The organism is Luteimonas sp. KH_071, assembly GCF_057838005.1.
On sequence record NZ_CM174458.1, the window covers coordinates 1523652 to 1581322 of the forward strand.

Annotated in this window: 47 protein-coding genes (2 of these 47 cut by a window edge); 32 read left to right on the forward strand and 15 right to left on the reverse strand. The window is 65.3% G+C overall.

Annotation, left to right across the window (positions count from 1 at the left end; all coding sequences use genetic code 11):
- The 3 genes from AC3IRM_RS07210 to AC3IRM_RS07220 form a co-directional block, all read right to left on the reverse strand.
- On the reverse strand, positions 1 to 443 hold the 5' portion of the coding sequence (locus AC3IRM_RS07210; protein WP_489205520.1) for a carbonic anhydrase family protein. Its footprint begins 280 nt before the window's first position; the window shows 443 of its 723 coding nt (coding positions 1-443); the start codon lies at positions 441 to 443; the stop codon falls past the left edge of the window.
- Positions 444 to 616: 173 nt separating this feature from the next.
- Positions 617 to 1717, reverse strand: coding sequence for a Glu/Leu/Phe/Val dehydrogenase dimerization domain-containing protein (locus AC3IRM_RS07215; protein WP_489205521.1), 1101 nt, complete (start codon positions 1715 to 1717; stop codon positions 617 to 619).
- A gap of 669 nt (positions 1718 to 2386) precedes the next feature.
- Positions 2387 to 3949 carry a phospholipase D family protein gene (locus AC3IRM_RS07220; protein ID WP_489205522.1) on the reverse strand — a complete coding sequence of 521 codons (1563 nt, stop codon included), beginning with the start codon at positions 3947 to 3949 and terminating at the stop codon, positions 2387 to 2389.
- 346 nt (positions 3950 to 4295) lie between these two features.
- Between AC3IRM_RS07220 and AC3IRM_RS07225 the strand changes: the two genes are divergently transcribed.
- The 7 genes from AC3IRM_RS07225 to AC3IRM_RS07255 all read left to right on the forward strand — a co-directional run bounded on the left by AC3IRM_RS07225 (position 4296) and on the right by AC3IRM_RS07255 (position 16685).
- Positions 4296 to 6365: a C1 family peptidase gene (locus tag AC3IRM_RS07225; protein WP_489205523.1), complete on the forward strand. Its 2070-nt coding sequence runs from the start codon at positions 4296 to 4298 to the stop codon at positions 6363 to 6365.
- 526 nt (positions 6366 to 6891) lie between these two features.
- Positions 6892 to 10629 carry a methylmalonyl-CoA mutase family protein gene (locus AC3IRM_RS07230; RefSeq protein ID WP_489205524.1) on the forward strand — a complete coding sequence of 1246 codons (3738 nt, stop codon included), beginning with the start codon at positions 6892 to 6894 and terminating at the stop codon, positions 10627 to 10629.
- Positions 10630 to 10665: 36 nt separating this feature from the next.
- Positions 10666 to 12675 carry a DUF262 domain-containing protein gene (locus tag AC3IRM_RS07235; protein WP_489205525.1) on the forward strand — a complete coding sequence of 670 codons (2010 nt, stop codon included), beginning with the start codon at positions 10666 to 10668 and terminating at the stop codon, positions 12673 to 12675.
- 170 nt (positions 12676 to 12845) lie between these two features.
- Entirely contained in the window at positions 12846 to 13280 is a 435-nt protein-coding gene (locus AC3IRM_RS07240) for a hypothetical protein (RefSeq protein WP_489205526.1), read from the forward strand.
- Positions 13277 to 14092, forward strand: coding sequence for a hypothetical protein (locus AC3IRM_RS07245; RefSeq protein ID WP_489205527.1), 816 nt, complete (start codon positions 13277 to 13279; stop codon positions 14090 to 14092). The genes AC3IRM_RS07240 and AC3IRM_RS07245 overlap by 4 nt, the downstream gene beginning before the upstream one ends.
- A 158-nt stretch (positions 14093 to 14250) precedes the next feature.
- Positions 14251 to 14766 (forward strand): GNAT family N-acetyltransferase, encoded by a 516-nt coding sequence (locus AC3IRM_RS07250; protein WP_489205528.1) that lies wholly within the window; start codon positions 14251 to 14253, stop codon positions 14764 to 14766.
- A gap of 914 nt (positions 14767 to 15680) precedes the next feature.
- A complete protein-coding gene (locus AC3IRM_RS07255) occupies positions 15681 to 16685 on the forward strand; it encodes a hypothetical protein (RefSeq protein WP_489205529.1) in 1005 nt (334 codons plus the stop codon).
- A gap of 24 nt (positions 16686 to 16709) precedes the next feature.
- Here the strand turns inward: AC3IRM_RS07255 and AC3IRM_RS07260 are convergent, their stop codons facing one another.
- The 3 genes from AC3IRM_RS07260 to AC3IRM_RS07270 all read right to left on the reverse strand — a co-directional run bounded on the left by AC3IRM_RS07260 (position 16710) and on the right by AC3IRM_RS07270 (position 18986).
- The gene (locus tag AC3IRM_RS07260) at positions 16710 to 17402 is read right to left on the reverse strand and encodes a transposase (protein ID WP_489205530.1); all 693 of its coding nucleotides are present in this window, start codon (positions 17400 to 17402) and stop codon (positions 16710 to 16712) included.
- Between the two features lie 137 nt (positions 17403 to 17539).
- Entirely contained in the window at positions 17540 to 18022 is a 483-nt protein-coding gene (locus AC3IRM_RS07265) for a hypothetical protein (RefSeq protein ID WP_489205531.1), read from the reverse strand.
- Positions 18023 to 18095: 73 nt separating this feature from the next.
- Positions 18096 to 18986 carry a nuclease-related domain-containing protein gene (locus AC3IRM_RS07270; protein ID WP_489205532.1) on the reverse strand — a complete coding sequence of 297 codons (891 nt, stop codon included), beginning with the start codon at positions 18984 to 18986 and terminating at the stop codon, positions 18096 to 18098.
- 420 nt (positions 18987 to 19406) lie between these two features.
- Between AC3IRM_RS07270 and AC3IRM_RS07275 the strand changes: the two genes are divergently transcribed.
- From AC3IRM_RS07275 to AC3IRM_RS07285, 3 genes are all read left to right on the forward strand, one after another.
- Positions 19407 to 20084, forward strand: coding sequence for an XAC0095 family protein (locus AC3IRM_RS07275; protein ID WP_489205533.1), 678 nt, complete (start codon positions 19407 to 19409; stop codon positions 20082 to 20084).
- Positions 20085 to 20506: 422 nt separating this feature from the next.
- Positions 20507 to 21226, forward strand: coding sequence for a hypothetical protein (locus AC3IRM_RS07280; protein ID WP_489205534.1), 720 nt, complete (start codon positions 20507 to 20509; stop codon positions 21224 to 21226).
- Positions 21227 to 21289: 63 nt separating this feature from the next.
- Positions 21290 to 22156: a leucine-rich repeat domain-containing protein gene (locus AC3IRM_RS07285; protein WP_489205535.1), complete on the forward strand. Its 867-nt coding sequence runs from the start codon at positions 21290 to 21292 to the stop codon at positions 22154 to 22156.
- 273 nt (positions 22157 to 22429) lie between these two features.
- On the opposite strand, the gene AC3IRM_RS07290 is transcribed toward AC3IRM_RS07285, so the two are convergent.
- Positions 22430 to 23368 carry a tetratricopeptide repeat protein gene (locus AC3IRM_RS07290; RefSeq protein ID WP_489205536.1) on the reverse strand — a complete coding sequence of 313 codons (939 nt, stop codon included), beginning with the start codon at positions 23366 to 23368 and terminating at the stop codon, positions 22430 to 22432.
- Between the two features lie 179 nt (positions 23369 to 23547).
- Positions 23548 to 23739 (reverse strand): hypothetical protein, encoded by a 192-nt coding sequence (locus tag AC3IRM_RS07295; RefSeq protein WP_489205537.1) that lies wholly within the window; start codon positions 23737 to 23739, stop codon positions 23548 to 23550.
- 346 nt (positions 23740 to 24085) lie between these two features.
- On the opposite strand from AC3IRM_RS07295, the gene AC3IRM_RS07300 reads away from it, so the two are divergent.
- The 3 genes from AC3IRM_RS07300 (at position 24086) to AC3IRM_RS07310 (ending at position 25562) form a co-directional block, all read left to right on the forward strand.
- A complete protein-coding gene (locus AC3IRM_RS07300) occupies positions 24086 to 24322 on the forward strand; it encodes a hypothetical protein (protein ID WP_489205538.1) in 237 nt (78 codons plus the stop codon).
- 189 nt (positions 24323 to 24511) lie between these two features.
- On the forward strand, positions 24512 to 24781 hold the full coding sequence (locus AC3IRM_RS07305) for a hypothetical protein (protein ID WP_159681921.1): 270 nt from the start codon (positions 24512 to 24514) through the stop codon (positions 24779 to 24781).
- A gap of 100 nt (positions 24782 to 24881) precedes the next feature.
- A complete protein-coding gene (locus tag AC3IRM_RS07310; RefSeq protein WP_489205539.1) occupies positions 24882 to 25562 on the forward strand; it encodes a hypothetical protein in 681 nt (226 codons plus the stop codon).
- A 259-nt stretch (positions 25563 to 25821) separates the two neighbouring features.
- Here AC3IRM_RS07310 and AC3IRM_RS07315 read toward each other — a convergent pair whose 3' ends face one another.
- The 3 genes from AC3IRM_RS07315 to AC3IRM_RS07325 all read right to left on the reverse strand — a co-directional run bounded on the left by AC3IRM_RS07315 (position 25822) and on the right by AC3IRM_RS07325 (position 30272).
- Positions 25822 to 27981 carry a putative bifunctional diguanylate cyclase/phosphodiesterase gene (locus AC3IRM_RS07315; RefSeq protein WP_489205540.1) on the reverse strand — a complete coding sequence of 720 codons (2160 nt, stop codon included), beginning with the start codon at positions 27979 to 27981 and terminating at the stop codon, positions 25822 to 25824.
- A gap of 63 nt (positions 27982 to 28044) precedes the next feature.
- On the reverse strand, positions 28045 to 29511 hold the full coding sequence (locus tag AC3IRM_RS07320; protein WP_489205541.1) for an aminotransferase-like domain-containing protein: 1467 nt from the start codon (positions 29509 to 29511) through the stop codon (positions 28045 to 28047).
- A 326-nt stretch (positions 29512 to 29837) separates the two neighbouring features.
- The gene (locus AC3IRM_RS07325) at positions 29838 to 30272 is read right to left on the reverse strand and encodes a transposase (protein ID WP_489205542.1); all 435 of its coding nucleotides are present in this window, start codon (positions 30270 to 30272) and stop codon (positions 29838 to 29840) included.
- 334 nt (positions 30273 to 30606) lie between these two features.
- Here AC3IRM_RS07325 and AC3IRM_RS07330 point away from each other — a divergent pair, with 334 nt between their 5' ends.
- Positions 30607 to 31161: a hypothetical protein gene (locus AC3IRM_RS07330; protein WP_489205543.1), complete on the forward strand. Its 555-nt coding sequence runs from the start codon at positions 30607 to 30609 to the stop codon at positions 31159 to 31161.
- A 257-nt stretch (positions 31162 to 31418) separates the two neighbouring features.
- On the opposite strand, the gene AC3IRM_RS07335 is transcribed toward AC3IRM_RS07330, so the two are convergent.
- Positions 31419 to 33557: a putative bifunctional diguanylate cyclase/phosphodiesterase gene (locus AC3IRM_RS07335; protein WP_489205544.1), complete on the reverse strand. Its 2139-nt coding sequence runs from the start codon at positions 33555 to 33557 to the stop codon at positions 31419 to 31421.
- A 272-nt stretch (positions 33558 to 33829) separates the two neighbouring features.
- Positions 33830 to 34099 carry a transposase gene (locus tag AC3IRM_RS07340; protein ID WP_489205545.1) on the reverse strand — a complete coding sequence of 90 codons (270 nt, stop codon included), beginning with the start codon at positions 34097 to 34099 and terminating at the stop codon, positions 33830 to 33832.
- A gap of 371 nt (positions 34100 to 34470) precedes the next feature.
- Between AC3IRM_RS07340 and AC3IRM_RS07345 the strand changes: the two genes are divergently transcribed.
- From AC3IRM_RS07345 to AC3IRM_RS07375, 7 genes are all read left to right on the forward strand, one after another.
- Positions 34471 to 36144, forward strand: coding sequence for a sensor domain-containing protein (locus tag AC3IRM_RS07345; protein WP_489205546.1), 1674 nt, complete (start codon positions 34471 to 34473; stop codon positions 36142 to 36144).
- A gap of 229 nt (positions 36145 to 36373) precedes the next feature.
- Complete coding sequence (locus AC3IRM_RS07350) at positions 36374 to 36910, forward strand: FecR family protein (protein WP_489205547.1); 537 nt, start codon at positions 36374 to 36376, stop codon at positions 36908 to 36910.
- Between the two features lie 2 nt (positions 36911 to 36912).
- A complete protein-coding gene (locus tag AC3IRM_RS07355) occupies positions 36913 to 37524 on the forward strand; it encodes an OmpA family protein (protein ID WP_489205548.1) in 612 nt (203 codons plus the stop codon).
- 43 nt (positions 37525 to 37567) lie between these two features.
- Positions 37568 to 39676: a CHASE2 domain-containing protein gene (locus tag AC3IRM_RS07360; RefSeq protein WP_489205549.1), complete on the forward strand. Its 2109-nt coding sequence runs from the start codon at positions 37568 to 37570 to the stop codon at positions 39674 to 39676.
- Positions 39677 to 39750: 74 nt separating this feature from the next.
- Positions 39751 to 40122: a YajD family HNH nuclease gene (locus AC3IRM_RS07365; RefSeq protein WP_489205550.1), complete on the forward strand. Its 372-nt coding sequence runs from the start codon at positions 39751 to 39753 to the stop codon at positions 40120 to 40122.
- Positions 40123 to 40137: 15 nt separating this feature from the next.
- Positions 40138 to 40539, forward strand: coding sequence for a hypothetical protein (locus tag AC3IRM_RS07370; protein WP_489205551.1), 402 nt, complete (start codon positions 40138 to 40140; stop codon positions 40537 to 40539).
- A gap of 199 nt (positions 40540 to 40738) precedes the next feature.
- Positions 40739 to 41017: a hypothetical protein gene (locus tag AC3IRM_RS07375; RefSeq protein ID WP_489205552.1), complete on the forward strand. Its 279-nt coding sequence runs from the start codon at positions 40739 to 40741 to the stop codon at positions 41015 to 41017.
- A gap of 246 nt (positions 41018 to 41263) precedes the next feature.
- Here AC3IRM_RS07375 and AC3IRM_RS07380 read toward each other — a convergent pair whose 3' ends face one another.
- Positions 41264 to 42109, reverse strand: coding sequence for an FHA domain-containing protein (locus tag AC3IRM_RS07380; RefSeq protein WP_489205553.1), 846 nt, complete (start codon positions 42107 to 42109; stop codon positions 41264 to 41266).
- 121 nt (positions 42110 to 42230) lie between these two features.
- Between AC3IRM_RS07380 and AC3IRM_RS07385 the strand changes: the two genes are divergently transcribed.
- The 5 genes from AC3IRM_RS07385 to motB all read left to right on the forward strand — a co-directional run bounded on the left by AC3IRM_RS07385 (position 42231) and on the right by motB (position 48117).
- Positions 42231 to 42989 carry a class I SAM-dependent methyltransferase gene (locus tag AC3IRM_RS07385; RefSeq protein ID WP_489205554.1) on the forward strand — a complete coding sequence of 253 codons (759 nt, stop codon included), beginning with the start codon at positions 42231 to 42233 and terminating at the stop codon, positions 42987 to 42989.
- A 240-nt stretch (positions 42990 to 43229) separates the two neighbouring features.
- A complete protein-coding gene (locus AC3IRM_RS07390; protein WP_489205555.1) occupies positions 43230 to 45359 on the forward strand; it encodes a prolyl oligopeptidase family serine peptidase in 2130 nt (709 codons plus the stop codon).
- 96 nt (positions 45360 to 45455) lie between these two features.
- Positions 45456 to 46046, forward strand: coding sequence for an NADPH-dependent FMN reductase (locus AC3IRM_RS07395; protein ID WP_489205556.1), 591 nt, complete (start codon positions 45456 to 45458; stop codon positions 46044 to 46046).
- A gap of 290 nt (positions 46047 to 46336) precedes the next feature.
- Complete coding sequence (gene motA, locus AC3IRM_RS07400) at positions 46337 to 47197, forward strand: flagellar motor stator protein MotA (protein WP_489205557.1); 861 nt, start codon at positions 46337 to 46339, stop codon at positions 47195 to 47197.
- A gap of 11 nt (positions 47198 to 47208) precedes the next feature.
- Entirely contained in the window at positions 47209 to 48117 is a 909-nt protein-coding gene (motB, locus tag AC3IRM_RS07405; RefSeq protein WP_489205558.1) for a flagellar motor protein MotB, read from the forward strand.
- A gap of 206 nt (positions 48118 to 48323) precedes the next feature.
- On the opposite strand, the gene AC3IRM_RS07410 is transcribed toward motB, so the two are convergent.
- Entirely contained in the window at positions 48324 to 48767 is a 444-nt protein-coding gene (locus AC3IRM_RS07410; protein WP_489205559.1) for an FKBP-type peptidyl-prolyl cis-trans isomerase, read from the reverse strand.
- Between the two features lie 83 nt (positions 48768 to 48850).
- On the opposite strand from AC3IRM_RS07410, the gene AC3IRM_RS07415 reads away from it, so the two are divergent.
- The 6 genes from AC3IRM_RS07415 to AC3IRM_RS07440 all read left to right on the forward strand — a co-directional run.
- The gene (locus tag AC3IRM_RS07415; RefSeq protein ID WP_489205560.1) at positions 48851 to 49978 is read left to right on the forward strand and encodes a Gfo/Idh/MocA family protein; all 1128 of its coding nucleotides are present in this window, start codon (positions 48851 to 48853) and stop codon (positions 49976 to 49978) included.
- A gap of 827 nt (positions 49979 to 50805) precedes the next feature.
- Positions 50806 to 53916 (forward strand): TonB-dependent receptor, encoded by a 3111-nt coding sequence (locus AC3IRM_RS07420; protein ID WP_489205868.1) that lies wholly within the window; start codon positions 50806 to 50808, stop codon positions 53914 to 53916.
- A gap of 172 nt (positions 53917 to 54088) precedes the next feature.
- Positions 54089 to 54844, forward strand: coding sequence for a SapC family protein (locus AC3IRM_RS07425; protein ID WP_489205561.1), 756 nt, complete (start codon positions 54089 to 54091; stop codon positions 54842 to 54844).
- 13 nt (positions 54845 to 54857) lie between these two features.
- Positions 54858 to 55859, forward strand: coding sequence for a cupin-like domain-containing protein (locus AC3IRM_RS07430; RefSeq protein WP_489205562.1), 1002 nt, complete (start codon positions 54858 to 54860; stop codon positions 55857 to 55859).
- A gap of 20 nt (positions 55860 to 55879) precedes the next feature.
- Complete coding sequence (locus AC3IRM_RS07435) at positions 55880 to 57409, forward strand: tryptophan halogenase family protein (protein ID WP_489205563.1); 1530 nt, start codon at positions 55880 to 55882, stop codon at positions 57407 to 57409.
- Between the two features lie 18 nt (positions 57410 to 57427).
- Positions 57428 to 57671, forward strand: partial view of a DUF6445 family protein gene (locus AC3IRM_RS07440; RefSeq protein WP_489205564.1) — the 5' portion only. It continues 461 nt past the right edge of the window; 244 of the gene's 705 nt are visible here — the first part of the coding sequence; its start codon is at positions 57428 to 57430; its stop codon lies beyond the right edge, outside the window.

A 57671-nucleotide genomic window follows, 5' to 3' on the forward strand; every position in this document is an offset into this window, starting at 1 on the left:
TTGTTGGCATCGCCTTCGCGGTACATCACCCCGACCACGGCCAAGCGGCCGTCCTTCGCCTTGAACACGAAGTGGCCTTCGAGCGGGAACGATTCGCCGTCGATCGTATGTTCGCTGGCGGCGTGGAAATGAAACTGCATCAGTTCGAAATGACGTCCGCGGATCAGCGCATCCGGGCCGTGCGCTTCCACTTCCACCGAATGGCCGTTGTCGACGACACGCAGTGCGGCCTCGGTATCGCGCAATTCGATCGCCTGCGCTTCCTCCATGTCGCCTTCGGTCGCCGCGGCCCGCTGGATGTCGATCGGGGACTGGCCCAGCGACGCGGGGTACTGCCACGTCTCCTGTCGCTCGTAATCGAACTGCTGGGCGAATACGAGCGTCGGTGCGAGCAGTGCGGCCATGGCCATGACAAGCGCGCGAGCGCGGGACGAATGCTGCATTGAACGCTCCGGATGGATGACGCCGTGCGACGCCGATGCGTCAGCCTACCTGTGCAGGTCCCGTGCGGCAGGTGCCTCGTGCGAAACCGCCAGATCCGGCAAGCAGCACGTGCGCTGCAACGAAAAACGCCACCCGGAGGTGGCGTTTTCGTGACAGTGTCGCGACGGCCCGATCAGCCGCCGCGCACGCGGCCCTGGAAGCGGGGCTGGGCGCGGCCCAGCGGCAGCTTCAGCTTGCCCATGGTCTCGATGCGCTCCTCGGCGAGACGGTCGGCGGCCATGTAGGTCGGCACGCCCTCGCGCTCGGAGATCTCGAAGATGCGCGTGAGGTTGTGGTAGATCGTGCGCATCATCCGCATCGCGCGCTCGCGGTTGTAGCCGTCGATCTCCAGCGAGATGTTCATCACGCCGCCCGCGTTGACCGCGTAATCGGGCGCGTAGAGGATGCCGCGCTTTTCCACTTCATCGCCGATCGCATTGTTGGCGAGCTGGTTGTTCGCCGCGCCGCAGATGATCTTCGCCTTCAGGCGCGGGAGCGTCTTCTCGTTGACCGTGCCGCCCAGCGCGCACGGCGAGTAGACGTCGGCGTTGACGTCGTAGATCTCGTCCAGACCCACGGCTTCGGCGCCGTACTCGTCCACCGCGCGGGTCACGCGATCCTTGTTGATGTCGGTGACGAACACCTTCGCGCCGCGCTCGGAGAGCAGCTTCACGAACTCGATGCCGACATGGCCCAGGCCCTGCACGGCATAGCTGTAGTTGCCGACGTCTTCGTTGCCGAACTTGCGGTTGAGCGAGGCCAGCAGGCCCTGCATCGTGCCGTAGGCGGTGAACGGCGAGGGATCGCCCGAGCCGCCGTGGACCTGATGCACGCCGGTGACGAACTGCGTCTCGCGGTAGACGAGTTCCATGTCGTTGACGTCGATGCCGACGTCCTCGGCGGTGATGTAGCGACCGCCCAGCGATTCGACGAACTGGCCGAACGCACGGAACAGGCCTTCCGACTTGTCGGCGGCCGGGTCACCGATGATCACGGCCTTGCCGCCGCCGAGGTTCAGACCGGCGACCGCGTTCTTGTAGGTCATGCCGCGCGACAGGCGCAGCACGTCATTGAGTGCGTCCTGCTCGGAGTCGTACGGCCACATGCGGGTGCCGCCCAGCGCCGGACCCAGCACGGTGTTGTGGATCGCGATGATCGCCTTCAGACCCACGTCCTTGTTGTGGCAGAACACGACCTGCTCGTGGCCGTAGGTGTCGAGGTGCTCGAAAATCATTCAAAACTCCGTCACGGGCGTTGGGCCCGACGTCTGGTGGCAGGAGGCGGCGTGGGGGCTGTGCGGGTCGGTCGAGGCGACCGGATGGGTCCGGCAGGGCCGCAGGGTGTGGGAAGCGCGCCATTTTACGCCCCAGTCCGGACAATTGGTTGAAGATGCAACTGCCGGGTGGAAAGGGCTTCAGGATCAGGTGGTTGCGGAGGCTTCGGCATTCTTGCCTCTCCACGCGATCGAGCTGCTGGTGAAGCCAGCCCAGCTCAGGCAGCCTGCTAGACGCACTAGGACGTCATCCCGGCGAAGGCCGGGATCCAGCGACTTGCCGGCAGATTGACTGCCGAATTAGAGGGCGTGGGCTACATCGGCACGGACTCGCGTGTTTGCCGGCTTTGCAGACTGGAAGTCACTGGATGACCAGCGCTACACGCTGTTATAGAGCCTTTCCGGCGTTCGCCGGGATGACGAGCGCAAGGAGGCAACGCCCTCCCAAGAAGGCGATCTCCTTCTGACTCGCCTGCCCGCGCTCCGCACAGCCTCATGGTTCGCCCCCACCCACCCTGTCTGGCCCGGAGCAGCGCGGCGGTCGTTCGATCGATCCGCGCGGCGGTGCCGTGCAAGCAGATCGCTCCCACCCCTCGCGAGCGGAGGAGGGCTTCGAGCGGCAATGCGACCTTACAGCTGCGACTCCACCGGCAACCACCGCACCACGTTCGCGCTCACGCGCTGCAGGCGCGTGCTGTCGGGTTCGAGTTCGAGCGGCACCGGCGGATCTTCGGCGCGGTCGAGCCAGCGGGTGTCGCCGTCGCCGTTGAGATACACCCAGTAGCTCATGCCCGGTGCGGTGAGGTGTCTGTATTCCTCGAACAGCGCCGCGCCCAGCGCGGGGTCGTCGAACAGCACGCCCATCTCGGTGTTGAGGTTGGCCGAGCGCGGATCGAGGTTGAACGAGCCGACGAAGCCGCGCTGGCCGTCGACCAGGATCGCCTTGGTGTGCAGGCTGGCGCCGCTGCTGCCGAACAGGCTGCTCGCTGCTTTGGCTTCCGCCTGGCTGCGGGCCTCGAACAGATGCACGCCGCCCTCGAGCAGCGTCTTGCGATAACGCAGATAGCCGCCGTGTACGGCGACCACGTCGTTCGCCGCCAGCGAGTTCGTCACCACCGCGACATGCACGCCGCGCTGGGCCAGATGGACCAGTCCGCTGGTGCCCTGCACGCCGGGCACGAAGTAGGGCGAGATCAGCAGCGCCGAGCGCTCGGCGTCCACGATGTCGCCGACGAGGCGTTCGACCAGCCAGTCCTCGCGGTCGTCGCCGCGCCATTTGATCGGCGGGTCGGACAGGATGCGGATGCTGTCGCTCCAGATCGGGGTCAGCCCCTGCGAGAAATAGCCGCGCACGCTCGGTGACAGCTCCATCGCGTCCAGATACCGGCGCGCTTCCTCGCTGCTCGACTCCTCTTGGATCTGGGCCAGCACCGCGCGGATCGTCGACTTCGACTTGCGGTTCAGCGCCTCGATCGGAATCGCCGCTTCGCTGTTCCAGAAGTCGTCGAAGATCGTGCTCGCATCGGCCACCGCCGGGCCGAACACCACCATGTCGAGGTCGTGGAAGTTGAACTCTTCCGCCGCGCTGAAATACTCGACGCCGATGTTGCGACCGCCCACCACCGCCACGCGGCCGTCGGCGATCCAGGCCTTGTTGTGCATGCGGTGGTTCACGCCCCAGGCGCGCTGCACCATTTCCAGTACCCGCATCACGCCGGTGCGGTTGCGGAACGGGTTGTAGACGCGCAGCTCGATGTTGGCGTGCGAGTCCATCGCCAGCAGCGTCTCGTCCATCTTCCCGATGCCCATGTCGTCGAGCAGGATGCGCACGCGCACGCCGCGCTCGGCGGCCTGCCAGGCCTCGTTGGCGAGCATCCGGCCGGTCAGGTCGTCGTGCCAGATGTAGTACTGCAGATCGAGGCTGCGCCCGGCCTGGCGCGCGGAGATCGCACGCGCGGCGTAGGCGTCCACGCCGTCGGGCAGCATGATCGCGCCGGTCATGCCGGTGTGGCGCGCCAGCAGCGGCACCAGTTCGCGGTCCAGCGCGGTGGCGTTTTCCGACAGCGGCAGCGTCCGGCTCGGCACGCCCGTGGCCGGCGGCAGCAGGTGGTCAGCCACGAAGATGCTGCTCACGGCCATCACCAGCAGCGTGAACAGGCCCCAGCCGATCAGTTTCTTGACGCGTTTCTTCATGGGCGCAGGCCGGTGGTCATCCGCACAAGCATCGCAGAACACGAATGCGAGTGTGATCGCAGCCATCAGATCGCCATTCCCGAGAAGGCGGGAAGCGCTCTTCAACAGCCCGGAGGGCTGGTCATCCAAGGACGTTTGCGCGATCGGATCGTGACCAGCCACGCGGCTGCTGGAAAGCACATCCACTCTCGCGGAAATGACGCGCCGTCGCGGCGCCTGCGACCGCCCGCGCGCACCTTGGGTCATATCGCGACCGTCATCGATCCGTTGCACACTGCGGCGGGGGATCCGTCGCTGTCCGCCCGGCAGGCCCGGGCGCGTTCGATATGCGAACCACGGAGGCTTCATGGCGACCAGGAAGACCACGCGCCGCGTTGCCCGCAAGGCGACCACCGCGCGGCTGCTCGATGCACGCCCCGACACCGCGGACTTCCGCGACCGCATGTTCGAACCCACGCTGGTCGACGTGCCCAGTGAAATGCCGCTGTCGCGCTTCATCGCGTTGCGCGTGCCGGTGCTCGACCAGGGCGAGGAGGGCGCCTGCACCGCCTACGGCCTGGCGACCGTCGCGCACACCCTGCTGCGACGCCGCCGGCCCGACCCGGTCACGCTGCGCATGAGCACGCGCATGCTCTACGACATGGCACGCCGCTACGACGAGTGGGAAGGCGAGGACTACGACGGCTCCAGCTGCCGCGGCGCGATGAAGGGCTGGCATCGCCACGGCGTGTGCGCCGACGACTGCTGGCCCGACACCACCGGCTCGCTGGACGAGGTCTACACCGAAGAACGCGCTCGCGCCGCGCAGGCACATCCGCTCGGTGCCTACTACCGCGTCAACCACAAGGATCTGGTGGCGATGCACGCCGCGTTCGCCGAAGTGGGCGTGCTCTACGCATCGGCCGCGGTGCACGCCGACTGGATGGCGCCGCCCAAGTCGGGCGTCATCGAATGGACCGAGCAACCGATCGCCGGCTACCACGCGTTCGCGATCGTCGGCTACGACCGCGACGGGTTCTGGATCCAGAACTCCTGGGGCACCGGCTGGGGCAAGCGCGGGTTCGGCTGGATCAGCTACGACGAATGGCTGCAGCGCGGCACCGATGTCTGGGTGGCGCGTCTCGCCGTGCCCGTGCGCCTGCAGCGCGTGCAGGCCGTGGCCGCCAGCAATTCCGCGCTGGCGCGGCAATCGAACGGCTACTCGCAGGCCGACCTGCGCCCGCACATCGTCAGCCTCGGCAACGACGGCCGCCTGCGCACCAGCGGCCGCTTCGGCACCAGCCAGGACGCGGTGCGCAACCTCATCCGCGAAGACCTGCCGCGCATCACGAAGGACTGGCCGAAGAAGCGGGTGATGCTGTACGCCCACGGCGGCCTCGTGCCGGAACAGGCCGCGATCCAGCGTGTCGCCGACCTGCGCGAACTGATGCTGCCGCAGCAGATCTACCCGCTGTGCTTCATCTGGAAGACCGACTTCTGGAGCACGCTCGGCAACATCCTGCGCGACGCCGTGCGCCCGCGCACGGAAGGCCTGATGGACACGGCCAAGGGCGTGTTGCTCGACCGCATCGACGACACCATCGAACCGCTGGCGCGCGCGCTGGGCGGCAAGGCGATGTGGAACGAGATGAAGGAGAACGCGCTGCTCGCGACCACGGCCGTTGTGCGCAACGGCGACCAGCTCACCGAAGCCGGCGGCGCCGCGCAGGTCGCACGCCTGCTCGGCGAATGGATGCAGGCCGATCCGACCGTCGAACTGCATCTCGTCGGCCACAGCGCCGGTTCGATCCTGCTCGCGCCGCTGGCGCAACTGCTCACCGCCGACGGCCTCGTGGCCAGCGGCCCCGCCGCCAGCATGCAGGGCATCGGCCAGCGCATCGCCAGCCTCAACCTGTGGGCGCCGGCGATGACCATGGCGCTGTTCGAACAGAGCTTCGCGCCCGCGCTGACCAGTGGCGCCATCGCGCACGCCGGCCTCTTTACCCTGAGCGACCGCGCCGAACAGGACGACCACGTCGCCCGCGTCTACAACAAGTCACTGCTGTACCTCGTCGCCCACGCCTTCGAGGAACGCGCGCGCAGCTGGGTGCGCCGCGAACACCGCCACGGCACCCCGCTGCTGGGCATGGCGCGCTTCATCGAATCCAACGGCGCCATCCGCGACCTGCTGGCGACCGGCAAGCTCGACTGGATCCAGGCGCCGGTACAGGGCGATCCGGCGCATGCGGCAGATGGCAGCGCGGCCACGAGCCATGGCGGCTTCGACGATGACCCCGCGACGCTGCAGGCCACGCTGTGCCGGATCCTCGGCGAGCGCAACACGACCGCGCCTGTGCGGATTCACCGCTCGGAATCGGGGCTGGCGGATTGCCGGGCGCGGTTGAGTGAGGCCATGGAGCCGGCGGGGCGGCGGTGACTGCTTCGTTGGTCTGAGTTGGTGTGGAAGTCGCTGGGCCCCGGCGTGCGCCGGGGCGACGGGGGGAGGGTGGTTTTCCCGGTGCTGATGCATCACGGAACGCTGGCAGTTGAAGCCAGAATGGATGACCAGCCGTTCGGCTGTTGAAAGGATCTTGCAGCTCGACCGGACATGCGCCGGTTGAAAGCCGCCGGGATGACGGCAGCGCGCTGGGCCTCTGCAGCCGTCGTCCCGGCGCAGGCTGGGGCCCATCTTGATCTCCGGCGCGCAATGCGCAGGCACAAGACAGCGCGGGCGACGCACTTCGGAACCGCAACGCTCCGCATCGCACCCGCACACGACACCCCTGAACCACTAACGTCGCCCCGGCGCATGCCGGGGCCCAGCGACTTGCGCTGCCGCCTCAACACGCACCGGGACGCCCGTGCACCTCCATATTTGCCGCACTGCAGCATATTTTCAACCGAAACAGCCCGGCGCCCCACCGCTACAATCGACGCATCTTTTTCCCCCGCAGGAGCGCGCCATGAGCACGCCGGCCAGCCAGATCGATTCCACCGCCACCGACCGTCAGCCCGAGTCCTCGCCGCTGCGCTTCGTCACCGCCGCCAGCCTGTTCGACGGGCACGACGCGGCCATCAACATCATGCGGCGGCTCATCCAGTCGCAGGGCGCGGAGGTGATCCACCTCGGCCACAACCGCAGCGTCGAGGACGTGGTGCGCGCCGCGCTGCAGGAAGACGCCGACGGTATCGCGCTGTCCAGCTATCAGGGCGGCCACGTCGAGTACTTCAAGTACATGGTCGACATGCTGAAAGAACGCGGCGCCGGCCACATCCGCGTGTTCGGCGGCGGTGGCGGCACGATCACGCCCGAGGAAATCCGCGAGCTGCAGGGCTACGGCGTCGAGCGCATCTATCACCCGAACGACGGCATGAAGATGGGCCTGGTCGAAATGATCGAGGACGTCGTCAACCGCGCCGCGACCGCGCGCGATGCCGCCGTCCGCGACGACTGGACCCACGCGCCCGACATCGACGACGAAATCGGCCTGGGCCGCGTGCTGTCCGCGCTCGAAGACGGCAGCATCAGCGAGAACGAACTCGCCAAGCTGCGCAAGACCTGGCAGCTGGCCGGCGGCAAGACGCCCGTCATCGGCATCACCGGCACCGGCGGCGCCGGCAAGTCCTCGGTCACCGACGAACTGCTCAACCGCTTCCTCGCCAGCTTCCCGCAGATGCGCATCGCGGTGATCTCGGTCGATCCCACGCGTCGCCGGAGTGGCGGCGCACTGCTCGGCGACCGCATCCGCATGAACTCGCTGCGCAGCCACCGCGTCTACATGCGCTCGATGGCCACGCGTCGCCAGAACGTCGCCACCAATGCGGTGCTCAAGGACTGCATCGGCTTCCTCAAGAGCCTCGCCTACGACCTCGTCATCGTCGAAACCGCCGGAATCGGCCAGTCGGATTCGGAGATCGTCGATCTCGTCGATTTCCCGATGTACGTGATGACCAGCGACTACGGCGCGGCCAGCCAGCTCGAGAAGATCGACATGATCGATTACGCCGAGCTGATCGTGCTCAACAAGTACGACAAGCGCGGCGCCGAGGACGCACTGCGCGACATCCGCAAGCAGTGGAAGCGCAACCGCGTCGCGTTCCAGACCGCCGATGCCGACGTGCCGGTGTATCCCACCATCGCCAGCCAGTTCAACGATCCCGGCGTGACCTGGATGTTCGACAACCTGTGCCGCCTGCTGCGCGAGAAGACCGGCGCCGGCAATGCCGGGCAGTGCAGCTTCCAGCCCGGTCTCGACACCTCGCTCAAGGAACCGCGCGCCACCGTGCTGATCCCCGGCGCGCGCGTGCGCTACCTCGCCGAGATCGCCGAGCAGGGCCGGCGCATCAACACCGACATCGAGCGCCAGGCCGAAGCCGCCGACCGCGCCCAGGCCATGTGGCAGGCGCTGCAGGAACTCGAAGACCCGCAGCTGCCCAAGGCGCTGGATCTCTACCACTCCGATGCGCTGCTCACCTCTCCCCCCGCGGGAGAGGTCGGCGCGCAACGCGCGGCGGGAGAGGGGGCAGGGATGGCCACCGTCGTCGACAGCCCATCCCCCGCAGTCCCCGCCGACCCCGTCCAGGCCGGCACCGCGCCCGACCCCAACACCGCGCGCGAACCCAGCACCTCTCCCTCCGGGAGAGGTCGCGCCGCAGGCGCGGGTGAGGGCGGGGCCGTCGCAGTCGACCGCTCCCTCCTCACCCTCCGCCAGCGCTACAACGACGCCATCCAGGCCCTCAGCAGCGAATCCCTCAAGCTCCTGCGCGAATGGCCGCAGCGTCTGAAGTCGATCACCGACGAATTCACCGAGTACCAGGTGCGCGACAAGTCGATCAAGGTCGACAACTACCGCGACTCGCTGAGCCACCAGAAGATCCCCAAGATCGCCGCGCCCACCTACAAGAGCTGGGGCGAGCTGTTGACTTTCCTGGGCAAGGAAAACCTGCCGGGCAGCTATCCCTACACCGGCGGCGTGTACCCGTACCGCCGCACCGGCGAAGACCCGATCCGTATGTTCGCGGGCGAGGGCACGCCCGAGCGCACCAACCGCCGCTTCCATTACCTGTCCGTCGGCCAGCCGGCCGCGCGCCTGTCCACCGCCTTCGACAGCGTCACCCTGTACGGCGAAGACCCGGCGCCGCGCCCGGACATCTACGGCAAGATCGGCAACTCGGGCGTCAACATCCCCACGCTCGACGACATGAAGAAGCTCTATTCCGGCTTCGACCTGTGCGCGCCCACCACGTCCGTCTCCATGACGATCAACGGCCCCGCGCCGATGATCCTGGCGATGTTCATGAACTGCGCCATCGACCAGCAGATCGAGAAGTACCTCAAGGCGGACGACGCCCGCTGGAAAGAAGCCGAAGCCAAACTCGCCAAGCTCTTCGAGGGCCGCGAGCGCCCGAGTTACCACGGCGAACTGCCGCCCACCAATGACGGCCTCGGCCTGAGCCTGCTGGGCGTCTCCGGCGACCAGATGGTGGACGCCGACACCTATGCCGACATCAAGGCACGCACGCTCGCCACCGTGCGCGGCACCGTGCAGGCCGACATCCTCAAAGAGGACCAGGCCCAGAACACCTGCATCTTCAGCACCGAGTTCGCGCTGCGGATGATGGGCGACATCCAGCAGTACTTCGTGGACCGCAAGGTCCGCAATTTCTACTCGGTCAGCATCTCCGGCTATCACATCGCCGAAGCCGGCGCGAACCCGATCAGCCAGCTCGCTTTCACCCTGAGCAACGGCTTCACCATCGTCGAGTACTACCTCGCGCGCGGCATGCGCGTGGACGACTTCGCGCCCAACCTGTCGTTCTTCTTCTCCAACGGCATGGACCCCGAGTACACCGTCATCGGCCGCGTCGCCCGCCGCATCTGGGCACGCGCCATGCGTGAGCGTTACGGCGCCAACGAACGCAGCCAGATGATGAAGTACCACATCCAGACCAGCGGCCGGTCCCTGCACGCGCAGGAGATCCAGTTCAACGACATCCGCACGACCTTGCAGGCGCTCTACGCCCTGTTCGACAACTGCAACAGCCTGCACACCAACGCCTACGACGAAGCCATCACCACGCCCACGGAAGAAAGCGTGCGCCGCGCCGTCGCCATCCAGATGATCATCAACAAGGAAATGGGGCTCAACTTCATCGAGAACCCCTGGCAGGGCAGCTTCGCCGTCGACTACCTCACCGACATCGTCGAAGAGGCCGTCTACAAGGAGTTCGAAGCCATCAGCGAGCGCGGCGGCGTGCTGGGCGCCATGGACACCATGTACCAGCGCGGCAAGATCCAGGAAGAGTCCATGTACTACGAGCACAAGAAGCACGACGGCTCGTTGCCCCTGGTGGGCGTGAACATGTTCCTGCCCAAGGAACGCGCCGGCGAGATCGCCACCGAGATCGAACTGATCCGCAGCACCGAAGAAGAAAAGGGCCAGCAGATCGAGAACGTCCGCAACTGGCAGGAAGGCCGCAATTCTGTTGCTTTGCCCCCTCTCCCTCTGGGAGGGGGCCGGGGTGAGGGCGCTCTTCGCGCAGACGCGTCAGAAACCGAAAACCTCGCGTATCTTCAGAACGCGGCGCGGGAACGACGCAATGTGTTCGAAGCGCTGATGGAAGCGGTGAAGACGCATAGCCTGGGGCAGATCAGCCATGCGTTGTATGACGTGGGTGGGGAGTATAGAAGGAACATGTGACTTCACAGTCCCGTAGGAATAGTTGAGGCGACCTAAGTGCAGACAGAGCTAATATCGCTTTCTAAGGCGTTCACTGAGAATCTTTTTCGGATACCTGATTATCAAAGGGGATACTCTTGGGGTGAGCGACAGCTAAAAGAGTTTTGGTCCGACGTAGAGCAGTTGGAAGATGGGGCTAGCCACTACACGGGAGTGCTTACTCTCGAGGAAGTTCCCAAGCAGACTTTTGAAAGCTGGGAGGACGATCTTTGGATAATCCAATCAAAGAGCTTCAAGCCTTATTTCGTAGTTGATGGGCAACAGCGTTTAACAACTGCGATAGTGCTCATAACCGCGGTGCTTGAGCGCGTAGACCCTGGGCAGAGGCTGAACTACGACACGCCAGAAGAAATAAGAAAGCGGTTTATCTATTTGTCCAAAGATGGGGGGATTTCTCGGTCATATATATTCGGTTATGAAAAAGATAACCCAAGCTACGAATTTTTAAAAATTGAAATATTTGGCGAGCAATCAGATAGGCACTCTTTGGTAGAGCCAACAATATATACCGCCAACCTCAGTGCGGCGAAGGCTTTTTTCGATGAGCGTTTGCGTGATTTTAAAATGGAGGATTTGGAGCGAATCTATACGAAAATAACTCAGAGTCTTTTATTTAACGTTTTCACAATATCTGAAGGGATCGACGTTCACGTTACTTTTGAAACGATGAATAATCGCGGTAAGCCGCTGTCGCAACTGGAGCTGTTGAAGAATCGCCTCATTTACCTTTCAACTAAGCTATTTGATGAGGATGTGGACGGGCACGACCGTGCAAGCCTCAGAAGAACGATTAACGAAAGCTGGAAGGCGGCTTACCATTACCTGGGGCGAGGTTCCGCCACTTTTCTAACTGACGATTACTTCCTTGAGGTTCAGGCTTTATGCTATTTCAGCGATAAGCTTCCCGAGGAGGTGGTGGAGCGAAGAATTATAAATGCTCGCCGATATGGCGAGGATTTTGATAACTACCTACTAGATGAGGTCTTCAATGCGCGTCGTGTCGCCCGCGGAGTAAAGAAATCCGAGCGACTCACAGCTAAAGACTTGCGCTCGTACGCGTTGGATATGAAGAAGGTAGTCGAGGTTTTTTACAAAGTTCTTAATCCAGGTGAGGCGGGAGTTGGGGACGAAGAGAAGGTCTGGCTTGAGCGAATTCGCCGTCAGGAGTTTTTTGACTCCACACCTTTGATCGTAGAGGTTTACAAGGCTCGTCACTCCGCAGCGGCGCGCGTGAGAATTCTCAAAGCGCTTGAGCGGTTTTTGTTTTTTAGAGGGTTGGTTCCGTATTACTTCTACAACGAGAACGCACTAAAGCTGAGAAACAGCACCGCAAAATTAGCGAGTAAGAAGGCGACTCTTGATGAAATTACTTTATCGATAGAGAAAGTTAACGAACAGTTCAAGAAGTCCAAGGAGTTCGACTCAAGCCTGAGGTCGCTGGGGAGAACCCGAAATTACTACCGCTGGTCGCCCACTCGTTACGTCCTGTTCGAGTATGAACAGCATCTGCGTGATGAATCGAAGAGTGGGCGCTCCAAGCTTTCTTGGGAAGAATTCTCCGAGGAGGCTTGGGGTGTCGATTACGTAACTCTGGAGCACATCTATCCTCAGCAGGCTGCGGTGCAAGAGTGGAAAAACGGATTCAGTGATTACAGTGTTCAACAAAGAAATCGATTGAAAAACTCGCTTGGAAATCTTTGCCCGCTTTCGAAGCGTAGGAACTCCTCGCTCGGAAACAAATCCTTTGCCTTCAAGAAAGGTGACGCGAAGACAAAAGTGGGTTACTCATACGGTTGCTATAGCGAGATTGAGGTTGCGCATGAGCCCTCTTGGACTCCTGAAAGTATCCTTCTCCGTGGCATGAGGCTACTTGATTTTATGGAAGCGAGGTGGGGGTTCGAGCTGGGAGACGATAACGATAAGCGTGAGTATTTGGGTCTGGATTTTGTTAAGTTTCCGCCTGATTCAGGCCGAGGTGGCGGTGTTAAGAAAAGAAGGCATGTCTGAGTAGCGCAGATTTTTCAGCGGGGTATAGGTAAGGGTATAGGTAACGGTGCCAGGTTCACTTATTTAGGATGACACCGCGCGAGCGGCGACGCAGGCCAGTCAGTGGAGAGCGGTCAGGTTTACTTCTCGCCGCATAACCGCTAGTTAGGTGCTGCAGGAGAGATGTAGGAATGTCGAAGAAATGGAAAATCTCGAAAGATCCGCTGTTTCGCGGCGACGCGAAGGACGGCGTGAGACCAGCGTCTCATGGCTCAATCAAGTCGCTTGTAAGGCATATTCTATTTCTGGATGGCCCAGGTAGGCTGACGCCCTACCTCTCCTTTACGGAGTCTGACGAAGTTGCCGGGCTTTTTGCAGGGAAGACTGGTAGAACTTATGAGACCCTGCCTCGAGAGTGGCAAGATCATCGCATCAAGCATCGTTCGAGGAAGGAACTTCAAGATCTGCTCAAAGGGTCTGGTAAGGGAGATGCCGCTTGGCCGGACTCTTTCGAGGTTGCACAAGCCCGACGTTATGTTGAGGAACACCTAGAACATTTGGCCGATTTCAGCGACTTGCCTGACCAAGAAGCCGTCGACTCCGTGACGCGTAAGATCATCCCATGACCACCCGCCGTCTAACTTCCTGCGAAAACTGCTGGTTCAATCCACTTCAGAACGGATCCGTAGGGCTGTCAATCGGCTACTGCACGGAACATCACGTGGTGCTTCGGGATTCTTCTGCAACCACATGCGGAAGACACTTTCGGAAAGATCTTCCTTTGGCTAGTGCTGAGAACTACGCGAGAAAGCATAGAGAAGTCTTTCCTAGTGAATCGTGCGTCCAGGATATTTCGCGTAGAGAAGCTGCTGAAGACCCGCTTCAAGTCACTGAAGATACAAAGCTCCTGAGAACTGATGAGGTAGGAGAACTGGCGGCTGACTACGGGCAATTCGACGGAAAAATCGCGACCCTTTCAGAGCTAAGGAGGCGGATTTCTTCAAGGAAGGAATTTGCGTGCCTCAATCTAGGGAGGTCGTACGTTCATCGCTGCAAGGCTCGCGGTGGCGCATGGACATCTGGCCTAAATATACTGTGGTGGGTGAAGAAGCAACTTCCAAACGAACCCACTTTCGTCGCGTCGGACTTTCGATACTCTGCCGCAGGAAACCTTGCAAGACAGGAAGAGCTGGCTGCTTGGTCACTTCTGGTGGCTCGCCTGCTCATGATTTCTGATGTGGCACGCAACTCTGGAGGGGAGCTTAAAAGTCTTGAGAATTTGCCTCAAAGGGCTGCAGAGGCGTCCGAAAATCTATCGCCTCGCAAACTCATGCGCTGGATAAAGAGCGAAGCAGTCGTAACGATCGATCGCGAGCTACCCGAAAACAGGTACAGGTCCATTATGGAGCCGATCATCAATAACGAGAGCGGTGCCTAACAGGAAACGGCGACAAAAAAACGGATTGGATAACAGGGTCAAGTTCTAAGGTTTCCCCACAAGGAGGAACGGTGCCAGGTTGGTAACGGTGCGGTTGGTAACGGTGCCAAGTTCACTTATTTAGCGGAGACCTAAGTGCCAGGGCTGCGTTCAAGAAGATGACGACATTGCCAACCTTTGCCACCGCTCGCCTGACGGTGAAGCCGCGGACTTTCTTGGACCTGCCGGCCTGCCTGGCGATGGACCGCGATCCTGAGGTGACGAGGTTCATTTCGGGTCCGTGGTCTGATCTTGCTCGCCACGAGGCGTTCGTGCGGGAGCGAATCGAAACCGAATTTGGAGAGGAGCTCGGCTACTGGTCGGTGTTCTTGCATGAGCGCCCAGAATGTTTTCTTGGTTGGATTCTTCTGATCCCACGCGATGGTGTCGGCCCCGAAACCGAGATCGGCTGGCGGTTCAACCGGGAAGCTTGGGGAAAAGGATTCGCAACAGAGGCGGCCAAATCGGTTCTGGAGCACGCGGTCGGAACGCTCGCTCTTCCTTACGTCGGTGCTGACATCGATCTGCAGAACTTGGGATTGATCAGGGTCGCTATGAAAATCGGCATGTTGGACAATGGGGTGCAGATGATTGATGGCGCCCGCTGCCGGTCTTTTGTAATGCGAAAGAAATAGCGGGGCGGATAACGGTGCGGAATGACGGGGTCAGGTTCACTTTTCGAGGATGACGCCGCGGGAGCGGCGACGTAGGCCAGTCAGGGGGGGGCGGCATGCGCGAATTTAACGGTGCCAGGTTCACTCAGCTACGAGCAGTCCTGACGAAGCGCGGATGGGTGCTGTTGATGTTGTGTGTGGCGAATAATGGTGCCGGGTTCACTTCTCTCGGTCGCTATCTACTTATCCGTTGTTTCTATGTTGTTGGCACGGTAGAGGTACATATGTACTTGCGAAAGACGCTCGCCGTTCTTCAAGGCGCTGAGTTCCAGCTAGTGGGTCGGCCTTCACCTTGGCCAACAGATCCGAGAGCTAGAACGGTTGCCGACACCATCCTTGGAGGACCATGGTTGGTTATGGCAGGGAAATAACGGTGCCAGGTTCACTTATTTAGGGATGGCGCCGCGCGAGCGGTGACGTAGGCCAGTCATGGGGACGGCATGCGACAGAGATTGAAACGGGTGGCGTATCGTCGGGACGATGCGCTGACAGGGGTGCGGTGGGACCGGCTGGAGCATCTGCTCGCCGCGCACTACCGGGAGGCGTGTTGTCAGGTCGAACACATGGGTACCGGCGGCAGTAACGGGGTCAGGTTCACTTATCTAGGGCCAGTCAGGGGGCTGCATGCGACAGGGATTGAAGCGGGAAGTTAACGGTGCTAGGAGTAACGGTGCCAGGTCCACTTATTTAGGATGACGCCGCGCAAGCGCTGCGGCGTAAGCCAGTCAAGGGGAAGGCATTTTGTGGGGATTGAAGCGGGTGACGCTTCGTCGGAACGATGGTTTGGGGTGTGTGCGGATGGCGCAAAGCCAATGCTCGCGCGGAACGGCTGAAATACAGGCATCTAGCCAAAAACAGAGTAGCGGGGCTTGGGCATGCGAAAGGAGTATTACGCGCTGGCAGCAGCAGAGGTTGCATCTGGCGAGGTTGATGCCGCCCTGATGATCAAAGCTATGGCGTTGAGTCAAGGCGACGTTGCCAAGGGTCGCGCAACATATATTTCGTTGCGAGCAGAAGAGATTTATTCCGAGCAAAGTAAAGCCAAATTCAGCGCGGGATTCGCGAAAGCATCTACGACTGTCGCGAATGCGGTGGGCGCAACGAGCTCTGCGACAGAACGAGTTGCGAGCGCAGCGTCGGGCTTAGGCTATTTGTTGCTGATCGGCGTATTTTCATCAGCAGGAGCAGGTGTCGGTGCCGTAGCTATCGGGGGAGCACCAGGGGGGCTGCTCGGCGCTTGCTTTGGGTTCGCCGTACTTGCCGGTCTTCGATCAATCTGGCGGCCCGCAGGTTCGCTCGGCCGTACCTTTGTCGCTTTTGTATCGCTTGGCTTTGTGTTCTTGGCCCTCATCGTTACTTCTGAATCACAGCGTGGACAACGCGCTCAAGTGCGCAATGCGGACATCATTGATCCGTTCCGGCAGTCTGCCGAGACTCAGCAGTCATCGGGCGATTGGGAGACGATCTCTCAGAAATGGGAGGCGGAGCATGCAGTGTTCCTGACCGATGAGTGGAACATGCAGGCCATGCAGGAAGAGATCGATGTGCTCAATCGCTCCTATCCGGCGATGCCATCGCAGAAGATGCTGGATCTGGCATATGCGAATACCCTGCAAAGAAGAAGCCAAGCTCAGTCACTCGAGGAAGCTCGTCTTGCTGTGGTCGAGCCACTCATTCGCTCGGCGGGGCCAGTGAAAGATCGACGGCCGCCGGGATTTGAGCCTAATGCGGTCCCAATAATTCAAGCAGCTCCCGCGGCGCAGAGCGTTAAGGCGATCACGCCGGATGAGTCTGCACGTTCTTACGGCACGCCCGCCAAGCTTCCTAGCTGGCAGGATATGCGTCCCCAGACAGAAGCGACGACGCCCAACTCTGACTAGCGAGCTGGACTAACGGTGCCAGGTTCACTTATTCCGCTTTGAGGGGCGGTGTGCGGGGCGTGTGCTCGCGAAGCGGCGGGTCTTGGCTTCCACCATCGCGCGGAAGTCGTCGCGGCCCCAGGCGCGTTGCTGTTGCAGGTACTCGCGGATCTCGGCGAGTTGTTCGTCTGGCAACGCCTCGTCCAGCAGGCTGCGCCAGAGGGTGGCACGCCGCGCGGGGTCGGCATCCAGCGCAAGCCAGGCGGGGTGGGGCGTCAGTAGCGAGCCGGCGCGCTGCCCCAGATGCGCAGCGCAGCTGGACCAGCGGTACGTCAGGGGATCGTCGGTGATCCGGGCGCGGACCGGGTTGAGTTCGATGTAGCGCTGGCAGGTCAGCACGTAACGCGCGTCGCCGACCAGGCAGGCCTTGTAACGGCCTTCCCAAAGCGTGCCGGTGCGACAGTGGCGGGCGTTGAACAGGCCGACGTACTGGCGCCCGAATTTCTGCATCATCCGGCTCAGGTCGCCCGGTCCGTGCGGCGTTGTGAGCAGGTGGACGTGGTTGTCCATCAGCACGTAGGCGTGCAACTGCACGCCGGTCGCGAGCAAGGCGCCGCGTAGCAGGTGCAGGTAGTCCAGCCGGTCTCGGTCATCCAGGAAGCAGGGCAGGCGGTTGTTGCCGCGCTGCACGATGTGCTGCGGCACACCGGGAAGATCGAATCGTGGCGTGCGGCCCATGTCGACAGCATCGCTCGGCAAGGAGAACGCATGCAGTCAGCATTTGAGGCGCGGAAGCTCCCGTCGACGCCCGCCGCGATCTCGGGAAAGTGAACCTGGCACCGTTCTGCCGGCACATGCTTCGCAAGAGCCGAAGCTCACTTCACGAGCAGCGGTTCGACAATCAGTTCCGCGTCCCCTTCGGGCGATTCGTACGCGCCGACCCAGATTGCATAGCGTCCCGCCACCGGATGAGGGATCTGAACCTCAGGCAGGCGTCTACCGAGATTTCCGTGATCGCAATGCCAGCGACCGTCGGGCGCATGGATGAGCAACGTGGGGCGGGTTCGGGAATGCGATCGAGCGGCGAAGCGGATGCCAACTGGTTCCGAGACATCTAGCTGGACAACCGGCTGGCGGGTGATTTCTCCATCGCAGTCGCCCGGCAGATCGGTATCAAAGTGGGCGTCGATTCCACCTCGGGTCCGCAGCTGGATGACGTGACCGCCAGCGTCCGCGCTAGGCCCGCGGAGCGAATCGACGGTTGGCGTGGAATCCGGATCAGGAGCTTGGCCATTGGCTGCGAGAGACAGGGCAAGCATAGAGGCCAGGATCGTCAAGCGCAGGTATTGGCTGTGCATAGAAGGACCTCAGATGGGTTGGCTGAAATGGCCGAAAAAGATAATGGTGCTAGTTCACTTATCTTGTCTGGAACTAGGAAACCGCCGGATATCGCAGCGCGAGCGCCTGTGCAATGAGGTTGCGCTTGCTTACCGGAATCGCCTCTTCTCCGTAGGTGAACCAGTCGCAGCCTCGGCCCATCGGCGTGAACACGAACACATCTGAAGCCTTGCCGGCTGCATCCTTCTCGACGAACCAGCCAGGCAGTGAAACGGCGGGGGTAACGGGAACCTTTTCACCCAGGCTTTCACTCAGGAAGGCAGCGAGGAACGTGGCCTGCCTTCGCGCCTGTTCGAGCGGTGTCCGCGTCATGAAATCACTGAAGCGGAGCGTGTTGCCGTCGAAGGTGATGCGGGCCTTCGACTGCTGCGTTTCCAGAAGTGGCTTTCGAAAGGACTTGGTCTCGACCGCGAAGATGCCGCGCGGGGCGATGACTACGTGATCGATATTGAAGTCACCGCAGGGCAGGTCGTGCATTACGACACAGCCATGGGCGATCAGTCGATTCAGCTGCATGCCGGTCACGCGTTCTGCGAGCAAGCCGTCGCGCGCCTGCTCCTTCCGCTTCAGATGTCTCTGGTAGTGCCAAAAGCCGTAAGCGAAGAAGATTGCCCATCCAACGAGGAAAAGCAGCTCATTCGCGCCGAATTTCACCGTCCCCCAATCGATCTGGGTGGTGGACCAAATCAGGAAGAGCCCTGGCAGCGCGATCGTCATGACGTTGAAGCCGAAGCTCAATTCTTCGTCGGCTTTGTCGATGCGCTGAAGCAGTTGCTGGCCAGGCAGATGACCGATCTGTCGTCCATGAAGCGGTGATCGCCGCTCGCGTCGCTTTCGCAAGAATTTGAACGCAAGCACGATGACAAGCGTGATCAGGCATGAGGCGATAAACACGATATGACCGATGAAGACTTCCCACTTCATGCGCGCGACCTCTTCCAGCTACGAGGCGCTTCGATCCGTCCTGCCGGCATCCGTATCATGTGCTCAAACTCCTCCCTGTTCGACGGTGAAGGGTACTGCATGGCGACGACATCAAATTGCTCGAATGAGGCGGTAATCGACATCGTTCCGCGATGGCTTGACGCTCACGCTTTGCAGTAGCAGACTCGATCCCAAGGAGCGTCGAAACTCCTCTAGTAGCGGTCCCCACCTCCGTCAATCTGGTGGGTTTTTTGTGCCCGTGCGCTTGCGGGCATGGACCGACGTGATGCCTGCGTCGGGAGGGCGGCTAATACAACACCCTTCGGGGAAATACGCCCGCCGGCTACTAGCGGTTTCGAACCTCCCGACTTCCCGTCCTCCGCCTGGTGGACGGGCACTTCATGGATCGAGGAGAAGACGATGTCGAAGTTCGATACGGACGATCGCGGCGCGCTGGGCTATTTCCTGACCGAGGACGGCCAGTCCCGGCTGCGCAATCTGCACCAGCACATTGTGTTCCTGTCACGCCTGGCAGAGCCGCGCGTGGACGAGGAAGAGGACGGGCCTGAAATCGACCACCCCGCGCTGGCCGGCTGCATGGACCTGCTGGCCGAGCAGGTTCAGTTGGTGCTCGAAACGGTGTCGTGGCCGGCGCGCCTGCAGGCGAAGGGCAAGCGGGGAGGTGATCAGGACGAGGCCGACGACGACCACGACGATGATGACGAAGCTGAGGATGTGGATGCCTCGGGCGATGTCGAAGAGGCAGTCGCGACGGGACCGGGCGAGGCGAAATATCTGGTCGGCATGACGCTGCGTCAGATCGATGAAGCGACCAACCTGCTCGACATGCTGGTGGCCCAAGGCGATCTGCTGCACTTGAGCGGCACTTCGGGCACCGAATTCACGGATAACACGATCGCAATGGCCGGCGCTTCCATCTTCGATAGTGCGCAGGCGCTGCAGGCACTCCACCGGCAGGTGAACTCGCAGTACCTCACTGATCCGCCAGCCGCGCGACCGCGGGTGCGGGAGACGCCGCCGCTGTACAACGTGCAGGTGGCTGCAGCCGCCACCGAACACCGCGCCGATCTGCACTGAGCCCAACGCAACCCGCAGCCGTGCTGATGCGTGCTGCGGGTTGCTCTTCGCGGGCAAAGCAGCTGTGCGGTGGATAGGAGGGACTTTCCACTTGCGATTGAAACAAAGATTTCCTGGGCAGGCGTGTGTCGTGCATCTGACTGCCGGCAGATGCAGCGCTGTGCAGTCCGAATCGGGGTTCTCCCGGACGCTTCGTTCGGGTCTGGTGGCCCTCCGTTTTTCCCCCTACAGTCGGTGTTGCATCGGATTGGGGCCGGCGTGGGGATCACATGAAAACGCAGCAAGCTGCAAGGTCGCAGGTTTCAGCCTGTGGAGAGAGTTGTTCTGTGGCGACGCTTTTGCGTGCTTGGTTTCGTGCTGGTCAGACCGGTGCATCCGCCGGCCGATATGCGTGCAGGGCGCTTCTGCTCAGCGCACTGCTGGTGTGCTGGCCTGCACTCGCCAGTGACGATTCGAAGATCGGCGATGCGGACGCCAACGCATCGGCTGAAGCCTCAGGTCGGACGATCCACACGCATTACCGCGCGATCGAAGCGGTGCGCGCGGCGATGGATGCCGACCAGACCATGCGCGAGGACGATCGCGTGGCGGGCGAGATCACCCTGGGCTACGGGGGGCAGATCCACGTCACCGTGCTGGATGAGGCGTCCGCTGCGCTCTATCGCGCGTCGGTCTCGATCGACGGCGTCCTCAACACGCCTGTCGAAGCCCTGGCGGCGCCGGCCGAGCTGTCCCCGAACGAGCGGGCGGCCGCGCAGGCCAGAACGACCGCACTGCGCTTCGAATCGCCGCGTTGCGGCGAGGCCTACGACACGGTGGTACTGCCGTCGAGCGTGGAGGCGCAGTGGGTCGTCTTTCTGATTCCGCGCCCCTCGCAGGGCGTGGTGCGGCTTGGGGGCTCGAATCGCGTGGAAACGGAAGGTGATGTGGTGACCGCGTGGCGTCCCTATACGCGCAGCTGCATCGATCTGAATCCGGCATCCGATTCGGTCGGCATGATCGTGACGCATCTGCTCGATCCGACCCCGACCGAGATCCATGTGTTCTGGAGTCTCTGGAAGGGGAAGCCTTTCTACGTCAGCACCGTCAAGAACGGCCTCTGGAAAATCGAAGACGGCCGTATCAGCGCTGCTGAAGACTGATCGGCTTCGTTCCGCGCCAGAGTCGATTCGACTCGCCCACGTCCTGTCCACTGCGAGCAGCAGATGCACCACGATCCAGAGTTCGGCATTCGCGAGATCGACGGGGTCGTCGAGTTCGTCGCAGCGGGGCCTTGGTGCGACACATTTGCAGCGCACTTTCTGGCTTCCGGTGCGCAGCGCCTGGTCTTGAGCTACGCCCACGGCTTCAGCGCACCGGATCTAGAATTCCTGCGGGATCTGCCCGTCGAGGCGCTGGTGGTCATCGATCGGAGCTTGCGTAGCCTGGCGCCGATTCACGCGCTTTCCAGCCAGCTGAAAGCGCTCGACCTGGTGACCCATCCGGACCTGTTGATCGACCTGGAGCAGCTGCCCAATCTGCAGAAGCTCGGGGCCGATTGGCGGCAGGTCAAAGATTCGATTGGACGCGCGCAGTCCATCGAGCATCTGTTCCTGCTGCACTACGATGAGCGGGATCTGCAACCGCTCGCGCACCTGTCCAGGCTCCAATCCTTGCGTCTCAAGGACCGTCCGGCACTCAGGTCTCTTCATGGGCTTGCGGCGTTGGGGGCGCTGACTGAACTTGGAATCTTTGGCGCAGCGCATCTGGAGCACATCGCTGAAATCGAATCGGCAGAAGGGCTTCTGAAGTTGGAACTCCAATCCTGCCGACGTATCGCTTGTATCGAATCGCTCGCCTCATGCCGGAGCATCAGCTGCCTCAACCTCAGCGAATGCGGTCAGATCGACTCCATTCGGGCACTCGGGGCACTCTCGTCGCTCGTGAATCTGCAGCTTTACGGCACCACGAATGTGGTGGACGGCGATCTGTCCCCGCTGCAGACGTTGCCGAACCTGCTCGACCTGCGAATGATGTCCCGCAAGCACTATGTTCCGAGCGTGGCGCTGATCCAGGCGGGCATTGGCCGCTGACAGCGCAGGATGCTGCGAAGCGCCCGCCTTATTGAATAGTCCGACGTAGTGGTGTCCGAGCCGCCGCATGGGTCGGCCGATATCGCCAGCTGCGACCGGCGTGGCCAGCAGATGCACGCGGTTGTCCATGAGCACATAGGCATGCAGTTGCACTCCAGTCGCCATCAGCGCCTCCTGCAGTGCCTCCAGATACCGCAGGCGGTCAGCGTCGTCCAGGAAACAAGGGAAAGTGAACCTGGCACCGTTCTGCCGTGCGCTCGCTTCCGCTCTGGCTCAATTCAACGCGGGAACGCCTGCAGGATCGACGTCCGGGGCGTTTTCTACGTCGCTCTCCTCATCCTCGCCGGGCCCGTCCCACCACACGCGCCCGTCTACACGTGGCGGGATTTCGACTTCACGGACCTCGATGCCATCGACATGACGGTCCGGCCCCGCGGTTGACCAGTCGTTGAGCAGCTTTTCGACCGACTTGCGGCTTTGCGCGGCGATGCCGAGGTTGCGGTCGGGCTGCCATGCACTGTTGTCCCGCGCGTCATGCCGGTACGGGGTGCCATAGCTGCATCGCAGGCAGTAGTGGCGCACGCTGTGTGTCCAGTCTTCCGCGTAGCCGATCCCGGGGGCGGTCGCGTCCAGCAGCGGTTGCAAGGCCTCGCGGCTGTCGCACCGCAGAAACACGACGAAGGTCTGGAAGTCCGAGCGGACAAGCGGGCCGAGTGTGTTGAACACGGGCACTTCGTGCTCGCCGTCATAGCGGTAGCCGGTGGGCGCGCCATCGTGGAGCACGATGTCGCCGAAGCGGTGCCCGCTTTCGGGCAGGGGCACGTTGAGCAACCGTGCACGCACCGGATCGATCCGGCGCATGAAGACGGTTTCGCCGTCCTGCCACGGGTTGAGGCGCGCCACGGCGACGCCGTAGTCACCGACGATGGGGCCTTCGCCATCCGGAATCCCGATGCCGCAAGCCGTCCACAGGCGTCGCGCTGTAGCCCAATCGCCGAGCGCGGTGGCCGCAATAGCGGCATTCCAGTGTTCGGCCTCGCCCAGCTCCTCGCACAGCTCGATGGCGCGCAGGTTGGCCTGCAGGCAGACCGGCCAGTCCAGCATGTACTTGTGCGCCAGGCCACGCATGTAGTGGTAGTAGCGATTTCCCGGTTCGCACAGCAGCAGGGCATCGAATGCCCGCGATGCCTCAGCTAATGCCCCGCGATCCATTGCGGCATACGCGCGGCTGCTCAAGGCCTTGAGTTTGTCTTGTTCGGTCATTTAGCGGGCTGCCGGGAAGCTCGGTGGATAGTGTCTGATGTCAGTGCGCTGGGGAAGATGGATGCGGGTTTGCCTCTGCGCATCCGCGATGAGGGTGCAGGATCGCGCAATAACGGCCTCAGGTTCACTTATCCGTCTTGCTTCTTGCTCGGTCGATGAGCAGGACGGACGCCAGCGAAGCGTCTGGTCTTGGCTTCGACCATGGCACGGAAGTCGTCGCGGCCCCAGGCGCGCTGCTTTTGCAGGTATTCACGGATCGCGGTGAGGTCCTCTTCGGCCACGGCTTCATCGAGGAGTTGCGGCCAGCGGCGAGCGCGCATGACCGGATCGGTGTCGAGTGCCAGCCAGGCCGGTTGGGGCGTCAGAATCGATCCGTTGCGTTGGCCCAGATGGGCGGCGCAACTTGGCCAGCGCTAGGCGGCCGCATCGTCGGTGATCCGGGCACGTACCGGATTGAGTTCGATGTAGCGCTGGCAGGTCAGCACCTAACGTTCGCTATCGACAAGGCACGACTTGTAGCGGCCCTCCCAAAGGGTGCCGGTGCGACGCTGGCGGGCATTGAACAGGCCGACGTTGGCGTCCGAGCCGCCGCATGAGTCGGCCGATATCGCCAGCTGCGACCGGCGTGGCCAGCAGATACACGCGGTTGTCCATGAGCACATAGGCATGCAGTTGCACGCCAGTCGCCATCAGCGCCTCCTGCAGTGCCTGCAGATACCGCAGGCGGTCAGCGTCGTCCAGGAAACAAGGCAGGCGATTGTTGCCGCGCTGCACGACGTGCTGCGGAATGCCGGGCAGGTCGAGTCGGGGCAGGCGAACCGGTCCGGACGCGGCGCGCGGATCGGTGGAATCTGCAGAGGGCTGGCCGATCGAATGATCGAAACGTCGGGCAAGCGAACTTGACCCCCGTTCGCTTTGCTGTCCGAAAGACGCAGCACAACACGTTTCCTCCAGCATCTAGGGCACGCCCTAGGTCAGTCATCAGGCGAATTTCACAGGTCGTCCACGTACGCCAATTTCGCCTGAAGACGCGCGGAATCCGTGGCAAAAACGCCGCTATATTCCGGACTCCCCCGAAGCAGGAGAACTGAAATGTCGCTCATCCAACAGCATAAGAAGACGGCACAAATGGTCGGCGTGGCGCTGGTCGCGGCCGTGGGGCTTGGTGGCTGTGCCACCTACAAGGACGACTTCGCACGCATCGACACGCGCCTGGATACGCTCGACTCGCGGGTGCAGGGTGCGGCCCAGAGCGCGGAATCCGCGAACCAGTCGGCGACGCAGGCCAATCAGCGCCTGGATCAGATGGAACGTCGCGTCCAGCAGCTGGAAACGGCGCCGCGTCGTACGCCGCGCGGTTGATCTGATCGGACCGGGACCCGCTGGCCTGCCGGCCGCGGGTCCCGGTGTATCACCCGTTTTTTCGAGGAGTGTTCCCATCGCCAGGTCCCCACACGCTGCGATGCGGGTTTTCCACGGTGCGCTGCTGCTCGCGTTGGCATACGCCAGCGTGGGCGTGGCCATGGCCGAGGAGTCCGCGACGCAACCGGTCGCTTCGGTCGATCAGCTTCCGCCCGGACAGGACGTGTCCGACACGGTGATCGAGCTTGCGGGCTGGGTCATCGCCGCCGACGACAACCACGGCTATCCATTCGCGGTGATCGACAAGGCCGCCGCGCAGGTGCTGGTGTTCGGTGGCGACGGCAAGTTGCGGGGCGCAGCCCCCGGGCTGTTCGGCTCGGCCGTCGGCGACCATGCGGCGCCCGGCATTGCCGGCCTTGCGCTGCGCGAGATCCCGGGGCGGGATCGCACTACGCCTGCCGGTCGCTTTGTCGGTGGCTATGGTCCATCGATCGACGCCGGGCGTGTGCTCTGGGTGGACTACGATTCGGCGGTCTCGCTGCATCCCACCGCCAGCGGCCTTCCGGCCGAGCGACGCGACGAGCGTCTGGCATCGCCGACACCGGACGACAACCGCGTCACCCACGGGTGCATCAACGTCGCGACCACTTTCTACGAGCAGGTCGTCAGCGCGACGTTCGAGAAAGGCGGCGTGTTCTACATCCTGCCGGACAAGGATTCGATGGCGGAAACCTTCCCGGATTTCGCGCAAGGTCGCGAGGCGGCCAAGCGCGACGATTGAGGGAAGTCACGGCGGATAACGGCGCCAGGCGCTTGAGGACAACGACGGGGCCACGGTCAGTTCCCGAGTGTTGGCACGCGATGCGGCGCCGGGTTTGGGTGAAGATCCGCGCCCCGCAGCGCTGCAATCGCGCGACTGGCTACTGAGGGCGCTCGCTCAGTGGATCGCGCCCGGTGAGCGGAGCATGCGCACTGCGATCGCCTTCGTATGGAGCAGTTGGACTCGCTCTGATGGCTTCCGTCCGCGGGTCGCTGCGCTTCTATCTTGTCTGGGCCTGCGTGTCCGTACAGGCGGACAGCCGCAGGCAGGCGTCGCCGATATCGCGGCCGTCGCGCAGCATCGCTTCAAGCGCGGCTGCGGGCACCGCGGCACTGCACCAGTAGCCCTGGATCTGGTCGCACTGGTGGCTGGCCAGCAGCGCCGCCTGGCCTTCGCATTCCACGCCTTCGGCGAGCACCCGCATGCGCAACTGGTGCGCCATGGTGATGATGGCGCGGGTGATCGACACGTCGTCCGCCGGCGCGGTCACGTCAGGCACCAGCGAGCGGTCGATCTTGATCAGGTCCACCGGCAGCCGGCGCAGATAACTCAGGCTGGAGTAGCCGGTGCCGAAGTCGTCGAGCGAGACCTCGACGCCCAGCGCCCGCAGCGCCTCGAGGTGGTGCACGGCCTGGTCGAAGTTGGCGATCAACATGCTTTCGGTGACTTCGACGCCAAGCAACTGTGGATCGAGGCCGGCGCTGGCGAGCATGTGCTCGATGCGGCGCGAGAGGTCGGGCTGCAGCAGCTGACGGGCCGACAGGTTGACGGCCACGCGCACCGGCGGCAGGCCGGCGCGCTGCCAGTCCGCCGCCTGCTCGATGGCGCGGCGCAGGACCCAGTCGCCGATGGGCACGATCAGGCCGGTTTCTTCGGCGATCGGGATGAAGCGGTCCGGCGCGATGCGGCCGAGCGTGGGGTGCTGCCAGCGCAGCAGGGCTTCGACGCCGATGATGCGGCCCTGCGCAAGATCGACCTGCGGCTGGTAGTGCAGCTCGAGCTGCTCGTCGCGCAGGGCCTGGCGCAGCGCGTTCTCCAATGCCAGGCGCTCGGGATCGTAATCGTTCGGTGCGGCGGCGTAGACGTTGATCTGGTTGCGGCCCAGCCGCTTGGCGTGATGCAACGCGGCGTTGGCGCGCCGCAGCAGGGTCTCTGCGCGTTCGCCTTCCGCAGGTGTCATGGCCAGACCGATGCTGCAGGTGACATGGATCTCGTGCCCGTCGATGTGCATCGGCCGGGCGATGCTCTCGAGCAGCGCCTGGGCCACGTGTGGCGCATCGTCCGGGCCGGCGGCCAGCACCACCACGAACTCGTCGTCGCCGCGCCGGGCCACCAGATCGATGTTGCGCACCGTCGAGGTCACGCGCTGTGCCACTTCGCGCAGCACGGCATCGCCGATCTGCGTACCGAGGCCGTCGTTGATCCGCTTGAAGCGGTCGAGCGCCAGGACCAGCACCGCGCTCTGCGTACCGGTCTGCAGCATCGCGCCCAAGCGTTCGAGCAGCAATTGCCGGTTCGGCAGTCCGGTCAGTTCGTCGAACTGCAGCAGCTGGTGGATGCGGCGTTCGGCGGCGCGGCGTTCGCGCAGGTCGTCCATGCAGACGTGGGCGAACGAGGTGTCGCCGCTGGTCACCAGGCTGATCGACACATCGACCGGAATCTCGTGGCCGTCGTGATGGTGCACGCTCGTCTCGAACCGCAGTGAACCGCTGTCGCACAGATCGCGCCAGCGCTGCAGCCACTGCGTGGTATCCACCTGGGTGTCGACGTCGGACACGCGCAGCCGCAGCAGTTCGTCCCGCTCCAGGCCCAGCAGCCGGCACGCCGAGGCGTTGGCGTCGAGGAAAGCGCCGTCCGGCCCGACCTGCAGCAATGCGTCGTTGGCCTGTTCGACGGCGTGGCGGGTGAGCAGCAGCTGGTGCTGCGCCTGGTCGCGTTCGCTCACATCGCGCGCCGATGGAAGCAGCCAGACCACCTGGCCGTCCGGGTCGTAGAGCGGCAGCAGCGAAAAGTCCATCGCCATTGTGGCGCCGTTGCTGCTGGCGATCTGCACATCGAAGCGTGAGGTCTCGCCCCGCGCAGCGCTGGCCAGCGCCAGTTGCAGCCGCTGTCGCGACACCTCGCAGACCTGCCACCAGGGGGTGGTGTCGAAGCGCTGGCCGAGCACCTGCTCCGGGGTGCAGCCGACGGCGTGCAATGCCGCCTGGTTGGCGTAATGCAGAACACCGTCGGTGTCGAGCAGGCCGGCGAAAATGGACGGGCCAAGCCCGTCTAGCACTTCGTATAGCGCCATCTGTGGACCTTGGGGCGAGCGGCCGCTCGCCATCAACGCCGGCACAGCATCGCGATGCGGCTTCGGGGAGGGCGGGGACTTGAACATGGCTGCACTCTGCGCCGGCGTTCGCGGCGGCAGTGCGCGCAGTTGCGCGTCTGCGCGACCGGATCAGATCGGCGCTGCCGCCGACGGTTGGACGCGCGGTGCGTCACTGACCAACCGCGCCAGTGTGCGCATCGCGTGCTCGAGTGAATCGTCCCAGGGCTGGCCGCAGGTGAGCCGGATGTGGTGCCGGAACTCGCCGCGTGCGGAGAACATCGGCCCGGGCGCCAGGCTGATGCGCTCTGTCATCGCGGCACCGTGCAGCGCCATCGCGTCGACGCCCACGGGCAACTCCACCCATACGAAGTAGCCGCCGGCCGGGTGCAGCACCCGCGTGCCGTCGGGAAACAGCCGGTTGACAGCGTCGAACAGACTGTCGCGCTGCGCCTGCAGCGACGCGCGCAGGCCGCGCAGGTGGCGGTCGTAGCCGCCTTCCTGCAGGTACTCGGCCAAGGCCGCCTGCACCGGAATGGAGCCCGACAGGGTGGTCATGAGCTTCAACCGTTCGACCTCGCGCGTCAGCCGGCCGGGCGCGGCCCAGCCGACCCGGTAGCCCGGCGCCAGGCATTTCGAGAAAGACGAACAGTGCAGCACCAGACCGCGACGGTCGAACGCCTTGGCCGGCAGGGGCGCGACATTGCCTGCGTAGAGTTCGGCGTAGACGTCGTCTTCGATCAGCGGCATGTCGTGGCGGGCGAGCAGTTCGACGAGGTCGCGCTTCTTCGCCTCCGGCATCAGGCTGCCGAGCGGGTTCTGGAAGTTCGTCATCAACCAGCAGGCTTTCGGGCGATGGCGTTCGATCACTTCGGCGAGGCGGCCGAGGTCGATGCCTTCGTGCATGTCGGTCGGCACTTCGATGGCGTGCATGCCGAGACGCTGCAGCGCCTGCAGCGCCATGTAGAACGTCGGCGATTCCACCACCACCGCATCACCCGGCCGCGCCACCGCGTGCAGGCACAGGGTCAGCGCTTCCATCGCCCCGTGGGTCAGCACGATCTCCTCGACCGGCACCTGCAGGCCCTGGCGCAGATAGCGTTTGGCGATCTCGCGCTTGAGCGACAGATTCCCCGGCGGCAGGTCCTCGGCCATGCTCCAGGGATCGAGCCGCCGCGTACTCGAGATCAACGCGCGGCGCAGTCGATCGAGCGGGAAGAGAGTAGGGCTCGGGAAAGCGGAGCCGAAAGGCACGACATCGCGCGCACGCGCGGAGCCCAGGCAGGCATAGATCAGGTCCTTGACCTGGACCGGCCCTGATCCGGAAGGCTCGGACGCTCGCGGTTCGGGCAGCCGTGCGCCGCCGGGACGTGCCGCAACGAAGTAGCCGGAACGAGACGCGGCGCGCACCAGGCCACGCGATTCGAGCAGGTAATAGGCCTTGAACACGGTGCTCGGGCTCAAGCCCCGGCTGGCACAAGCCTGGCGCACGGACGGCAGGCGATCCCCGGGGCGCAGCACGCCGGCCGCGATCTGTTGTTCCATCTCGCGCGCGAGCAGCTCGAACTTCGGGGCGGTGTCGCCTGGACGGTCACGCATGGCGCGGACTCCCCGATTCGATCGGCCGGCGGCTCGATGGCGTTTCGTTGGCGCGCTGTGCCTCACACCTCTCGGCACACGCCTGCAACTTGCGCCGCGCAGATCGAATGCGACGATCCGATTGCGGACTGCCGCAGACACGATGACGTGAGTCAGGCCGCCCCGGCTCCTTCAATCGAATTTTGATCCTACGCCCCTTTCTCTTCCGCGAGGGAAGCGCGTTCGCGCCAGCTTCCGCATGCGCGATTCCGGACAGGCGCGCCAGACCCGAGCGCGCGCGAGGCGCGATGGCTCAGGGCGTTCCCCTCCTGGTGGGCGAGCGGCAACTAAAGGGGACGGAGGTAGTTAATCCGTCTCGGCAAATAAAGGGGACGGAGGTGGTTAATCAAATAAGAGGGACGGAGGTAGTGAATCCGTCTCCAGCTCTGCGGCCGCCCGCCGCGACGGTCCATCCTTACGGCCCGGAGCGGATTGAGCTCGATGTAGCGCATCACGCGGAGGAGGTAAGCCTCCGAATCGACCAGGCTGGATTTGAATCGCCCTTGCCAGAGCGTCCCGACCCGGCCATTTCGCTGGTTGAACCACTGCACATAGCGCTGGCCCGCTTGCCGCAATGCGCGCGACACACGCCCTGCCTCAGCAGCGCTGAGCAGCAGATGCACGTGTTTGTCCATGAGCACGAACGCGTGCACAGCGACCGCGTGCTTGCGGCAGGCGTCGCGCAGGAGCCGTCTGTAGTGGTGGCGATCGGCCTCGTCCATGAAGATGTCGCACCGGTTCACACCGCGCTGGCTGACGTGGAGCGGTACGCCGGTACGCCGGGGAGTTCTAGTCGAGGGCGTCGCGGCATAAAAAGGGCGGGGCCGTCACGGGTCGCTTGGCCATGCCGGGCATGCGATCCGTCTGACGTCGGCCGTGCCCCGTCGGGGCGTCTTTATTACCGACGTCCCTACTTGGGGCTGCCATTTGAGGCGACCAGTTCGGACTTTCCCTATCTCGGAAGAGTGGCTCCTGTACCGATCAACTAGAAGAATTGCAGTTGCAGCTGCAGAGATCGGGGCGTAGCGTCTGAGCGCCGTTGAACGGAGCGTACGGATGCGCGGTTTCTGGTTGATTGCTCTGTTTGTCCTCGCCGGGTGCGCCGGGCCACGTGTCGGGTTGGCCGAAAACATGGCAAGCGTCGAGCCGAACGACGCTGCAGTTGGTCATTCAGCGCAGTTGGATGCGATGTCCGTGTCAACGGGCGGGCCGTTCGCGGGCGTCTGGGCGTCCTGCGATGGTGCGTCTTCGCCCGACGCGTGCAGCCGCTATGTGCTGGTGCAACGTGGCAAACGCATCTGTGGAACCTGGTTCTACTTCGCGTCGGGCAAGGAATACGCGGGCAGGGTGGTCGCGCGCGCAAGCTCTGGGACCAGGGCCCGGCGCACGCATGTTTGCGGTCGTCCTGGTTCGGAGACCGATATCGAGTGCGATGACGGTTGGCAGCAAGTCGATAAACCGCTGGAACTTTGTGGCGGCAAGCTCAGCGACATGTTGGGCGCAGAGGGCGCTTGTTTCGCAGACTACGCAGCTGTTCCCGCGACGCAAGCCGAGCTTGCAGTGATAGACGCCCAGCCTTGGGTGCAGGCCTGCCTCACGACGGACCCGTGACGGTGAACCAGGAGATGGACCTTGACGAACCCGAATCCTCTTACCCACAACGAGCTGCGGGCGGCGGCTTACTTCGCAGTGGGCGTTACGTCTGAGGGCAGCGTCGGCGGACGTGACGTTGCGTATCGTCTCAGCTTCGCCGGCAATGTCGGAGCCGGCGGGCGCATGGAGCCAGTCGCAAACAGCGGCTATTCGTTCGGCACGTTGCAGATCGACTTGGGGCAGCATCCGGACGTCGCCCGTCGGGCACCGTTCTGCTACGCGTCGCGCCTGTCCAGCAAGACGGTAGCCTCCGGCGCAGGGACCGCACGGGAGAACAGGAATCCCTGTGCTTCCATGCAGCCCAGTTCCGCCAGCTGCGCGGCCTGTTCTGGCGTTTCCACGCCTTCGGCCACCACGTGCAGGCCCAGGCTGCGCGCCAGGTCGATGATCGAGTGGATGATGGCGCGGGCGCTGCGCGCGTCGGCACAGTCGAGCCCGGCAATGAAGCTGCGGTCGATCTTGAGGGTGGTGACCGGCAGGCGACCCAGGTAGGACAGCGACGAATACCCGCTGCCGAAGTCGTCGATGGCGATCTGCAGGGCGGGTGCCGCGATGCGCAAGCGGCCGAGGGTGGCCGAGGCCTGGTCGATGTCGCGCATCAGCGAGCTTTCGGTGATCTCCAGCTCCACGCACGCCGCCGCGTCGCCGGCAGCGGCCAGCATCTCCTCCAGCCGGTCGACCAGGGCTTCGTCGCGCAAATCGTCCGCATCCAGATTGACGGAGATCCGGCAGTCGGGGTGCTGCTGGCGCCACTGGGCCAGGTCGGCCAGGGCCTGCGCCAAAACGGCAAGGTCGATACGGCCGAGGACGCCGCTCTGTCGGGCCAATGTCAGGAATTCTCCGGGCAGCAGCACGCCACGCAGCGGATGGTGCCAACGCGCCAGCGCTTCGAAGCCGATCACGCGCATCGATGGAAGTTCGACGCGCGGCTGGTACCAGGGCTGGATCTCGCCGCGCTCGATCGCCAGGCGCAGGTCGTGCCGCAACTGCAGCGTGGCCAGGCTGTCGCGCGTCATCTCGGGGGTGAAAAACGCAAAGCGGTTCTTGCCCGCCAGCTTGGCCGCGTACATCGCCGAATCCGCCTGGCGCAGCAGCGTTTCGGCGTCGAGGCCATCTCCCGGAAACAGCGCGATCCCCACGCTCATCCGCAAGGCGAATGTGACGCCGCCCATCTGCACCGGCCCGAGCATCGCATCGAACAGCCTGGCCAGCAGTTGGGAGAGCGGCTCGAGGTCGACACTGCGGGTCAGCACGACGAACTCGTCGCCGCCCAGGCGCGCCACGATGTCGGCGGCCCCAACTGTGGAGGCGAGGCGGGACGCGGCGGTCTTGAGGATCTCGTCGCCCTGCGAATGGCCGTAGCTGTCGTTGACCAGCTTGAAGTCGTCGAGGTCGATCAGGATCACCGCAAGCGGCTGGTCTTCCGTCTGGCTCCATTCGAGCGCGAGGGCGAGCCGCTCCGTCAGAAAGCGGCGATTGCCCATGCCGGTGAGCGGATCGTGGAACGCCAGGTGCGTCAGCCGCGCCGACATCTCGCGGGCCCGGAAGGCGTTGAAGAACATCTGCCCGACCAGTTGCAGCCCCAGCAGGATGTCCGCCGGCCAATGCCGCTGGCGGCGGACGGAATCGAAGCCGATGAAGCCTTCCATCAGGCCCGCATCGCCGAAGGGGACCATGACCAGCGATGCGATGCCTTGGCGGACGAACACCTCGCGTTCGTCGACGGCCTCCTCGGGGAGGTCCTCCACCACGGGCACGTGCACCGCCTGGCCCGCCAGCAGCTGCGTCGACAGCCAGCGGAAATGGTCCATGGGCATGTTCTGCAGGTGCTGCGCCTCGCGGGTGATGCCGTCGGCCACCCACTCGTGCGTGTTGCTCTGTGTCGTCCGATCGTCGTTGCATCGGAACAGGTAGGCGCGGTCCACCTCGAACAACGATCCGATGCGCCCCAGCGCCTGCTCGATCAAACCATCCAGGTGTTCGACCGGCGCATGGATCAGCTCGGTCGACAGCGCCGCGATGAGCCGCTCGAAGGCCAGTCTCTGTTCAAGCCGGACACTGTCGCCCACGCCGCCTGGCTGTTCCCATGTCGCGCGATAGCGGGGGATCGCGCCGTCCACGCGGGTGAGGACCAGGGTGCCAGGCATATCGCTGCCGGCCTGGTCGAGCCGCAGCACGGCACTCGGGCACGTCTCCAGTGCCGCGCAGCAATGCCTGAGCGTGATCCGGTCCATGCCGGGTAACAGCCGGAACAGGTCTGAGGCTGCCCCGCCGCGCGGTGGCGCACCATCCACCTCGAGCAGGTTCTGGTCACTGTCGAACACGCAGCTTTGGGTGAACGTGTCAGTCGACATGGTCGTCTGCAGCAAACATGCGCAAGGGCCCCCCGCCCTGGTGCGGCCCTTGCCGTGGCTATCGACACGATCGGGCCGAGGGAACCTTAGCATCCGCGATGCGCGCCAAGAAGCTGGAGGGCACGGCGGCACTCGATGCGTCTACAGCCTCGCGGCGACCTGGCGCGGCAACTCAAGGGGACGGAGGTAGTGAATCCGTCTCCAGCTCTGCGGCCGCCCGCCGCGACGGTCCATCCTTACGGCCCGGAGCGGATTGAGCTCGATGTAGCGCATTACGCGGCGAGGTAGGCCTCCGAATCGACTAGGCTGGATTTGAATCGCCCTTGCCAGAGCGTCCCGACCCGGCCATGTCGCTGGTTGAACGACTGCACATAGCTCTGGCCCGCTTGCCGCAATGCGCGCGACACACGCCCTGCCTCAGCAGCGCTGAGCAGAAGATGCACGTGGTTGTCCACGAGCACGAACGCGTGGACAGCGACCGCGTGCTTGCGGCAGGCGTCGCGCAGCAGCCGTCTGTAGTGGTGGCGATCGGCATCGTCCATGAAGATGGCGCACCGGTTTACACCGCGCTGGGTGACGTGGAGCGGTACGCCGGGGAGTTCGAGGCGAGGGCGTCGCGGCATAAAAGGCGGGGCGTCATGGGTCGCATGACAATGCCGGGCATGCGATCCGTCTGCCGTCGGGCGATGCCTTCCGACGGCGTAGGTCCGTCTTAATTGCCTCCGTCCCTATTTCCAGTCCCTATTTCCACTATTTCCAGTCCCTATTTCCAGACCACTGCTGTCCACGCAAGGTCGCAATGGAGAGCGCATCAAGCCGCAACCTCTGATGCGGGCTCTCGCGGGACGCCTCGCGTCTGTCCGCGATCCGAGGCTGGACCGGCCGCTCGCGCTTCGGTGACCATACATCCCTCATGTCAGTCGCCCCCACACCCTCCGCACATCTGCTGCACCTGCTGCCCGATGCAGTGGTGCAGACGGATGCGGTCTGGACGATCACCTACCTCAATCCGGCATGGCACGCGCGCACGGGCCATGCGCTGGGTGAGTCGGTCGGGCGGTCGCTGCTGGACTTCGTGCATCCCGACGACGTGGGCACGCTGCGTTCCGGCATGCCGGTGTTCCGGCTGCGGTTCGCGGACGGGGACTACCGCTGGATGCGACTGCAGCTGCAGCCCGAGACCGATGCGGCGGACCGTGTGCTCAGCCGCCAGGGCGTGCTGATCGAAATCACCGATGTCACCGAGCAGGTGCTGGTGGAAGTGCGCCAGCGCTTTCTGCGGTTGCTGGAGACGATCGATGGCGTGGTCTGGGAAGCCGAGCGCGGTGTGGGCAATACCTTCCTGAGCCCGCAGGTGGAGCGCCTGTTCGGCTTCACGGTGGAGGAGTGGCGCGCCGATCCGGGCTTCTGGCGCTCGCGCGTGCATCCGGACGATCTGCCGGCGGCGCTGGCGATCGACGACGCCGCGTACGACGCGACGCACAGCTACGCCTACGAGATGAGCTACCGGCTGATCACGCGCGCAGGCGAAGTGGTGTGGGTGCGCGACCTGTGCCGCACGGTGGTCGAGGCGGGACGGCCGAACCGCATGATCGGTCTGATGATCGACGTGACCCGGCAGAAGACTGTCGAACTCGAACTGCTGCGCTCCGACGAGCGCTACGCGCTGGCGACGCGCGGGTCCAACGACGGCATCTGGGACTGGGACCTGCGTACGGACGTGCTGCATGTGTCGGCGCGCTTCCACGAGATTCTCGGGTTTGACGATGCCGGTCACGTGCACGCGGACGGCTGGCGTTTTCTTCGGCAGATCATCGACCCCGACGACCGCGAACGCGTGCGGTCGGCGTGCCGCAGACATCTGTCGGGCGAGCGGCCGAACTTCTCCGTGGACTTCCGCGCCTGGCACGGCTCGGGGCGGCTGGTCTGGGTGAACTGGCGCGGCGTGGCCCGGTTCGAGAACGGCGTTGCGGTGCGGATGGCGGGCTCGCTGAGCGACCTGGCCGAACGCGGCAGTTCCTATGACGCGCTGACCAACCTGCCGGGCCGGCCGCTGTTCCGTGACCGGCTGGCGCACGCGATCGCGCTGCATGCTGACGGCACACGGGCAGGCGAGGGCGTCGACGGCGAGGATGTCGACACGCGATTCGCGGTGCTGATGCTCGACCTCGACGGATTCAAGGCGGTCAACGACACCCACGGCCACCATGTCGGCGACCAGTTGCTGCAACAGGTCGCGCGCAGGCTGGAAAACTGCGTGCGCGCGGTGGACCTTGTGGCCCGCATGAGCGGCGACGAATTCAACGTGCTGCTCGAGTCCGTCGACCCCGCCGATGCCGCAGCGCGTGGGCGACAGATCGCGGCCGCCCTGGCGGCGCCCTATGCGATCGACGCGCTGACGGTGCGTGCCGGCGCGAGCGTCGGCCTGGTGTGCAGCCATCCGCAGCTTGTGACGAGCGACGACTATCTGCGGGCGGCGGACGCCGCCATGTACCAGGCCAAGCGCCAGTCGATGGGGCTCAGCGTCTTCGTGGCCGGCGCGTCACCGCGCGACGCCGCGCCGCTGGGTGCGCGGATCGCGTCCTGACGGACGCGGCACGGGGCTCTCGAGATGCAACGGACGCCGGGTGTTGCATGTGCCTCGGCATCCGGCGCGGCGCCGGCGTTCGATCCTGTGCAGATCGATGTCCTGCATTCGGCATCTGGAAATCGTTGCGCGCCATGCGATCAGGCCCTGCCTGAACGCGCACGACGCTGTGAAAGGATCCTCACAAATTGCCCCTGTAGCATCCGCCCTCGCAGCCGTTAACGATTTCATGACGGTGCTGCATGGCGTCGGGGAACGGGCCATGCGGGACTGCCGGATGCGCTGCCGCCCGGCCGGGCGTACACACAACAGGGGAAATTCGATGTCGAAGATATGGGCGTTGCTGGCCGCGGTCGGGCTGGCGTGCAGCGCGTGGCCGATTGCCGCAACGGATCAGCACGTGGGGCTGGTGAAGGGCGTGTCCGGCGGCGTCAGCATCGTGCAGGCCCGCGCGACGCGCGCCGCGGAACCCGGCATGCAGCTGCAGGTGGCCGATCGCATCGTGACGGCGCCGGGCGCGACGGCATCGATCGTGTTCCGCGACGGCACGATGCTCACTCTTGGCGGCGGCGCGGATGTCCACGTGCGCGACTACGTGTTCGAGCCGAAGGCCAACCGCTACGCGTTCTCTGTCTACATGGGGCAGGGCTCGGCGATCTACGAGTCCGGCAAGATCGGCCGCCTGGCGCCGGAGTCGGTGAAGGTGGAAACGCCGCAGGCCACAGTGGGTGTTCGCGGCACGCGCTTTCTGATCGAGGCGAATTGAACATGTGGAGCGTCTGTCACGGTCGCTGGCGCGCACTCGTGCTGCTGTCGGTGGCAGCACTGCTGTCAGCGTGTTCGGCCGCGCCCACACGCGTGACTCTGTTGCCCGACCAGGACGGCAAGGTCGGTGCGGTGGTGGTGCACAACGCGCATGGCGAGCAGCGGCTCGACCAGGCCTACGGCCGCGTCGATGCCGGCACCTCGGCTGCGCCGACGCAGGCGAAGGCCGAGACGCGCGAGGCCTTCGAAGCGAAACACCGTGCCCTGCTCGATGCGCAGCCCACGCCGCCGCTGAGCTTCGTGCTGAATTTCCGCTTCGACAGCATGGAGCTCACGCCCGAGTCCCGGCAGAAGCTGCCCGAAGTGCTGGCCGCGGTGCGCAACCGCTTGCCGACGGAAGTGACCGTGTTCGGTTACGCGGATTCCGCCGGTGCGCCTGCGTACAACCTGCAGCTCTCGGCCGAGCGCGCGCGCGCGGTGGCTGCGTTGCTGCGCAAGATCGATCCGGAGTTGCCGATGCAGCTCGACTGGTTCGGCGACAAGTCGCCGCTGGTGCCCACGCCGCCCGGCAAAGCCGAGCCGCGTAACCGGCGCGCGGAGATCCTGATCCTGTGAGCGTGGCGTCCTGCCGCACAACCCGTCGCACGGCGCGCGCCCGATGCGCCGCGTAGACGCGCGCGCGCAGCCGCCGGGTATCGCGGCCGCGCAGAGTCGCCGGCAGGACCTTCTGTTGCTGGTGCTGGGTGTGTTGATTGCGCTGGCGATTGGTGTGGCCGGACTGCTGCGCGCTGCGCCGATCGAGCGGCTCGACCATGCGGTCCTCGACACCCTGATGCGCGCCACCGCAACCGGTGCGCCGGCGCAGGGCACCGTGGTCGTCGATATCGACGATGTGAGTCTGTCGGCGGTGGGACAGTGGCCGTGGCCGCGCTATCGCCTGGCCGCCTTGGTGGAGCGCATCGCCGCCCAAGGCCCGTCGGCGATCGCGCTGGACGTGTTGCTGCCCGAGGCGGACCGGGTGTCGCTGGCCGACATCCAGAAGACCTTCCAGCGCGATTTCGGCATCGATGTCGCGATCACCGGCGTGCCGGAGGGATTGCTCGACAACGACGGGTATCTGGGCCAGGCGATGGCGGATGCCGGCGCTGTGGGCGCGCGCTACTTCTATTTCGATCATGCCACCCGCGAGACCGCGCCCACGCGGCCCGGCGTGGGGTTCGAGGGCGCACTGGACGCACTGGATCTCGACAAGGCGCATGGCGTGCTCGACAACGTCGACGCGATCGGCGCGCAGACCCGCGTCAGCGGTTTCGTCAACATGCAGGTCGATGGCGATGGCGTGTTGCGGCGACTGCCGCTGCTGATCGAATACCGCGGCGTGCTGCAGCCCAGCCTGGCGCTGGCGACGACGATGCAGGCGCTGGGCGTGTCGTCCGGCCAGGTGGTGAGCGGTCGTGATGGCGCGTCGCTCATGATCGGCCCGCACACGGTGCCGATCGATCGCCGGGGGCATGCACTGCTGCGTTTCGAAGGCCCGCCGGCGCGCTACGCCAGCGTACCGGCGGTGGACGTGCTGGCCGACCGGCTTGCGCCGCAGGCGCTGCGCGGCAAGGTGATCGTCATCGGTTCGTCGGCGGTGGGTCTGGGCGACCGCCATGTGACCGCACTGGGTCGCGCGTTCTCGGGCTCGAAAGTGCAGTCGGCGTTGATGCAGAACATCTTCGATGGGCACGTCTTGCGGTCGCCGTCGTGGGGCGCTGGCGCGGCGCTGGTGCTCGGACTGCTGATCGCGTTGCTGCAGGGCGGCCTGGTGGTATCGGGGCGCAGCCTGCTGACGGTGGCGATCGTGACGCTCGGCATGGCGCTCGCACTGGCCGCAGTGGCGTTCGCGGGCTTCGAATATCCCGGGCTGGTGCTGCCGGTCGCAGCGCCCGCACTGGTGGCACTGACGGTGTTGCTGGCGGCGTCGGCGATCCGGTTCTGGGCGCAGCAACGTCATGCGCGCCGCTGGCGCCGGCAGCTCGAGAACGCGCGGCAGGTCACGATCGAATCGATGTCGGCGGTCGCCGAAACGCGCGATCCCGAAACCGGCGCGCACATCAAGCGCACCCAGCATTACGTGCGCGCCATCGCGCAGCGCCTGCGCGACACGGGCCAGTACGCCGATGTGCTGACCGAGGCCTACATCGATCTGCTGTTCCTGTCCGCGCCGCTGCACGACATCGGCAAGGTCGGCGTGCCCGACCACATCCTGCTCAAGCCGGGCCCGCTGACCGAGTCGGAATGGGTGCTGATGCGCCGGCATGCGGAATTCGGCCGCACCATCATCCTCAGCACGTCGCGCCATATCGAAGGCGACAACTTCCTGTCGGTGGCGGCCGAGATCGCCGCCACCCATCACGAGAAATGGGACGGATCGGGTTACCCGGCCGGCTTGAAGGGCCTCGCGATTCCGCTGTCCGGCCGCATCATGGCGGTGGCCGACGTCTACGACGCGCTGGTCAACCGGCGCTGCTACAAGCCGCCGTTCCCGCACGCGCAGGCGATGGCGATGATGCACGCGCTGCGCGGGACGACGTTCGATCCGGTGGTGCTGGATGCCTTCTTCGGGATCGAGGACGAGATCATCCGCATTGCCGGGGAGTTCCGTGACGACGCCGCGGCTGCGGCGGCCGGTGGCGGCGCACACGTCGGCAGCGACGCGTTCTACGACGGCATCGAAGCCGGCGCGGGATTCGCGGCGCCGGCGCTCGCGGTGCAGGACTAGGCGCCAGGCGTCCTACCTCGCGACTGGCGCGCGGCATCTGCGCTCCGACGCCGTCGTGCGGCTAGACTCCGGCCATGACGACCATCGACCAGAGCAAACTCGACCGCATCGTCGCCGAAGCCCGGCGCAGTGCCGAGCAGCGCAATGCCGGCTACCGCGAGCGTGCGCTGACGATGTACCCGTGGATCTGTGGCCGTTGCGCGCGCGAGTTCACCCGCGCCAACCTGCGCGAACTGACCGTGCATCACCGCAACCACAACCACGACGACAACCCGGCCGACGGCAGCAACTGGGAGTTGCTGTGCGTGTACTGCCACGACAACGAGCACTCCCGCCAGCTCGATCACACCGGCGTCAGTGCCCGCAATGCTGAAGACGCGCCTGCCGCGGCCACGTCCAATCCGTTTGCGGATCTGAAGGCGCGGCTCGAGAAGACGCGTTCCTGACCTGGAAGGACACACATGGCATCTGACATCCCATGCGCGATCGCCCGTCATCCGGTGCGGTTGGCCCGCGGACTTGCCATCACGGCAGCGCTGCTCACCGCCGCGTGTTCGACGCCGGGCGACACCGCTGATGCGGTTTCGGGCGAAGTGCGCACCACGGGCGTCATCGCGTCCATCGACACCCGGCCCTGGACCTACGACGGCAGCGCCATCGTGCAGGTGGATGCCGCCGGCGAGAGGCGGCTGGAGGTGCAACTGCCGGCCCGCTGGAATCTGTGCAAGGCCGCGCCGGTGGATATCGAAGCCCTGGCCGTCGGCATGCGTGTGGACGTCGTGGGCGCCGTATCGAGCGAAGAAGACGCCGTGGTGGTCTGCGCGGATGCCTCGCATCGCCTGGCGCCGGTGGACGCCCGCTAAGTTGCGACCCCGCACCGGATTGCGGTCGGCGGTAGCAGGCCTGACGCCCGCGCATATGCCGCATGCGTATCAGGGCGAGCGCTTGTGCGTACCGGACGGCACGGTTCCGTCGGCGCGTGTCGGAAAGTGCACGCGCACCCCGGTTTGGTGCGCGGTGTTTGAGTAGCCTTTCCGTCCTTCCGCATACAGGGTCGAACGCATGAGAGCCACCGTCGTCGGTCTGGTGACGCCGCACCTGCTGCGCGTCGTCGATCTTGCCAACGAGGCGCAGAAGGGCGTCAGCGTGCACTTCCATCTGCAGGATGCCGTGGCCCGGTCCATGGCCGAGATGGCCGATCAGTACAACGCGTCGACCCTGGTGTCGGCGTATGTGGATGGCCTGGAGACCCTGGCGGGGCAGGCACCGACGGCGCGTACGGATTACGTCCGCGTGGTGCAGGACGCAGCGGCGGCTGCGCGGCGTCTCGGCCGCGACTGACGGTTCGAATACCGGTTGCGTGCACTGATTCCCGATCCGGCAGGGCGACGCGTGCTCAGACGTGCGTCCATGTATAGGCCGGTGTGACGGCCTCTCAGGCGATCGAGGCGTGGCGTGCGGCGTCGACCGCGCGGCGCGAGACGGCGGTATTGATGCCCACCGTGTCAGGTGTCCCATGGAGCGCGAAACCCGCGTCGTGCCGGAAGCGCACCCGGGATAGTTCGCGCCACCCGCCGGCGCCAGGGCTCAGCCCGGCATCAACGTCACAGCGGCGATCACCAGCACCGTCACCGCGGTCAGCACGATTGGTGCCCACTTCCTGACCGCAGTGCGCGGACGCGGTTGCGCCGTTCCGGACGTTGTGGGCGCGGACGTCTCCATACCCGGCGCAACAAGCACAAGGCTGACGGTATCGAGCCGCAATTCGTCGCCTGGCCCCAGGAACCCCTGCTGCACGCGCTGGGCATTGATGTAGGTGCCGTTGGAGGACGCCAGGTCTTCGACCGCAAGCCCGTCGCCCACCGGCTTGAGCAGCACGTGGCGGCGCGAGATCTCGTCGACATTGACGGCGATGTCGCAATCGGGTGCGCGGCCGATCACCACGGGACCCGTCACCGGAAACATCTTGCCGGCAACGGCGCCCGACACGCCGCGCAGCACGAAGCGGGGCACCGCCATGCGCACGCGCGTGGCGCCGATGTCGTCATCATCCCGGGGCGCCGGCTCAGGCGTGGATGGGTCGCGCGTGGTTTCGAGCGGGGCGATCGTCGCCACGATGCCGCCGATGTCGATCTGGTCGCCCGCGCGCAGCGCCATGAGATCGAGGACGGGCTTGTCGTTGATCGACACCGGTCCGCCCCCCGGCGGCACCTGCAGGTTCGCACCGGCGCCGGTGAGATGGATCTCGCAGTGCAGCGGCTGTATGGCATCGCCACTGAGCACCACCGCGCTGCCGGGCAGTGTGCCGATCCGGTTGACGCCCGCGCTCAGCAGGACCTGGCCATGCGCGCCATTGGGAAACACCAGCTTCATCTTCGCCCCCCGCGAGACGATGCGGGCGGGAGCGCCGACATCGGCGCGTATTCTAGCCATCGACGACGCGCCATCGACGACGCGCTTCGATGCAGTGCGCAGTGGAGGCGGGCATCACCACGCGACCGGCACCTTGGCGCTAGGCTCGGTCCTCCACTGCCGCGGACACCGGATCCACGCCATGCGCCAGATGCCATCTCTCGCCGTCTTCGGGCTCTTGCTGTGCGTCGGCACGGCCTGCTCCAAACCGCCCGCCACGCCGTTGCCTGTCGGTCCGCCCACCGTGCAGACGGACGCTGCGTCGATCTACGGCGCGGTGCGTCGCAGCGCGGACGGCATCGGCAAGACCTATCAGGGGCGCGAGATCTCGGCGGTGATGGGCTGGCAGGGCGCGGCGTGGCTGGAGCGCGAGGAACGCGAGCGCGAGGAGCGCGGCAGTCTCCTGCTCGAGGAACTGGACTTGAAGCCGGGCATGGATGTCGCCGATGTCGGCGCGGGCACCGGCTATTACGCGCGTCGCATGGCCCCGATGGTGGCACCCGGCGGCACCGTCTATGCAGTCGACGTGCAGCCGCAGATGGTGGCGATGCTCACGCAGGTGGCAGCGCAAACGGGACTCGACAACCTGAAGCCGGTCCAGGCCAGCGTGACCGACCCGGGCCTCGCGCCCGAGTCCGTCGATCTGGCGCTGATGGTCGATGTCTACCACGAACTGGAATACCCGCACGAGGTGCTCGGTGCGCTGGTGCGTGCGCTGCGGCCGGGCGGGCACCTGGTGTTCGTCGAATACCGCGCCGAGGACGATGCCGTCCCGATCAAGCCGCTGCACAAGATGAGCGAAGCGCAGATCCGCCGCGAGGCCGCGTTGCATCCGCTCGAGTGGGAGCGCACCGCCGACACCCTGCCGTGGCAGCACGTGGTGGTGTTCCGCAAACGCTGAGGGACGATCGGCGACAGCGTCTCCGATCCAGTGGCGGTCGCGCGCGTGCGGGCGCGCCGGTGCGGGGTTGGCGGATACCGCCAGGGCTGCGGCGCCTGGTGTCAGGCGTTCTGGATTTGCCGCACGGTCGTCGGGTGTGGCGCGTGCGTCGAATGTCCGCTTCCGGCGCGGATCCACGTTGAACTCCAGATCGACCCACTTTTGCGCCGTCGCGCGAGCGCGCATCTACTGGAGAGTCCGATGCACCGTCTAAGCCCGTCCACCCTGCTGTCTGCGACCGTGCTCGCAACGACCGTCGCATTCGCCCAGCCGCCGGTCGCAAAGGTGGTGCCCGTCGTCGACGACTACTACGGCACTTCGGTGACGGATCCCTATCGATGGATGGAAAGCGGAGACGATCCCGACTGGATGCCATGGCTGCAGGCGCAGGGCGCGCATACCCAGACCGTGTTCGCTGAGCTGCCCGCGCGCGCGGCGTTTCTGGCCGAGGTGGCCGCGCGGTCCGGTGAGCTCACCAGCGTGGGCAATGCCGAACTGGCCGGCGGGCGCGTGTTCCACGAGATCCGCGCGGCCGGCGAACAGGACACGAAACTGATGGTGCGCGAAGCGGACGGCCAGACCCGTGTGCTGTTCGACCCGCGGCAGATGCAGGGCGAAGGCGAGCAGGTGCTCGACCGCTGGATTGCCGCGCCGGACGGCCGGCATGTGCTGGTGGCCACGTCCCGTCGCGGCACCGAGCATTCGACGTTGCGGGTGGTGGAGGTGGCACAGGGCGCGTTGCTGCCGTTTTCCATTCCGCACGCGCTGGCCCTGAGCTGGACGGCGGACGGCCAGGGCTTCAGCTATCTCAAGTTCCTCGGCGCACCGGGGACGCCGGCCTATTTCGTCGGCAACGAACCGCGCCTGCACCGGCTCGATGGCACGGGCGACGATGTCGTGCTAGCGCGTCGCGGCGCCAATGGCGTTACCGCGACGGCCGAACAGTTCCTGGCGGTGGTGTTCGACGCGTCGAGCGACACCGCGATGACGATCGTGCGCGATGGCCGCAGCGAGGTCGCGCTGTACCGGGCCGATGCCGCGCAGGCGATGACCGGATCGGCCACCTGGACGCCGGTGGCGGGATTCGACGATGTGATCGTCGATGCGGCGTTGCAGGGCGACCAGCTCTATCTGCTTTCGAAGAAAGACGCCTCGGGCGGCCGCGTGCTGATGACCTCGGCGCGCACGCCCGACCTTGCGCAGGCGCAGACGCTGGCGCTGCCCGGCACGCCGGTCATTGAATCGATGCTGCCGACGCGCAACGGTCTGCTGGTGCGCACGCTGGAGGGCGGGGCGTCCGGCCTGTGGCAGGTGCGAGAAGACGGCGCGCCCGTGCGTATTGCGCTGCCGTTCGAGGGGCAGGTGCCGTGGATGCAGGGCGACACCCGCAGCGGGCGCGTGCTGGTCGCCATGACCGGGTGGTTCACGCCGACGACCGTTTATGCGCTCGATGTCGAGACCGGCACGCTGCAGGATCTGGCGCTGGTGCCGCCACCGCCGTTCGACATCAGCGGCTACGCAGCGCGCACGGGCGAAGTCACTGCGCGCGACGGTGTGCAGGTGCCCTACACGCTGGTGATGCGCAAGGGCCTGCGCCCCGATGCGGGCACGCCCGTCTTGCTGGAAGCCTACGGCGCGTACGGGTATTCGGCATCGCCGCGTTTCAATGCGCGGATGCTGGCGTTCTTCGACCGGGGCGGCGTGTACGCGGTGGCCAACGTGCGCGGCGGCGGCGAGTTCGGCCGGGACTGGCACTACGCCGGCAAGGCGGCGACCAAGGCCAACACCTGGCGCGATGCGATCGATGTCGCAGAAAGTCTGGTGGCTGCGCGTATCGGCTCGGCGGACACCATGACATTGCTGGGTACGTCGGCGGGCGGGGTGATGCTGGGCGGCGCGATCAACGAACGGCCGGACCTGTTCAGTGGCGCCATCGCCAACGTCGGTTTCATGAATCCCATCCGCTACGTGTCCGAGCAGAACTACGCCGACATCGAGGAGTGGGGCGGGCCGATCACTGACGCCGCATCGTTCAAGGCCATGTATGACCTCGACCCGTACCAGCACATCCGCGAAGGCGTCGACTATCCGGCCACGCTGGTGGTGTCGGGCCTCAACGATCCGCGCGCGGCCACGTTCCACAGCGCCAAGTACGCCGCGCGTCTGGCAGCGGCGACTGCCAGCGCGGAGCCGGTATTGCTGCGGCTCGATTTCGACGCAGGGCATGGCATGGGTTCGAGCCGCAGCCAGCTGGACGCGGTGTGGACCGACATCTTCGCGTTCGCGCTGTGGCAGGGCGGCCAACCGGCGTTCCAGCCGCCGGCGCCGTGATCGCGACAGGGCGGCCGCACGCCCGCACGCGGTGCCCGGACCACGATGCGATGATCCGGTGGCAGACACGCCGTCTTCGCTTTACAAGGCACCGCCATGGCCGAACGCATCCTCGTCTTCTACGGCTCCTATCGCGCCGACCGCATGGGCATACGCCTGGCCGATTACTGCGTGCATGCGCTGCGGGCGCGCGGGGTCGATGCCGAACTCATCGACGCGAAAGCGGTCGATCTGCCGATGCTCGACCGCATGTACAAGGAATACCCGGCGGGCCAGGCGCCGGAAGCGATGGAAGCGCTGTCCGACAAAATCCGCGGCGCCGCTGGCTTCGTGTTCGTCACCGGCGAATACAACTGGGGCGTGCAGCCGGGGCTGAAGAACCTTGCCGATCACTTTCTCGAGGAGTGGTTCTGGCGCCCTGCCGGTGTGGTCAGCTATTCGGCCGGACGCCTGGCCGGTGCGCGCGCGAATGTCGCCTGGCACGGCACGCTGTCGGAGATGGGCATGGTGGTGATCTCCAGCACCGTCAACGTCGGGCCGATTGCCGACACGCTGGATGCGCGCGGGCAGCCGACGGGTGATGCAGGCAAGTCGCTCGAAACAAGCTTCGCCCGCTTTGCCGATGACCTGCGCTGGTGGACCGAAGCCGCGCGCCTGCAGAAGGCGCGCCGGGCGCCGCCTTACTGAGCAGGGACGACATGCCTGGGCGGGTCCACCGCCAGTAGCCGCCGTGCGCGCGCCCGGGTGTCGCGTCTGCCGGGATTCCAGATGGTGCTGGCAACGCCATCTTGCGTGCCGGCGCGATCGCCGTGGCTGCGCTGCTGCTACGGCTGCCGGATTGAAGCAGACGATAGCGGAGATGCGCTCCTAGCCCCACGGCGGGTGCGATGGTCGGGCGCGCGTGGATGAGTGTGCTCAAGACGGAAGACAGGGTGCCGATACTGCTTGGACTGTTCTGCTTTCCGGATCCACCGCTCATGTACCTGATCATCGGCGCTTTCGTGGTCATCGCCAGCATGGTCGGCGGCTTCACCATGGTGGGCGGCAATCTGCTGGCGTTGTGGCATGTCAACGAGATCATCGTGATCTGCGGCTGTGCGCTCGGGGCGTATGTGATCGCCACGCCGCCCAAGGTGATGAAGAGTGCGCTGCAGACGATGCTCGCGCTGTTCAAGGCGCCGAAATACAAGCGCGCCGATTATGTGGATCTGCTGAAGCTGATCTACGAGATGCTGATGAAGATGCGTCGCGACGGCACCATGTCGATCGAGGCGCATATCGAGAATCCCGAGAGCAGCACGATCTTCCAGAAGTATCCGAAGATCGCCGCCGATCCTCACGTGTCGACCTTCATCATCGACTGCATGCGACTGATGGTCGGCGGCAGCATGACGCCGCACGAGCTGGAATCACTGCTCGAGTACGAACTCGAAACGCATCACCAGGAAGCGCTGGAGCCCGCGCATTCGGTGCAGAAGGTGGCCGATGCGCTGCCGGGCTTCGGCATCGTCGCAGCCGTGCTCGGCATCATCCTCACGATGTCGATCGTCGGAACGGCGCCGCCAGCGGAGATCGGCGAGAAAGTCGCGTCCGCGCTGGTGGGCACCTTTCTCGGCATTTTCCTGGCGTACGGCTTCGTGGGGCCCATGGCGACCGCAATGGAGAACCGCGCCCATGAGGAGGGCAAGGCGTTCGAGGTGGTGAAGATGGCGCTGGTGGCATCGCTGCGCGGCTATCCGCCGTCGGTGGCGATCGAGTTCGCACGCAAGCTGCTGTTCTCGGATGTGCGCCCGAGCTTCCAGGACCTGGAAGCCGACCTCAAGACCGCCAAGGGTTGACGGGCCGTACCGTGAACGAGGTCCTGCAACCGATCATCGTGGTGCGCAAGAAGAAGCGCGCGGGGGGGCGACATCATGGCGGCGCCTGGAAAGTGGCGTATGCCGACTTCGTCACCGCCATGATGGCGTTCTTCATGGTGATGTGGCTCGTGGCGACGATGCCGCAGGAACAGCTGGGCGGCGTCTCCGAATATTTCAAGAATCCGAGCGCGGTCTCGGGCCGCTCCGCCGTGATGGCGCCCGGCATCCACGGCCCGGGCGGCGCGGGCGATGTGCCGATCAGGATGTTCGACCACCTTCGCAATCCGCCCGGCGCCGGACCCGACGCCCAGGTGGGCACGCGCAGCGATGCGGCCGAGCGCGCGCGTGATGCGGCGGACCAGCAGCGGCTGGAGGCGCTGCAGCGTGCGCTGGAGGAAGCAGTGGCCAGCAGCCAGGCGCTCGCACCGTTCAAGGACCAGTTGCTGATCGACATCACGCCCGAAGGCCTGCGGATCCAGATCGTGGACACCTACAACCGGCCGATGTTCGACCTGGGCTCGCAGAATCTGAAGGACTACACCACCCGCATCCTGATCGAGCTGGCGACCTACCTCAACCAGGTCGAGAACCGGGTGGCGATCTCCGGACATACGGACAACACGCCGTACTCCGGCGCGAGCGACCTCAGCAACTGGGAGCTGTCCTCCCAGCGCGCCAACGCAGCGCGTCGCGCCTTGGTGGCAGGTGGGCTCGAGGACGCCAAGCTGTCGCGCGTGGTGGGTCTGGCGTCGTCGGTCCCGTTCGACAAGACCGATGAAGCCAACCCCATCAACCGCCGCATCAGCATCGTGGTGTTGAACAACGCTGCCGAGCGCAGCGCGGCGCGGAGTGATGACACGCTATCGCCTGTCGCGGACGCGGTGACCGACAAGTCCTGAGTGCATCTCTGCGTCTGCCGCAGCGCGGTGCGTTGATCAGTCGAAGAGGCGAGGGCACGTGGACGGGGCATGGATGCCGTGCGACGCAACGCGTGCGCAGAACCGGGTGCACGACGCCTGCAGCAAGCAGACGTCGCGCGTCGGTCTCTTCGCGAGAGTGCAAGTCCGGATTTAATCGCGACGGGCGCGTGCCGCAGGTGCGTGTCCTACTTCTGGATGTCCAGCAACTCCACCTCGAACACCAGTGAGGCGCCCGGCGGGATTGCACGGCCGGCGCCGTTCTCGCCGTACCCCAGCCACGCGGGGATGTGCAGTTCGCGCGTGCCGCCGCGCTGCATGCCGACGACGCCTTCGTCCCAGCCGCGGATGACGCGGCCCGCGCCGAGTTCGAACACGAACGGCTGGCCGCGATCGTGCGAACTGTCGAACTGCGCACCGCGCTTGTCGGGCGCGTCCTGGTCGTAGAGCCAGCCGGTGTAATGCACGCTGACCTCGTCACCGGCGACGGCCGGCGCGCCTTCGCCCACCGCCCGATCGATGCGTTGCAGTTCGGCCACGTCACCACCGGTGTAGGGCGGCGGGCTGCCGCACGCGGCAAGCAGCAGAAGAGAACACGCGAGGGCTATGTTGCGCAGCAGGCGATGCGTCATGGTCGGGGCACTTCCGGATCGGGCGGACAGGATAGCCCCGAGCACGCTGCTACGATCGGGCGCATCACGTCGATGGAGGCGATATGGATCCCAACGGCAGATCGAACGGCATCTCCCGCCGCCGCGTGCTGCAGTCTCTGGTGCTGGCGGGCGCCGCATCGACGCTGCCCGGCGGCTTCGCTGCCACGTCGCCCGCGCGCCGCCTCGGCGTCGCCCTGGTGGGGCTGGGCGGCTACAGCCGCGATCTGCTCGCGCCCGCGCTGCAGCTCACCCGACACTGCCGGCTTGCCGGACTGGTCACCGGCTCGCCGGAGAAGGTGTCGGCGTGGCAGGCGCAGTACGGCATCCCCGATGCCAGCGTCTACAGCTACGACGACTTCCACCGGATCGCCGACAACCCGGACATCGACGTGGTCTACATCGTCACGCCGAACCATCTGCACATGCCGCAGACCCTGATCGCCGCCCATGCAGGCAAGCACGTCTGGTGCGAGAAGCCGATGGCGATGGACGCGCGCGAAGGCGAAGCGATGATCAAGGCCTGCCGGGACAACCGCGTGCAGCTCGCCATCGGCTATCGCATGCAGCACGAGCCCAATACGCGACGCTTCATCGAGATGGCGCAGGCGCGGCCGTTCGGGCGCATCGTGCAGCTGCGCGCCGATGCCGGCTGGTTCGGCTGGCGACAGGGCGCCGACGCCGCCTGGCGGCTCGACCCCGTACGCGGCGGCGGTGCGATGTACGACATGGGCGTCTACTGCGTGAACGCCGCGCGCTACAGCACCGGTCTCGAACCTGTGGCGGTGCGGGCCTGGGACGAGACCGCGCGTCGCGAAATCTTCCGCGGCGTCGACGAGACCACGCGCTTCACGCTCGAATTCCCCGACGACATCGTGGCCGAGTGCGTCACCAGCTTCGGTCGCACCCTCAACACGCTGCACATCGACTGCGAACGCGGCTGGTACGAGCTGTCACCGTTCCAGGCCTACGACGGCAACGTCGGACGCGCCAGCGACGGCACCCGTTTCACCGCCCAGCTCGGCGAGCAGCCGCGCATGCAGGCCGAGCAGATGGACCAGGATGCGCTCGCCATTCTCGAAGGCCGGCCGCCGCGCGCGCCGGGCGAGGAAGGCCTGCGCGACATGCGCGTGCTCGATGCGGTCTTCGCCTCGGTGCGCAGCGGGAACGAGCGCGTGCGGATTGCAGCTTAGGCATCCGAGGGCAACGGGTTCACCGGGGCCGGGGGCGAGTGGGGCGGCTTGCGTGATGGCTGCAACCCCTCGGGACGGGACGCGCACCACGCCCAGCGAAGGCCGGGTGCCTGGATCGCCTCGCCTGATCCCGCCCCCGCCCGGCGCCCGCGGCGGCGCCCCTCCGACGGCGTAATGCAAACGTGCCAATGCGCACGCGGCTGGAACAAATCGCCGCCCGTCATCCGGATGCACCGCTGGCAACGGCCGCGCCGGCTTTGCTGCAGTGCACAGATATGCGGCGTGCGGACGCGGCAATGAATCGACGCTCGGCAACCGCGGACATTGCCCCGAACGCATGACGTCGGCATCTCGACGGCGCCGCAGCATTCGTGACCCGTGGTGCGGCATCTTGCGCGCCCGATTTTTGCTGCGCTGCATGGTGACAAAGTCCTGACAGCGCTATACACCTGCAGCCGTAGGGTGTTAGCGCTATCACTAGACGGCAGCAGATGGGGGCGAGCCAAGGGTTCGAGGCGTGACACGGCATGGATTCCGATGCCGGGCCGCGATGCGAGACGAACCCTCTGTTCGATGCGGCCGACGCCAGTGCGCGGGGAAGGGACGAGGGCGTCCGGCCTCCCTCCGCTGCGGACGACGATCCAGTGAGTTCAAGAGAAAACACTCTGAGGACATGCGCCTGGCGGAGATCGCGTGGATACGCGGCACGAGGCCCGGGCGCTGGTGAGTGAGGTGAGTGCCGTGGGCAACCTGCCGGCGGTCGTTCGAATCTCGGTGCTGAGGACGGGCCAATGAACCAGAAGTTCAAGCGTTTCAAGTCGACCGCAATGTTCACCTTCGTGGGCGGCGTGCTGATCATCAACCCGGCCTTCGCGCAGGAGGCGCAGCAACCGCCTGTCGGCCAGAGTGCGCCCGCCGAGCGGACCACAGGCCAGGCCGATGCGACAGAGCTCGATGCGGTCGTCGTCACGGGTCTGCGCAGCAGCCTCAACCAGGCGATGGAAACCAAGCGCGAGGCGGCCGGCGTGGTCGACGCGATCAGCGCGGAGGACATCGGCAAGTTCCCCGATACCAACCTCGCCGAATCGCTGCAGCGCATCACCGGCATCTCGATCGAGCGCCGCGACGGCGAGGGCGCACAGGTCACGGCGCGCGGCTTCGGTCCCCAGTTCAACATGGTGACCCTCAATGGTCGCCAGGTGCCCGGCGCGGATGCGTTCGGCGCTGCCGGGCAGGTGGCCATCGGCGGTGTCGATGGTGGGACGCGCGCCTTCAATTTCGCGCAGCTGGCGGCCGAGGCGATCAGCGGCATCGAGGTCTACAAGACCAGCCAGGCGCATGTGCCCAGCGGCGGTATCGGCGCGACCATCAACATCCTGACCGACCGGCCGTTCAACCACACGGGCGTCGTCGCCAGTGCCGGTGCCAAGGTCGTCTCCGATCGCAGCCAGGTCTTCGACAACGACCTGACGCCCGAGCTGTCGGGCATCTTCAGCTACACCAATCCCGACAAGACCTTCGGTGTGGGCCTGAGCACCAGCTACCAGAAGCGCAAGGGCGGTTCGGTGCAGGCCACGGAAAACTACTGGAACGTCCAGCCCTGGACGGGCACGATGCCGGGCGATCCCGACGTCATCAACGCGCCCGGCATCGGCGAGCTCTACGCGCGCCCCAACGATCTGCGCTATGCGTTTTCCGAGTTCGAGCGCGAGCGTCTCAACGGCCAGGCGGTGGTGCAGTTCGCGCCCACCGACAGCGTGACCCTGACGCTGGACTACACCTATTCCACCAACGAGATCACGGAAAACCGCGGCGAGCAGGCGATGTGGCTGCAGAACAGCGCCTACACCGATATCGAGTTCGACACCTCGGGTGCGGTGGCCACCCCGATCTACATTCGCGAAATTGCCGGCACCAAGGATTTCGGTCTCGAGCAGCAGCGCAGCATGCAGGCGTACAAGCTCGGCTCGCTGGGCTTCAACGCGGTGTGGGACGTCAACAGCGATCTGCGTTTCAGCTTCGACGCACACAACTCGAAGACCGAGAGCCGCCCCAACGATCCGCAGACGGGTGGCGGCTCGACCTTCATGAGTATCGCCGGCACCAACAACTGCACCACCGGCCCGCATTGCGGCGGCTCGTGGGTGCAGGAGCTGGTCTTCAATAACAGTCTGCCGGTCGGCACGCAGACCTGGTATCCGACCACCGCGGATGCGATCGCAGGAACCAACGGCGTCGTCAATCCGGGCTTCGTCGCGGGCGAGATCGGCTCCCAGGTGTTCCGCGTCAACGCGCAGACCCAGGTCAGCGAGATCAAGCAGGCGCGCATCGACGGCGAGTGGAGCTTCGACGAAGGCCGTTTCCAGTTCGGCGTGGACACCAACAAGGCGACGACGCATCGCCTGCAGGCTGCCGAAGCCTATTCGACCCTCGGCGACTGGGGCGTGGCCAATGTCGACGCCGACGTGGCCGGCGGTCTGATGGATCTGCTGCAGCCGGTGAACCTGGTGGGCCTGTTCGACGACTACAACATCAACAGCTGGACGGCCTGGCGCGGTGATACCGGCGTCCTGGCCCAATGGGCAGCAGCGCAGTACGGCATCGGCCTGGGCGTCAGCCCCCAGAACGCGGCCGACAACCGGATCGAGGAAAAAACCAACGCCGCGTACATGCAGGTCAGCCTGGAAGGCGAACTCGGCGGCATGCGCACCAATACCCGGATCGGCGTGCGCTACGAGACGACCGATATCGTGTCGACGTCGGTCATCGCGATTCCCGAGGCGATCGAATGGCAGGCCAACAACGATTTCCGGATCGTGCTGTCCGACGAACTCCAGCCCTTCAGCGAGAGCGCCAGCTACAGCTACATCCTTCCGAATCTCGACTTCAGCATCGACTTCACCGACCAGTTGAAGGGACGTGCGTCGTTCGGGCGCAGCATCGCCCGTGCGCCTTACGGCAACCTCTACGCAGGGCCGGGCGCGCAGCAACCCTTCGGCTCGGTGCTGCTCGATCCGTCCACGCGCGCCAGCGGAAATGCGCAGAACCCGAGTCTCAAGCCGCTGGAGTCGGACAACCTCGACCTCGCGCTCGAATGGTATTTCGCCGATGCCAGCTACGTGTCGCTGACGTACTGGAACAAGTCGGTCAGCAACTTCATCGGCAACACGGTGAGCCAGGAACCACTGTACGGACTGACCGATCCGACCTCCGGTCCCGACGCCCAGGCCGCGTTGGCGTTCCTGCAGAGCGCGGCATGCGTGGCGCAGGTGGGCGCGGCCAACGCGGCGGCGTGCTCGGGCAACGACACGGCGCTGTTCACCGCCCTGGCACTGCTGCGCAACAACCCGGCCGGATTGGCGGCTTACAACGGGACGGATGCGCAGGTGCTTGCGACCGAAGCGGCCTTCGATCTTTACGGCACCGCGGCCGATCCGCTGTACCAGTTCAACGTCAACCGGCCGGTCAACCAGAACCAGTCGAAACTGCGCGGCTGGGAGCTGGGCGGCCAGTACTTCTTCGGTGAAAGCGGCTTCGGCGTCTACGCGAACTACACGATCGTCCAGGGCGACGTGGGCTACGACAACGGCGGTGATCCGTCGATCGACCAGTTCGCGCTGACCGGCCTGAGCGACACCGCGAACGCCATGCTGATGTACGAGAAATACGGCTTCTCGGTGCGCCTGGCCTGGAACTGGCGCGACGAGTATCTGATCCTCGCCAACCAGGGCGCCAGCCGTAATCCCTACTACGTGGAAGCCTATGACCAGTGGGACCTCAGCGTGAACTACGCGCTCAACGACCACTGGTCGTTCGGTTTCGAGGCGATCAACCTGACCGGTGAGGACGTGCGCTGGCATGCGCGCACCGACCAGCAGATCATGAAGCTGGCCGACCAGAGTCCGCGCTACACGCTGGGCGTGCGCTACAAGTTTTGATCGCGACGACACCTCCCCCAGGGACGTTGCCGGACGGGGCCGCTGCAGGGGCAGCGGTCCCGCTCGATGTGGCGCGACAGGTCCGACGAAACGATGGACCGGCCGGATGTGGCCGGTAGTATCTGGCCAGCGCTCGCCTGCACCTGCGGCGACGCTGCAGCCTGGAGAGGTGATGGCCCGTTACGAACTGCTCAACAACGTGGCGCACAAGGATCTGCGCGTCGCCACCGGTTTCGGGGCCCGCTTCGGCGACGATGTGGGCATGGTGCCGGCCTTTCCCAGCGAATATGCCGAGCTGCAGCGCGAGTATCCGATCTTCTTCCGCAGGGACGGCGACGGTTGGTGGAGTTCGGTGGCGCTGCTGGGCTTCGAGCAGCGCGAGAATCTCTACCTGCAGGACGGTCGCTGGAATGCCAGCTATCTGCCGGGTGCCGCAGCGAAGGGGCCGTTCCTGATCGGGTTCCAGGAACAACGTATCGACGGCGAGCTGCGGCAGGAGCCGGTGATCCATGTCGATCTCGACCATCCGCGCGTCAATGACATCGAGGGTGAGCCGGTGTTCCTGCCGCAGGGCGGCAACAGCCCCTATCTCGATCACATCGCCGGCATCCTGCGCGGCATCCGCGACGGCACCGCGTTCGGCGCGGACATGTTCGCGGCCTTCGATGCGCTGGGCCTGATCCAGCCGGTGCAACTGGCGGTGGACCTGGACGAGCGCCATCGTGTCGACGTCAGCGGCCTGCACAGCATCGATCGCGACGCGTTGGCGGCGTTGGACGGTCCGGCGCTGGAACGCTTGAACCGCGCGGGTTATCTGGAAGGCGCTTATCTGGTGCTGGCCTCGCTGCACAACGTGCGACGGTTGATGGCGGAGAAGCAGCGTCGCCTGCGTGCGCAGGATGCGACGTCGTCCGACGGTCGGAGCTGATCGCGTGGAAGGAATGCGCAGCATCGATGTCCGCAATGCGGCCGACGTGCCGCTCGACGCATTGTTGGCTGATGGCATGCCCGCGCTGCTCAAGGGCGTCGCGTCCGACTGGGGACTGGTGCATGCGGGGCGTGCGTCGACCGCGGATGCGATGGCGTATCTGCGTGGGCTCGATGCGGGCCGTCCGGTGCCGTATTCGTATGGCGCGCCGTCGATCCGGGGCCGGCCTTTCTACAACGACGACTTCACCGCGTTGAACGTCGAGGTCCGGCGTGGTGGTCTGGGGGAGGTGCTCGACGCGATCGCGCAGCATCTCGACGACGCGTCGCCGCCGACGTATTACCTCGCGTCGTTGCCTGTGGCCGGTGCACTGCCGGGTTTCGTCGCCGAGAACGATCTGGGGCTGGCCGCGCGCGGCATCGAGGCGCCGCCGAGCATCTGGATCGGCAACCGCGTGATCGCGTCCTGCCACTTCGATGCGCCCGAGAATCTGGCGGTCTGCGCCGTGGGCAAACGCGAGTTCACGCTCTTTCCGCCTGCGCAGATCGACAACCTCTATCCCGGCCCGCTGGACCCGACGCCGGGCGGGCAGGTCGTGAGTCTGGTCGATTTCGCCGCGCCGGACTTCGCGCGCTATCCGCGCTTCCGCGACGCGCTGGCGACGGCGCAGACCGCGACGCTGGAACCGGGTGATGCGATCTTCATTCCCAGCATGTGGTGGCACCACGTGCGCAGCGTCGAACCGTTCAATGTGCTGGTCAATTACTGGTGGCGCCGCTCACCGGCGTTCCTGTCCTCGCCGTTGCCCGCGCTGTACCACGCGCTGTGGACGGTGCGGGACCTGCCCGAGCGCGAGAAACAGGCGTGGGCCAAGGTGTTCGACTACTACGTGTTCGGGCCGAACACGCGCGCCGGTGCGCATCTGCCGGAAGCGGCGCGCGATGTGCTCGGTCCCATCGACGACAGGCTGGCGCGGCGCATCCGCGCGATGTTGATCGGCCGCCTGAATCGCTGAGCGCCCAGGAGACGCACGACATGGACCACGCAGACCCGAGGCCGGGACAGATCCGCAAGGTGGTGATCGCCGGCGGCGGCACGGCGGGCTGGCTGGCCGCATGCGCGCTGGCGCACCAGTTCCGCGAGCAGCTCGACATCACCCTGGTGGAATCGGAACAGATCGGCACCGTCGGTGTCGGCGAATCCACGGTCCCGCCGATCCGCACCTTCCACCGCTTCCTGCAGATCGACGAGCAGGACTTCCTGCGCGCCGTCGCCGGCACGTTCAAGCTGTCGATCTCGTTCGAGAACTGGCTCCGGCCCGGGGACCGCTACATCCATCCCTTCGGCATCACCGGGCAGGGCACCTGGGCGGCCGCGTTCCATCATTTCTGGCTCGACAGCCAGCGCCGCGGCATGACGTCGGCACTCGGCGATTTCTGCCTGGAAACCCTGGCATCCCGCGAGGACCGGTTCGCGCTCGGCACCGATCCGCAGGTCAACTACGCCTACCACCTCGACGCCGGCCTGTACGCGAAGTTCCTGCGTCGCATCGCCGAGCGGCACGGGCTCAAGCGTGTCGAAGGCAAGATCCGAGAGGTCACCCAGAATGCGCACAGCGGCGATGTCGACGCACTGGTGCTGGAAGACGGGCAGCGGCTCGAGGGCGACCTGTTCATCGATTGCACCGGCTTTCGCGGGCTGCTGATCGAGCAGACCCTGCAGACCGGCTACGAAGACTGGAGCGACTGGCTGCCCAGCGACCGGGCGGTCGCCGTGCAGACCGAATCGGACGGCGCGCCGGTGCCGTACACGCGCGCGATCGCGCACGAGGCCGGCTGGCGCTGGCACATCCCGCTGCAGCACCGGGTGGGCAACGGGCTGGTGTTCTCCAGTCGCTACATGTCCGACGACGAGGCGCACGCGAAGCTGCTGCGCGATGTGGAGGGGCGCCCCCTGAAGGACCCGTGGCTGGTGCCGTTCCGCACCGGGCGTCGGCGCAAGGCCTGGAACCGCAACGTGGTATCGCTGGGCCTGGCGAGCGGTTTCATCGAGCCGCTGGAATCGACCAGCCTGCATCTGACGATCAGCGCCGTGGTGCGCCTGATCCAGCTGTTTCCCGTCGATGGCATTTCGCCTGCGCTGGTGGATCGTTTCAACGACGTCAGCCGCGAAGAGATGGAACACGTGCGGGATTTCATCATCCTGCACTACCACGCGACGCGGCGCGACGAACCGATGTGGGTGGCGTGTCGCGAGATGCCGCTGCCGGAATCGCTGGAGATCCGCCTGCGCGCGTGGCGCGAGCGTGCGCATGCCTGGCAGAACGCCGACGAACTGTTCCGGGTCGATTCGTGGACGCACGTGCTGCTGGGCCAGGGCATCGCCCCGGGCCCGCCGCATCCGCTGGCGCGGGCGCTGGCCGACGAGGATCTGCGCCGGCTGCTGCACGGCATCGGCGAACCGATCGGACGCGCGGTCGCGCAGATGCCGTCGCAGCAGGCCTTCATCGAGCGCTACTGCAAGGCCGGCCCCGAGGTCTGGGGTGCACGTGCCGCGACGCCGTAACCGACACCGGCCACGCGCATGCTGCTGACACCCCATCCGGACGTCCGCGTCGCCCGGCGCACGATCGGCGCCGAGGGCGCGCCGCTGCTGATCGTGGACCAGCTGGTGTCCGATCCCGATCGTCTGGTGCGCAAGGCGGCGAGTAGCCATTTCGCCACGCCGTCTTCGATGTTCCCGGGTCTGCGCGCGCCTGCGCCGGCGTCTTACCGCCTGTTCCTGGAGGCCACGCTCAATCCGCTGCTCAAGGCAAGCTTCGGAATCG

Bases quoted from the DNA above. Each gene is read 5' to 3' on its own strand.
- AC3IRM_RS07220 (WP_489205522.1), bottom strand. From the start codon at position 3,949: ATGAAGAAACGCGTCAAGAAACTGATCGGCTGGGGCCTGTTCACGCTG.
- AC3IRM_RS07410 (WP_489205559.1), bottom strand. From the start codon at position 48,767: ATGACGCATCGCCTGCTGCGCAACATAGCCCTCGCGTGTTCTCTTCTG.
- AC3IRM_RS07385 (WP_489205554.1), top strand. From the start codon at position 42,231: ATGCGCCAGATGCCATCTCTCGCCGTCTTCGGGCTCTTGCTGTGCGTC.
- AC3IRM_RS07420 (WP_489205868.1), top strand. From the start codon at position 50,806: ATGTTCACCTTCGTGGGCGGCGTGCTGATCATCAACCCGGCCTTCGCG.
- AC3IRM_RS07340 (WP_489205545.1), bottom strand. From the start codon at position 34,099: ATGGACGATGCCGATCGCCACCACTACAGACGGCTGCTGCGCGACGCC.
- AC3IRM_RS07315 (WP_489205540.1), bottom strand. From the start codon at position 27,981: ATGTTCAAGTCCCCGCCCTCCCCGAAGCCGCATCGCGATGCTGTGCCG.
- AC3IRM_RS07300 (WP_489205538.1), top strand. From the start codon at position 24,086: ATGCAGTTGCACGCCAGTCGCCATCAGCGCCTCCTGCAGTGCCTGCAG.
- AC3IRM_RS07320 (WP_489205541.1), bottom strand. From the start codon at position 29,511: ATGCGTGACCGTCCAGGCGACACCGCCCCGAAGTTCGAGCTGCTCGCG.
- AC3IRM_RS07435 (WP_489205563.1), top strand. From the start codon at position 55,880: ATGGACCACGCAGACCCGAGGCCGGGACAGATCCGCAAGGTGGTGATC.
- AC3IRM_RS07275 (WP_489205533.1), top strand. From the start codon at position 19,407: ATGTCGAAGTTCGATACGGACGATCGCGGCGCGCTGGGCTATTTCCTG.
- AC3IRM_RS07390 (WP_489205555.1), top strand. From the start codon at position 43,230: ATGCACCGTCTAAGCCCGTCCACCCTGCTGTCTGCGACCGTGCTCGCA.
- AC3IRM_RS07350 (WP_489205547.1), top strand. From the start codon at position 36,374: ATGACGGTGCTGCATGGCGTCGGGGAACGGGCCATGCGGGACTGCCGG.
- AC3IRM_RS07330 (WP_489205543.1), top strand. From the start codon at position 30,607: ATGCGCGGTTTCTGGTTGATTGCTCTGTTTGTCCTCGCCGGGTGCGCC.
- AC3IRM_RS07375 (WP_489205552.1), top strand. From the start codon at position 40,739: ATGAGAGCCACCGTCGTCGGTCTGGTGACGCCGCACCTGCTGCGCGTC.
- AC3IRM_RS07325 (WP_489205542.1), bottom strand. From the start codon at position 30,272: ATGGACGAGGCCGATCGCCACCACTACAGACGGCTCCTGCGCGACGCC.
- AC3IRM_RS07290 (WP_489205536.1), bottom strand. From the start codon at position 23,368: ATGGATCGCGGGGCATTAGCTGAGGCATCGCGGGCATTCGATGCCCTG.
- AC3IRM_RS07430 (WP_489205562.1), top strand. From the start codon at position 54,858: ATGCGCAGCATCGATGTCCGCAATGCGGCCGACGTGCCGCTCGACGCA.
- AC3IRM_RS07395 (WP_489205556.1), top strand. From the start codon at position 45,456: ATGGCCGAACGCATCCTCGTCTTCTACGGCTCCTATCGCGCCGACCGC.
- AC3IRM_RS07245 (WP_489205527.1), top strand. From the start codon at position 13,277: ATGACCACCCGCCGTCTAACTTCCTGCGAAAACTGCTGGTTCAATCCA.
- AC3IRM_RS07295 (WP_489205537.1), bottom strand. From the start codon at position 23,739: ATGCGCGCTCGCCGCTGGCCGCAACTCCTCGATGAAGCCGTGGCCGAA.
- AC3IRM_RS07335 (WP_489205544.1), bottom strand. From the start codon at position 33,557: ATGTCGACTGACACGTTCACCCAAAGCTGCGTGTTCGACAGTGACCAG.
- AC3IRM_RS07260 (WP_489205530.1), bottom strand. From the start codon at position 17,402: ATGGGCCGCACGCCACGATTCGATCTTCCCGGTGTGCCGCAGCACATC.
- AC3IRM_RS07270 (WP_489205532.1), bottom strand. From the start codon at position 18,986: ATGAAGTGGGAAGTCTTCATCGGTCATATCGTGTTTATCGCCTCATGC.
- AC3IRM_RS07250 (WP_489205528.1), top strand. From the start codon at position 14,251: ATGACGACATTGCCAACCTTTGCCACCGCTCGCCTGACGGTGAAGCCG.
- AC3IRM_RS07265 (WP_489205531.1), bottom strand. From the start codon at position 18,022: ATGCACAGCCAATACCTGCGCTTGACGATCCTGGCCTCTATGCTTGCC.
- AC3IRM_RS07360 (WP_489205549.1), top strand. From the start codon at position 37,568: ATGCGCCGCGTAGACGCGCGCGCGCAGCCGCCGGGTATCGCGGCCGCG.
- AC3IRM_RS07240 (WP_489205526.1), top strand. From the start codon at position 12,846: ATGTCGAAGAAATGGAAAATCTCGAAAGATCCGCTGTTTCGCGGCGAC.
- AC3IRM_RS07355 (WP_489205548.1), top strand. From the start codon at position 36,913: ATGTGGAGCGTCTGTCACGGTCGCTGGCGCGCACTCGTGCTGCTGTCG.
- AC3IRM_RS07345 (WP_489205546.1), top strand. From the start codon at position 34,471: ATGTCAGTCGCCCCCACACCCTCCGCACATCTGCTGCACCTGCTGCCC.
- AC3IRM_RS07310 (WP_489205539.1), top strand. From the start codon at position 24,882: ATGCGGGTTTTCCACGGTGCGCTGCTGCTCGCGTTGGCATACGCCAGC.
- AC3IRM_RS07425 (WP_489205561.1), top strand. From the start codon at position 54,089: ATGGCCCGTTACGAACTGCTCAACAACGTGGCGCACAAGGATCTGCGC.
- AC3IRM_RS07215 (WP_489205521.1), bottom strand. From the start codon at position 1,717: ATGATTTTCGAGCACCTCGACACCTACGGCCACGAGCAGGTCGTGTTC.
- AC3IRM_RS07230 (WP_489205524.1), top strand. From the start codon at position 6,892: ATGAGCACGCCGGCCAGCCAGATCGATTCCACCGCCACCGACCGTCAG.
- AC3IRM_RS07370 (WP_489205551.1), top strand. From the start codon at position 40,138: ATGGCATCTGACATCCCATGCGCGATCGCCCGTCATCCGGTGCGGTTG.
- motA (WP_489205557.1), top strand. From the start codon at position 46,337: ATGTACCTGATCATCGGCGCTTTCGTGGTCATCGCCAGCATGGTCGGC.
- AC3IRM_RS07365 (WP_489205550.1), top strand. From the start codon at position 39,751: ATGACGACCATCGACCAGAGCAAACTCGACCGCATCGTCGCCGAAGCC.
- AC3IRM_RS07225 (WP_489205523.1), top strand. From the start codon at position 4,296: ATGGCGACCAGGAAGACCACGCGCCGCGTTGCCCGCAAGGCGACCACC.
- AC3IRM_RS07255 (WP_489205529.1), top strand. From the start codon at position 15,681: ATGCGAAAGGAGTATTACGCGCTGGCAGCAGCAGAGGTTGCATCTGGC.
- AC3IRM_RS07380 (WP_489205553.1), bottom strand. From the start codon at position 42,109: ATGGCTAGAATACGCGCCGATGTCGGCGCTCCCGCCCGCATCGTCTCG.
- AC3IRM_RS07415 (WP_489205560.1), top strand. From the start codon at position 48,851: ATGGATCCCAACGGCAGATCGAACGGCATCTCCCGCCGCCGCGTGCTG.
- AC3IRM_RS07305 (WP_159681921.1), top strand. From the start codon at position 24,512: ATGTCGCTCATCCAACAGCATAAGAAGACGGCACAAATGGTCGGCGTG.
- AC3IRM_RS07285 (WP_489205535.1), top strand. From the start codon at position 21,290: ATGCACCACGATCCAGAGTTCGGCATTCGCGAGATCGACGGGGTCGTC.